We start from the raw sequence: 57,671 nt of genomic DNA on the forward strand, positions 1-57,671 counted from the left end.
AAACGAAGCTCTTCCCGCATTCTCACCCAGCCAAGAACCGGAATGCGGATCTTTTTCCCTTTAACGGTGAACTGATCGTTGGTGATGCTGAAGCGGTCGTTCACGCCCTTTTTGCGGAAGGTCGGATACTTGGCACGACCCGCAAAGAAGTTTTTAAACGCTTCGCCAAGCTGGATAATGGCCATCTGCGGAGCGCATTTGGTGACTTCCTTCATCCATGGGAAATCCGTATGTTTGATGGCGTTCAAGTCGCGGCGCAGGGACATCTGGGAGGGTTTGGGAATGCCTGGGTCTTCTTTCCATGCCGCATACTGTTCGCTCCACTGGTCCAAAGCCCAGTTGTAGGCAAAACGGGCCGTACCCGCAGCACGGGCAAGGTAGTTTTCCTGAACGTTGTTGGGATCAAGGGCAATCTTATGGGCAATCTTATGGGCAATCTTATGGGCAATCTTATGGGCAATCTTATGGGCAATCTTATGGGCAATCTTATGGGCAATGAGCATGGCTTATTCCACAGCCTTTTTCAAGTTTTCGAGAAGCTTTTTGTTCTTCCGGGATCTGCTGCCATAGAGCCTTGCGGAAAAAACGGTGATGATTTCCAGAACATCCCTGGCAAGGTCTTCTTCAAAGCTCGTATCCGCATCTTCACCCTGCTGCGCAGGGCTGGCGTCGCTCCGCGAACCCTGGTTGAGGATAACCACCTCCACCTCTTTGGCTTCGCAGATGGCAAAAATCAGTTCCGCGCCAAAACGGAGCAGGCGGTCTTTGTGGGTGAGAACAAGGCGGCCAATGCTGCCTTCAAGGATGGCCTCGATGAGCTTTTTCAGTCCCTTTTTGTGGTAATTCATGCCGGAGCCAAGGTCGGAGAGAATCTCGAAAGTCCAGCCCTGCCGGGCGCAGTACATTTCAAGAACCTGCTTCTGCCTTTCAAGATCCTCCTTCTGGTCATGGCTGGACACACGGGCATAGGCCAGGGTACGGCGGGTGTCCGACGGGGCATGAAAAAGCTCAGGTTTCAGGGCCGCAAGATCATAGCGCCGATGCCCCGAACTGGTTCTCTCCGGCGATATGCGGCCTTCAGCTTCCCACCTTCTCAGGGTGGGGATGGATACACCTAAAACTTCTGCGGCTTTGCCGATGGGGACAAGTCTATTCATAATGGCGAGAATAGATAAGATTAATAAGATGTCAACTGGACAGTTAAAAGCCCCTCTCCGGAAAGAGAGGGGCTTCGTAAAACCGATACCGGAAGCAGGATGGGTCTCAGTAAAAAACTATCCCAAAATGGCCTTCAGATCCTCATCCGGCGTGGCGGCAATGGGACGGATGCCAAATTTTTCCACGAGAACACCCAATACATTTTCCGTGATAAAGGCGGGCAGTGAAGGCCCGAGGCGGATGTCCTTGATACCGAGGTGGAGCAAGGTGAGCAGGATGGCCACGGCCTTCTGCTCATACCAGGAAAGAATCATGGAAAGGGGCAGATCGTTCACCCCGCAGTCAAAGGCATTGGCCAGGGCCACGGCAATCTGGATGGCGGAATAGGCATCGTTGCACTGCCCGATATCCAGCATACGGGGCAGATCACCGATTTTCCCCAGGTCTTTATCAAAGAAGCGGAACTTGCCGCAGGCCAGGGTCAGTACCATGCAGTCCGAAGGGATCTTTTCCACAAGTTCCGTGTAGTAATTGCGCCCGGGTTTGGCCCCGTCACAGCCCCCTACGAGGAAGAAATGGCGGATGGCACCGGATTTCACAGCATCCACGACGGTTCCCGCCACGGAAAGGACAGTATTGCGGGCAAAGCCTGTGAGCACTTCCTTACCGGGGACATCTTCCGTGAATCCGGGAAGGGCCAGAGCCTTTTCAATCACAGGGGTAAAATCCTTGTCCGTGATGTGCCGGACGCCGGGAAACCCCACAAGCCCTGTGGTGAAAAGATTGTCCTGATAGCTCGGTTTAGGCTTCTGGATACAGTTGGTCGTCATGAGAATGGCACCGGGAAAGGCATCAAACTCTTTGGCCTGATTCTGCCATGCAGTGCCGTAATGCCCGTAAAAGTGACCGTATTTTTTAAGGCCCGGATAGGCATGACAGGGCAGCATCTCACCGTGGGTGTACACAAGAATTCCCCTGCCCTCGGTCTGCTGCAAAAGAAGATCCAGATCCTTTAAATCATGACCGGAAACCAGAATGGCCTTGCCCTTCTTCTGACCCAGCGACACGGCCGTGGGAACGGGATGCCCATAGGTTCCCGTGTTGGCCGCATCGAGAAGCTCCATGGCCCGCAGATTCACTTCCCCACATTTTAAGGCCAGCCCCAGCAGTTCCTCCACCGAAAGATCCGGGTTGAGGGTGGCCGCCATGGCTTCATGGATAAAGGCATAAACCGCATCATCTTCCTGCCCCAGAATGGCTGCATGATCCGCATACGCTGCCACCCCCTTCAGCCCGTAAACGATGATCTGCTTGATGGAACGCAGATCCGGATTTTTATCCGGCCCGTCAAGGAGACCCACAGTTTCACCAAGGGCGGTCATGGCGCTGAGGTTCTCAGCCTTCATGGGCAGGGTGGGCAGAATCTTAAAATCGCCGCCATTGCCCGTGAGCCTTGCCACCAGTTTCTGAATCCAGGAGCTGTCACTTCCGGGAACCTTGCCGCCTGCGGCCCTGACCCTGACTTCAAGCATTTTCTTCAGATGCTCACATTCCAGAATCAGATTTTCAAAGCGTTTTTCATCAAAATCGACGTTGGTCAGGGTGGAAAAAATGGCCTCAGCGGTGAAGCGGTTGATCCTGGCCTCCACCACGCCCACTCTGCGGCCTTCCACGGCCACCTGGGAAAGCCCCTTCACCGCATGGACAAGAAGATCCTGCAAAGCCGCAACCTCTGCCGTTTTTCCACATACGCCGATTTTGTCACATCCCACACCCTTGGCTGCCTGCTCACACTGGTTACAGAACATGGTATCCTCCTTGATTTTCAAAATCCGGTTTTCATCCGTATGAAAAGGAAACTTCCGTCATCACTGGGATGCAGCCTAACCCTCCATACGAATCTTTTCCTTGATCTGAATCAAGGGGAACCCTTTTTACGACAGACGGGTGAAAAATAAATCAGATGCCATGACGCTGAAATTTTCATGAACTGACAAAGGCCTTGTCCATCACCCGCTCCAGTTCTTCCATGGTGGTCATGCCCCGCAGCACTTTTTTCAGGCCATCGTGATACAGGGGTTTAAATCCCTGTTCCATGGCCATTTTCTCGATTTCAACAAGGGAGCCATTCCGTGAAATCAGATCCCGGATATCGGAGGAAATCATGAACACCTCATGCAGGGCCAGTCTTCCGAGATACCCCGTAAAATTGCAGCGGACGCAGCCCTTTCCCTTATAGAACGTCACCTTTTCCCCCGCCTCCCGGATAAAATACCGATCCGCCTCCGCATCGGAAAGCACATAGGCCTCTTTACAGTTGTCGCAGATCCGCCGTACCAGACGCTGGGACATCACCCCCAGGAGGGCTGGAGAAACAATGAACGAGGGAACACCAATATCCATGAGGCGGGTGGTGGCCTGCAAAGCCCGGTTGCTGTGCAGGGTGGAAAGAACCAGATGACCGGTCAAAGCCGCCTGGCAGGCAATTCTTGCGGTTTCGAGATCCCGGATTTCACCGATCAGAATAACATCGGGATCCTGACGGAGAAAGGAGCGCAGCACCGCAGTAAAATCCAGGCCGATGGCAGGATTGGCCTGTACCTGATTGACCCCTTCAAGACGGTATTCCACGGGATCTTCCACGGTAAGAATATTGATTTCATCATTGTTGAGACGCTTCAGAACAGAAAAAAGGGTGGTGGTCTTGCCCGATCCCGTGGCACCGGTCACCAGAAAAACCCCATTGGGTGAGGTGGCAACAGCCTCCAGGTTGTGAAAGGTTCTGTGGGAAAAATCCAGTTCCTCCACACTGGGAACCTCCCGCACCGCCAGCTGCCCCAAAAGGCGCAGTACAATTTTCTCTCCGGATATGGCGGGTGTGGAGGACATGCGGACATCAATGGATCTGTTTTTCAGCTTGATGCCAATGCGGCCATCCTGGGGTCTACGTTTTTCCGTGATATCCAGACCAGCCATGACTTTAAGGCGGGAGATTACGGGAGCCAGAAGGGGCAGATCAATCTTGAGCCGTGTCTGCAAAAGGCCATCAATACGAAACCGGATACGCACCAGTTCTTCGGAAGGATCAATGTGAATGTCCGTGGCTCTTTCCTTCAGACCCAGCAGAATAATACCGTGGGTAAAATCCACAACGGCCTTGTCTCCGGCGATCCTCTTCAGCTGTTCATCCGTGATCTTGCTGGTTCCCTTGAAAAGGGAGTTTTCGGAAAGCTTGGCAATAAATTCCTCCACACTCTCCTTGGACTGGTACTGAATCTGAAGCGCATCCTCGATATCTTCCGGAAAGGCAAACACCGGGCTGATGGGAATACCTGCAAAACGCGCCGCATCTTCCAGCATCTGCAAATCCAGGGGATTGGCCGTGGCCACGGTCAGGGCGCTGCCCAGGCGGTAAATGGGAATCACCTGGCGCTGCATGGCAAATTCCCGGCGCAGCATGGTCACAGCATCTGCCTGAAAAATACTTTTCACCAGATCCACATAGGCAAAACCAATGGCATCCCCCCACAGTTTCCCGAGAAACCCTTTGGAAGCCACCCCGCCCTTCTGGAGAAACTGGAGTACCTCAAAATCATTGCCCTGAAATTTTTCCCGAAGGCCCCTGGCATCTTCTTCTGTAACAAACCCCAGTCCCACAATTTTCTCGATAAAGGCAGGATTGTTCATGGACAGATCTCCTCATAGGGAAAAAAACAGCTCACGGTTCAACAAAAATACTGATTACCATTTTGTTTCAGCTATCGTTCCCATGCTCCAGCGTGGAAACGATGGATTCAATGCTACAGGGGTAAAATCTGCGACTGCATGGCTGAATCAGGGGGGTAATCAGAACGCAAATTGTGTGCAGGCGGAACCGTAGCAAGCCAACAAAAAAAAAATCAGGGAGAAAGTTTTACCTTGCTCTTTTCCTTCATGGTTTTGAGCATTTTCCGGATCTGATCCTGAGAAAGCTTACGGCTCATATCCTGCTCTTTAATCTTCTCATCCTTTTCAATCTCCGCCATCATCTCGGAAAGCCTGTACCTTTCCCTCATGAATTCCCCTCCATTTCAGCGACCATCCCCTCAATGATCTCTTTCAGTTCTGCGTACGAGGTATCCTTTCGGATATAATCATCAGCACCGGCCTCAAGACAGCGGCTGATGGTACCCATATCCGCAACGGATGTCAGAATCACAACCCGGACATGGGGATTGACAGACTTCATCCTGCCCACCACCTCATCCCCGTTTTTAAGGGGCATGTTCACATCCATTACCACAAGATCCGGCAGCATCTTTTCAAAAAGTACCAGTCCGTCTTCACCGTTGGCGGCTTCTCCCACCACATCCAGCCCCAGCCGCTGCAATATCGTACGCATAAAAGTCCGGATATGTGACTCGTCATCCACAACAATACATCTGATTTTTTTCATTTGTTCTCCATGGACACGTAAAACCGAAAAACTGCGCATCTCTTGAACAGGAAAGGGAATGCTCCGCCCCTTTTTCCCAATGTTTACCCCGAAAATCCGTCAAAAAAAAGAAGGCGCATAAAGCTGCCCTGCTGTAAGGCAGTCTGCCAGTTCTCCATAAACTGCAAGAATTCTCTCCAAATCCGGATCTTTCCCCAATGCCTTACGAATGCGAAAAGAAAGACTGCCCGCATCCAGACGTTTTTCCAGAACAGCCGCCACAGGGGGCAGTTCCGGACAATGGGGAAGCAGCAGCTCATACCAGTGTTTCCAGATTTCCCCCGCAGGCAAGTGAGATGAAAATCCATACAATCCGAGAAGTTCTGGTGAATCAACAGAAGTCGTTTCCCCTTTGGCGATACATCGATGTAGCAGAGCCGCAAGACTTTCCGTCGTCGCGGCTTTCTGCACCTCAAAGGGAGCCAGCCTCTCTTCCACAAACCCCCGTACAGCAGCAGCCACCAGGGCAATCACGGCAAGGTCGGCCTCCACACATTCCTGGGTATCCACAAGACGGATCTCAATGGCACTGCGGGTGAACCGGGCGATGGCCCCACGGGAATTGAGCCACTCCCCCCTCAGGATGCCCGCAGGATCCAGAGGCCGGATGGCTCTGTACATGGGCTCCAGAATCTCCCTTTCATAGCTTTTGGGATCAAAAACCGCCTCCGGGATGATCCGGCCCGCAATTTCCGGCACCTTTGCCTGGTTGTTCCGGTACACGGAAAGCCGGGTATCCGTAAACTCCGTCAGTTTGCCATCCGCCATGGGAGTGCTGGCGCAAAGGGCGGGAATGAGGGGAAGCACACAGCGGATGGCCCCATGCAGGCGGCCAAACTCTTCCGGCCCATGGAAGGGCAGATTGAGATGCACACTCTGGAGGTTTACCCAGCCATGCCCCCGGCAGTCAAAAATTTTATCGTAGGCCCTGTAGATCTCCTTCTGCCCATAGGGCCAGAGTACGGCTTCCTGAAAAGGATCCATGAAAGGATGCATCCCCGTCCCCAGAAGCCGCGCTCCCAAAGGCGCCAGAATGGCGTTCACCCCGTTCACCGCCCTGCGAAAATCCCCGGTGAGTCCGGAAAACCCCGAAGCCGGGCCGGGTGTTTTGAACTCCATGACATGGGCAGCCAGTTCGTTGGAAATCCGCACCCCTTCAAAAGAGCGTTCATTTTCCACCAGGCCGTCACTGTCCATCAGCATCTTTTCCGCAAGGGGACGAACGGTCAAATGCTTCTGATCCACAATCATCAGCTCGATTTCAATGCCATACCCTTCAAAGAGGTGCAGGGGTTTCATCGGCTGCCCTTTCTGCGCATGACCTCATCATAAAAATACATCATGATCCTGTCATAGAGACCATCCTTGAGCACCAGATCCTCAATCCCCACATCAATATTGGGGTTGTCGTTGATCTCGATCACATAGGCCTTACGGCCAATGAGCTTCACATCCAGACCGTACAGACCATTGCCCACCAGTCTTGCCGCCTTGAGGGCCGTTTTCAGCACCACCTCAGGCACAGCACCGAGGGCCAGGGTTTCCGCATCCCCGAGACGGTTGTCCCCGGTTTTTTCCCAGTTCACAATCTGCCAGTGGCTTCTGGCCATGAAATACTTGCAGGCAAAAAGGGGCTGGCCTCCCAGAACCCCGATACGCCAGTCAAACTCCGTCGGCGTGAAAGCCTGGGAAATGATGAGATCCGATCGGTCGAGAAAACGCTCCGCCTCTTTGAGAAAGGCCTCTTTGTCATCCACCTTCACCACACCCTGGGAAAAAGCACTGTCCGGCTGCTTGAGGATACGGGGATACGAACCATTCACCGCAGCCTCCGCCAGGTTGTGGCGGGAAAGAATCCGGGTTTCCGGTGTGGCAATACCATGGTGGGTCAGAAGTTCCGCAAGGTAGACCTTGTTGGTACATTTGATGATGGAAAGAGGATCATCAATGACCACAAGTCCTTCAGCCTCAGCCCTCTGGGCAAAACGGAAGGTGTGGTGGTTAACGGATGTGGTCTCCCGGATGAAAAGGGCATCAAAGAAACCGATGCGGTGGTAATCGTGCCGGGTAATGAGGCTCACATTGAACCCCGCACGATTCCCGGCTTTGATGAAACGCTTCAGGGCCGGAGCACCGGAAGGGGGCATTTTTTCATCGGGATCCATAAGAATGGCAAGATCATAGCCCTTGCGTTCCGGCTTTTTGGGCTTGGGGCTGGGGCCCGTAAGATAGACTTCCGCAAGACGCACAAGTTCAGGAAAATGATCGTCCGGAATCTCACTCACCCCAATCATCCGGATGGTGCGAATCTGCCATTTTTCATCCTTTTTCACAAAGTGCACCCGCAAAAGCGGGCACTGGAAAAAGTTAAAAATCTCCATGGCAATCCGGTCATAGCGCTTGGCCAGATTCCGGCCAAAATAGATACTCAGCTCAAAAACATCGCTCTGAAGATGACCAAGACTTTTCTGGATCATGCGATCCAGGTCTTCCGTGACCAGACGTACCACAGACATGGATTTGATATCCTGCACCGTGGCGATGGTGGGAAAGGCCTTATGTCCCCGCGCCGCCGCCAGGAGCGATACATAATACCCGGTGGACTGGTAACGGTAGGATCGGCAGAGATTGAATACCCTGGCCCGTTTCATGGTGAGAAAACGGGCATCCATCAGGTAATCGCGGGAACCGACCACTTCGGCACCCGAAATGGAGACAGGCCAGCGGGCGGGCATGTCCACCACAATAATATCATTCATTGGATCAAGGCCTCCGTTTCTTTTTCCGGAACAAGGATGAGAAGATTGGCGTCAAAGGTGAGAACACCCAGGAGCACAGCATGGATGAGACGGCGCATGTTTACAGCGTAATAAGGGCCGTGGAATCTCGGATTCATGGCATAGGGATCGGCAATGAGCACTTTCCGGTGTTCGCGGTCATAGCCCCGCAGCACCACAAAATGACCGCTGGGCCGTCCCCGGAGATCATCATCCCGGCCGGTCTCCGGAATTTCCCGCATGGTATTGTACAGGTAGGTGGCGGAAAGGCCGGTCAGAATGGGAACTCCCCGGTCGAGATAGCTGCGGATCAAACGAGGGGTGAAGTCCCGGTAACGGATGCGCCCGCCTGAAGCCAGAAAATGCAGATACCCCTCCGTTGCACTGCGGAAGGCGTGGTTTCTGCGATGGGACATCTGCCGCAGCAGACGCGCTGCCAGAAAATCCGCATCCACGTCCCGCTCGCCACGGAGTCCTGGAAACCATGTGGGATCAAACATCTGAAGATCATTGGTATATAACGTGGCATGATACCCCCGTCCCAGAGCATGGCAGCCCAGATGTACGGCAAGGGTACCACCATTTTCCACCCGCTGCACCTCTGTCATGACATTTTCTATGGAAGGAGACTCCCTTTCCCAGTAGGCATAGATGGCATGGAGGCAGGTGGGACCACAGCTTTCATCATCGGGCTGGGGTAAAATGCCAAGAGGAATGCGGGACGTCATAACGCCCTCCGAAGAAAAACAGAAAGGATCAAAGGACAGATGCACGGCAAAGGACAGGCCCTGTTTTTTCAGCCTGAATCCTCATACGCCAAAGCCGACCAAAAAAACAGCGGGAAAGGAAAGACCTGAAATATTATTTTTTTTCCCTTCCCATTCAAGCCGTTATGACTTATTATAAAACAACGTTTACAGGGTGGGATTTTAACAGAATCCCCATGAACGTAAAGGAGGTTTCCATGATTCAGCCCATTACAGGTTCCAATCCATACGCCGTATCCCAGGTGCAGCCCATAGCACCGAGACCCATGCAAAGCCCGGAAGTTCAGCCCCAGGTTCGTGAGCAGCAGCCCCTTCAGGATGCCGCCATCTTCCGTCCTTCGGAACCCATGCGGGATACTCCGGCTGCGGGTTATGGGCCTGATGCTGCCTCCAGAAATACGGCACCGTCTGACAATACCCAGACCATGACCGCTGCGCCGGAAAAAACACCGCCTCCTGCCACCGCAGCCCCTGCTGAAAGAGCACAGAACCTTTATCAGCAGCCGGAAAACATCATCCGGGAATTCACCCGGCCTCCGGAGCAGGCCATGCAGGGTCAGCAGCTGGATATTGTGGTATGATACTCAGACGTCCTTTGAAAAGGCCCTGTCCCCATGGACATCCGTAACATTTTTAAAATCCTTGAAGTTTTTCATAAAAACTTCCGGATTCATCCCTTCAAGGATACCAATGCGGGTCAGGGCAAAATCATAGCGAACCGGATCTTCAGGTGCAAAACGGGCAAAAGCCCGGGTAATTTCCCGCGATGTTCGGATGTCCCCTGATTTCCGGTTCGTCAGTCCCGCCAACAGAGCAATACGGTGCATATGCACATCCACCGGCACCAGAAGCCTTTCAGCTCCCACATCCTCCCAGATTCCCGTATCCACAGCATCCTTTCTCACCATCCAGCGTAAAAAAAGATAGAGACGCTTGCAGGCACTCCCCTTGGCAGGCCTCGGCAAGAGATGCCCCGGATCATGGGAAGCGCCCCTGAGCAGCGTCGCCACAAAAGCTTCCAGGGCGGCTTCTATGTCCCCGCCCCCATCCCCCTGGGCAAAGGCCGCCCGCAGGCTGCCATGATCCCTCAGGCATTTTCCCATGCCCGCCATCAGCCCGGAAAGATTCTTTCCATCGGCAAAACGATGACGAAAATCCTGAAAAACCGTTTCCAGAGCCTCAGGCTTCTGACGGCAAAGCCAGTCCCGGGGCCCATCCCCCATGAGGGAAAAAATCTCCTTGAGACTTTTGAGAATCTGGCCCACCCGGCCATAGGCCATGAGGGCGGCAAGAAGCCCCGCCACCTCCACGTCCTCTGCCCTTTCAAAGGCATAGAGGGTTTCCAGGGGATCGGGATGCACACACTCCCGGTGCGTATACTGCCGGTAAAGGGCTTCGAGAAGGTCTTGACGAAGTTCCATGCGGTTCCTTCAGAAAAAAGGATGGGTTGTGTTTCTGACAATCCTTTCACCACAGCCTGTCCCAGCGGCCAATGGGGGTATGGCGGGCCTCTATCCCCTCCTCCCCGAAAACAAGCTGCACTGCACCACCCGTGTCTGTCCGCAGCACCCTGGCCCCCCGGCTCTCCAGCCTGCGGAGTACCGCCACGGAAGGATAGCGGTAAGGATTCCGCAAGCCACAGGAAAGAATGGCAAGGGAAGGAGTCACCGCTCCTAAAAAGGTCTCGGTCGTGGATGTACGGCTGCCATGGTGACCCGCCAGCAGCACATCCGAGGCCAGATTCTTCCCATAGTTTCTCACATAAAAAAGCTCCGCCTGCCGTTCCGCATCCCCTGTGAACAGCAGGGTACCTCCGGAGCTCTCCATGCGAAAAACCAGGGAGGCATCATTCACGCTGGAAAAAACCGCTTCCCCAGGCCCGAAAAAACGGAAGGTCACGCCTCCCAGCATGGGGGGTTCCTCTTCCAGATCCGGGTGGCGGATACGGGTACCCCTGTCCCGTAAAAACACCACAAGATCCCTTCCCAGAGGATCGGCCATGGCTGTTTCTGAAATCCAGAGTTCCAGCACCGGATAGCGTTCCGCCAGATAAAAAAATCCCTGAATGTGATCCGCATGGGGATGGGAAAGCACCAGCACATCCAGGGTTCGGATCTTCTGGAAATCCAGCCAGGGCGACAGGATGGCACGGCCCGTATCCAGGGCATCGGCCCAGGAAAAACCGCCCCCGTCCACCAGCATCACCCTGCCGCCGGGGAGCCTTATACCGGAAGCCGAACCCTGCCCCACATCCAGCACCGTCACCACAGGATGCTCCGGCCCCTGTCGGGAAAAGATCCAGCGCAGGCCGTCTCCTGCGGTGAGCAGTACCAGAACACAGGCAAAGGCCATGCGTCCCCTGGTCCAGAGGCCCTTGGGAAAGCAGAAAAAGAGCAGGAGAAAACCGTAAAGAAGGCCCGCCTCCAGCAGGGTGATGCCTCCGGGCCTCAGGAGGGCAAAGGGGATCTTTTCTATGGAAAAAGCCATGGCGTTTCCAAGACCCGTCAACAAACCTGAGACCTTCAGGAGAAAGACCGCCCCCTCCCCCATGGGAGAAAGGATCAGGCCCGCCATGCCCAAAGGAAGGGCCAGCATACCCATGAGGGGAACCAGAACAGGATTCACCCCAGGCCCCAGCAGGGAGACTTCCCGGAAAACGTGGAGACAGACGGGAGCTGTGAACAGGGCTGCAAAAAGGGAGGTCTTGAAAAGACCCAGAACCCAAAACCTAAGGGAAAGCCACAGGCCTGCCTTTTCGGGCTTCATCATGGGATAACGGGAAAATCCCAGAATCAGCCCCGCCACAGCAGCCACACTGAGGAGAAAGCCCGTATCCACGAGACGTTCCGGACTGTGGCAGAGAAGAAGCCCCACAGCCAGGGCAAGAAGGCTCCAGACATCGGTGCTGCGGTGCAGGATCAGCACCCAGATGCCTCCTGCCACCATGAGCACGGCCCTCAGGGCAGAAGGTGCTCCGCCTGAAATCAGGGCATAGGCAAAGGCGGCCAAAAGGGCGGGAAGGGCTGCGGCCCTGCGCGTTGCCCCCCTCCGGGTCAGGGCGGGAACAAAACGGAAAAGACGTTCGCAGAGCCAGAACAGGCCTCCGGCGAGAAGCCCCACATGCAAGCCTGAAATGGCAAGAAGATGCCCGAGACCGCCTGCTGCGTAAGCCTCCCGCAGGGCAGGCCGCAGTCGGGTGCGGTCGCCGATGAGCATAGCGGCCATGACAGCCGCACTGTCTTCGTCGGACACAGCTTGCCGGATTTTCTCCCCAAGGCCCAGACGGAAACGATCCACCGCAGCAACAAACCCGCCCCCGCCCCTTTCCAGAACCTGAAGCTCCCGGCCATGGCACCAGATCCGGCCATGAATTCCCCTGTCCTGCTGAAACCTGTGATAGTCAAAGCCTCCGGGATTTTCAAAATTATCAAAAGCCCGCACGGCTCCATGAAAACGCACACGGCTGCCCGGTTCCGGCATGGGCCCGTCCCCCACCAGGGTAAAGAGCAGCCTTCCTGTCAGGGAAAAGGTTCTGCCGGAAGCCTCCTCAAGGATCACCCCGGAAAGATGGGACTGCACCCTGCCCTGCCGGGGTCGGGGCAGCCCTTCAATGCGGCCTGTCACCCAGACCTTGTCTTCTCCGGGAAAAGCGGAAAGCCTTGCTGCCTCTGTGGCGGCCCGGTGCACGGAAAGCCCGGTGAGGTGTCCCAGAAAGAAAAAGACCAGAAGGGGAAGAAGGGCGGAAAAAAAGGAAGGGACACAAAAGGAAAAGCGCAGTGTGAAAAAAACAGCCCCAAGTCCTGAGGCTGCTGCCAGAAAAGGCCAGAAAGGGGGCAGAGGCCAGAACCTGGCCCAGAAAATCCCCAGCACCAGGGCCAGCAGCAGGGGAAGGGCCGGTCTTTTCCAGAACCGCTCCGCCTCAGTGGATACGGCGGATACGGCCCCCAAGCTGACTGAATTTTTCCTCAATGGACTCATAGCCCCTGTCCAGATGGTAAACCCGGTGTACCACCGTGGTATGGGTGGCCACCAGACCGGCCAGAATCAGGGAGGCACTGGCCCGGAGATCCGAAGCCATCACCGGCGCGCCGGAAAGCTCCCTGACCCCCCGAACCTTGGCCGTGTTGCCTGCATGGAGACTGATGGCCGCGCCCATACGCTGAAGCTCACTGACATGGATGAAGCGGTTTTCAAAAATGGTTTCTGAAATCACGCTGGTGCCTTCGGCCATACTGAGCAGTACCATGAACTGGGCCTGCATGTCCGTGGGAAAACCGGGATAGGGCTGGGTGGTGATGTCCGTACTCTGGATAGGCCCGGATCGGTATACCCTGGCCCAGTCCGGGCCCGTTTCCACGGTGGCGCCCGTGGCCCGCAATTTATTGATGACGGCCCGGAAATGATCGGGATTGCAGTCCCGAACCGTTACATCGCCTGCCGTGAGGGCAGCCGCCACCAGAAAGGTGCCCGCCTCAATGCGATCCGGAATGATGGTGGCCGTAACGGGCTTCAGGGAAGGGACACCCTGAATCACAATTTTTGAGGTACCCGCTCCTTCCACAGATGCGCCCATGGCGTTCAGCACATCCGCCAGAGCCACAATCTCCGGCTCCCTTGCCGCATTGCGCAGGATGGTTTCCCCATCGGCCAGACTCGCCGCCATCATGAGGTTTTCCGTACCGCCCACGGTAGGCATGTCAAAGCAGATGTCTGCTCCCCTGAGCCGCCCCGCCTCGGCCTCCACATAGCCATGATCCAGCCGGATTCTGGCCCCCATGGCCTCCAGGCCCTTCAGGTGCAGATCCACGGGTCTTGCGCCGATGGCGCAGCCTCCGGGCAAAGACACCCTGGCCCGGCCCAGTCTTGCCACAAGAGGACCCAGCACCAGAATGGAGGCCCGCATCTTACGGACAAGATCGTAGGCCGCCTCGGTACGGCTGAGACCGGAGGCATCAATCCGCACACGGCTTCCCTCCCTCTCCACATGACAGCCCAGATCTTCCAGAAGCAGCAGGATGGAATCAATGTCCTTCAGACGGGGAACATTGTGGAATTCGCAGCACCCTTCCACCAGCAGGGCTGACGTCAGTATGGGAAGGGCCGCATTCTTCGCCCCGCTGATCCGGACTTCTCCGTGCAGGGGAATCCCGCCCTTGATTTCGATGGTATCCATGTGCCCCCTGTCAGACACTTCCGTAGCTGTGCAGCCCGGGAAGGTAATTCACGCCAAAATAGGTGAACAGCACCGCAAGAAAACCCAGAATGGAAAGCCAGGCAATGCGGCTGCCTGTCCAGGAACGCATGAGCCGGGCATGAAGCAGTACCGCGTAGATGATCCAGGTGATAAGAGACCAGGTTTCCTTGGGATCCCAGGACCAGTAACTGCCCCAGGCGGAATTGGCCCATACGGAGCCTGTGATAATCCCGAAGGAGAGAAGAAGAAAACCAAAAACCACCATGCGGTAGGTCAGATCATCCAGCACCTCAGGCGCGGGAAAACGGCTTCGGAATCCCTTTTTCGACCCGGCAGGGATGAGATACATCACACTGGTGGCAAAGGCCAGAGCAAAGCCCGCATATCCCAGAAAACAGGTCATGACATGGATGGTCAGCCAGTTGCTTTTCAAAGCCGGAACCAGGGGGCGGATCTGATCGGAGACATTGGGCGAAAGGGAAGCATAGGCCAGAACGAGGAAAATCAGAGGCCCGAAGAAGGCCCCCACCTCCCTGCGTCCGCTCTTCCACTCCACAAAAAGATACAGAGCCGCCATGCTCATGGAAAAAAAGACCAGGGATTCATAGAGATTGGACAGGGGAATGCGGCCGATATCCATCTGATAGCTTTCCACCCAGCGCAGGCAAAAACCGGTCATATTCCCGAACAGGCCCAGCCAGATCAGGCCCGTTGCCCCCTTTCCAAGGGCAGTTTTATGAAAAAGCCAGGCCAGGATGTACAGCAGGGCTGCGGCACCATAGACAAAGGTGACAATGGAAAGAATCCAGGAACTGTTCATGGGATTTCCTTAAATTATGATTTTCCGGAGGGTTCGGCATCCCTTGTGCGGGATGCGCTCGGATCAGCAAAAAACCATGGGAAACGAAAGCCAGTCCGCATCTTCAGCCTTTTTCCAGAAAAGTGGCAATACGGTCCACCTTCCGGTTCAGGCTATGGCGGTTACGCTTTCCGCTGCCCGCCACCGTATACGCCACCCCGCCCTCTGCCAAAGGTGCAATCAGAATGAAGAGCTTTTTGTGGGAAAGAAAAAAGGCCACCCAGCAGCCCAGCAGCATAAGGGCAAACCCCAGATAAACCAGCCCCACCCCCGGATCCCGGCTTACCTGAAGACCCGTGAAGTAAAGCGGCTCAAAATCCTCCACCTCAATGGCAAAGCCCCGCTCTCCCATGCGCATACGGTCAAAGCCGGGATGGTTCCGGGGCAGCACCAGGGTCTGCTGTCTGCCCTCTCCATCTTCATAAAAGCCCAGAAAGGTCGGGCCCAGGGCATGTCCCCGGAGACGGAAATTGTCCATAAACCTCATGAGCACGATATGCCCCTCTGCAAAGGGAAGGGCAAGGGGTACCCCCACCTCGGCCCTGAGGGAAAGGGCCTCTCCCTTTTCAGGCACAAGACGCAGGGAGATGGAACGGGCCGCTGCCGTGCCATAGCTGGACTGGTACATGCGCACCCCGCCGTAAACCAGAGGATGGTTGACCCGGACATCCTCGGTCAGAATCTTTTCTCCCTCGGATCCGAGAAGGGTTAAGGTGGAACGGTACTCTCTGGGGGTTCCATCGGGATAAAGGCTCACGGAAAAGGCGTCACAGCGGATGGAAAATCCCAGATCCAGCGTCCCGCCATTTCCCCGGAGCCGGATCTCATGGGCTGTTTCCCCTTCGGGAATGTTCACAAAACCGGAAAACCCAAAAAGGGATCCCACAAGCCCACCCGCAAGGAGCAGCAGGATACTGAGATGCACAACATAGACCCCAAGCCGTGTCCAGCGCCCGGATTCTGCGTAGAGAAGGCGCTTTCCCTCTCCGTATTCATAGGCGCGTATGCGGGTTCCCCAGCCGGAGAGGGATTTTTCCGCCTTTTTCACGGCAACATCCAGATTTTCCGGAGCTTCCCAGGTTATGGCATTGGCCAGACTGCGCACACTGTCCGCATAGGGAACGCCCGAAGTTCTCCATACCCAGCGCCAGACCGCGGGAAGACGCTCCAGACTGCACACAACGAGATTCAGGGCCAGAAGCAGCAAAAGGGTCTGAAACCACCAGGAATTGTACATATCATGCAGGTGCAGCAGGGCAAAAATCTTTCCCAGCACCCCCTCACCCGCCTGGGCAGCCCCCCCCGGTTTCTGGGGAATCAGGGTACCCACCACGGATCCTGCTGCCAGCAGCAGCAGCACCACCACAGACAGTTTCACAGAGGCAAACATGGTCCAGACCTGACGCATGACTCCCCTTTCCTCCGTCCCGTTTTTTTCCATCAGACCCGATCCTGTTCCGCCGGAAAAACCGGCTTGATCCATCCGTAAAAAAATAGCTGTCCGATCACAAAAAAAGACTTCTTCCCGCCAAAGGGGAAAAAAGCCTTATTTTCCTAACAGAAGCCAGGGGCTTAGGCAAGCCGCACATGCCAGAGGTGACACTTAAGAATCCAAGGGAAAAGCCTTCCGGCGGACAAAACGCTACAGGCTGTTTTTACCGCCCGGATCCTGCCTTGGATGCCATGTCCTTTTCCTTAAGGATGTGCAAACAGGCGCACGATGTACCTTTACAGCACTGAATCCATCGTCCCCAGGCTGACACATGGGAACAAGAGCTGAAACAAGGTGGAAATCCGTATACCCGATGCACAATATCTCCATGCCCTTCTCCGGTATCAGGAAAAAAGGCATGGAGAGCATGTTCACGCAGGAGGGCGGACTCTGCCCCACTCCTCTTCGAAAAGAAGCATGAGCAGACCATAAATCCCGCAGCAGAGCAGCAGTCCTTCCATTCCGTTCAGCTTCAGAACGCCCTGCTTTTTTTTCCGTATCAGACAGAAAAAAGCCATGCTCAGGATCACCCCCACAAAGGCCAGACCGCCGGAAAACTCCAGGGCCAGATCTGCGCCCTTGCCATAGGCAGCCCGTGTTTTCACGGTAAAGGGAAAAAACACGGACTTCAGAGCCTCGGCCTTCCCGGACAGGGCAGGAGGGCAGGCTTCCGTATACCGCTGGAGGGGACGGTAGTTCAGATCCGTCCGCAGAACATGGAAATGCTGAGAATTTCCATAGGTCAGAGTCCGGCCCAGCATATCCGCCATGAAAAGAAGTCCCATGGTGTCCGGCTCAAAACCTTCCAGATCCAGGGTGACAAGGCCGTAGGTCTCCTGCATCAGCAGATGAAAGCCCCCGTCACCCGTAATGAGGTAGCCATAAAATTCCCGCCTTGGGTCTTCGGTCACGGCCATCTGACGGATACCGGAGGGAGGGGCAAGTCCTGTGTTCCTGCACAGGGGAAGGCCCTTTTCCTGTTTCAGATGAAAGAGCCTTCCTTCGGCATCCAGAAGAAACCAGCCATCGTCATGGGGCTTTTTCGTGGTGGGGTTTCCCCAGGCGGCAGCCACAGGAAAGACAAAGCCTGCATCCGAAAGACATGTTTCCACCGCTTTCGTGAAGGCCGCATCCCGACTGCGGGTCAGCCCGTTTTCAAAAATCAGGCCCCCCCCGTTCCAGAACAGGGTTTCCGGAAGGCGCAGATCGGAAAACTCCGATGCGGACTCAAAGAGGGGCCAGAGGGAAATCCCTCCCCCCTTCAGGTCTGCGGGTCTGTACCGGAAAAACTGTGCGCCCGCTTCCACCGCCCCACGGGTGACGGGAAGCCCTCCCAGGGTTTCGGGCATGGTCTTCCAGGCAAAAAGATCCCTGTACCAGAAAAGGGGGGTAAGACCCATATGGGTTTTCCGGTCATAAAACTTTCCCGCCTCATCCCTGTAGCGCAGTTCCCCTTCCGGGCCGACCTCAGAAAAGAGGAAACCCTCCGTCACAGGACTGTACAGGACAAAGGGCTGAGAACTGCCGCCCTTAAAGGCCATGTCAAACATGCGGGGCAGCACCACGGCCAGCACCAGAACGCCCGCCAGACATAGTACCCAGCGGGATATGCCGATCCAGATTTTCTCTCCCATCACAGGCCCTCCCCTTTAAAACGTTTTCCGGGCAGAAAGGGCGCAAAAAGAAGCCCGAAACCCAAAAACAGATACGTTCCCAGCGCTTCTTTAAAGCCCCCATACCCGCAGCCTTCGAGATACAGGCCCGCCACCTGCCACCCGATCACGGCATAGCCGACCTTTCGCAGCCGACCCGGCTCCACCAGGGCCGCACTGCTCATGGCATAAACGGGAAGCCCCGCCATCAGCCAGGGCAGCATGGTGATCCCCACGGCATCCACCACAGGACGGGGAAAATAATGGGCGGTGAGCATCAGGAGAAGCCCCAGCATGACAAGGCTCACAACAAGAAGGAGACCTGCCCCGCAGCCCAGCATCACGGCCATGCCCTGCATCTGGGGAAGGGGCAGATGAAACTGAAGCCTCAGCCCCCGGTTCGGTGTATCCGGCAGCCACTGCACCAAAGCCGTCACCAGACCCGAGAGAAGACCAAAAAACTTGAACCCTGAAAAAAGCATCACCTGTCTTTCCACAAGATTCTGCCAGATGGGCACGGCCGGGCCTGAGGCGAAGTCCGCCATGAGGCCCTGGGCCATGACGCCAAGAATACCAAGCCCCACCAGAAGAAGGCCGCAGAAAGCCCAGCGGAGTTTCAGCCATTCCTTGAAAACAAGGGCCTGTATCATGCCTTCCCCCTTTCATCCCGTCTCCGTGCGGGCACATGCCCTGCCCAGAGAATGGCCAGCAGTCCGAAAAATCCACAGCCTCCCGCAACCAGCCAGTCCAGGGGGCTTACCTTCCAGGAAATGCCCTGAAAACGCCGCCACAGAAAAAGGCCGAGAAGGGCTGAAAACAGGCCCAGCCCCGTCATCAGAGGGAAATCCGGGTTCAGCCCCAGCCTCAGGGTGATGAAACGTGAGTCCGGAGAACTTTGAAAAATCCGGAAAGGAAAGAGAAAAGCCGCCACTTTCCGGGCCGTTTCAGATTTTAGAGGTGCCAGCTCCACCCGTTTTTCCTTAAGGATCTTATCCCCGTGATCCGTAACGGTAAGGGTCAGGGCATTTTCCTCCAGAACGGTATAGTGATGTCCAAGGGGATCCCTGCGCCAGACAAGGATCATGGTTCCGGGGTCATAGTCCTTCAGGGGCAGCGGTTTCAGCGCATAGTCCGGAAAATTCATGCGATACACCCCGCCCCTTTCATCCACAAGCATCCCGAAAACATGCCTGCCCGGATGCTCCTCCACCTGCACATACCGCACACCCAGAGCAAAATCCTTTAAAACGGGGCGCACCCTGGCCTGTCCCCTCACCTGCATGAGATGAAAAAGGTCTCCTTTTGCATCCAGCACAAACCAGCCCCAGTCAAAGGGTTTCCGGGGTGTGGGATTGCCCCAGGCTTTTTTTGCGAGAAAATGGAAATCCGCCCTTTGCAGAGCCCCGGTAAAGGCTTCAGATTTTTCCCTGTCCGGCTTTCCATCCCTGATCCGGATAAAGACCGCCTCCCTTCCCGAAAGCCTCAGCACCTCTTTGGGCATTTCAAGGTCTGCAAAGCCCGATACCGCTTCCAGAAGAAAATACAGGGAAATCTCCGGGCCATCGAGATGACTGGGCCTCAGCCGGATTTCCTGAATCTCCCGGTGCAGGGTCTCCCGGTTCACGGCAACACCGCCAAGGCTTTCCGGCATCTCACCCCAGCGCACAAGATCCCTTGCAAAATGAAAGGGCAGATGCAGGGCATAGTCCCTGCGATCCATCTCCCTGCCCCCATCGGAACGGTAAAGATCCCGTCCATAGCGATCCTGATGCCAGAAAAGAAATTCCTCACTCACAGGACTGTACACCATCTGTATTCTGTCCCGCTCTCCCTCCATCACCTTCCAGAACAGACGGGGCAAAAAGGTGGCCAGAACAAGAAGGGCAAACATCATGGCCGCATACCGCGCAACGCCTGTCATAGACTGCCTCCCCGTCTGGCCCGCAGAACGGGAAGAAAGAGCATGACAAGGGGAAGAAGACCCGCAAGGGCATAGCTCCCCATGGAAGGGGCATAGGTACCCGGCTGCCCCCCCTCCATCAGCATCAGATAAAAGCCATAGACCAGAAGAACCCCGGCAATCCGCCGCCACCAGGCCGTTTCCATGAGCACCATGGCGGCTCCGCAGTAGAGAAGCATCCCGGTGAGCAGATGGGGCAGCCAGGCCAGCATGAGACCTTCCGTGATTTCCCAGGGAAAAGAGAGACCATAAATCAGAATCAGGCCGAAACCATGCAGGAGGGAAAGTCCGACTGCCAGCAGAAGCCCCGTTCCCACCACCACAAAAACCAGAAGACCTTCCTTCAGGGGAAGGTGAAGCAGAAGCCTCAGGCTGCGTTTTCGGGTTTCCGGGAACCACTGAAAAGCTCCCAGTATCAGACCACAGACTTCAGGAAAAACAAGATGGGAGGCATAGGGCATCTGTTGCTTGAGGATCAGTCCTTCCCAGAGCTCCCCGGCTCCCTTCATGACGACCAGATACCGGAGACTCAGCCCGGCCTGCACCAGGGAAGCCAGCCCCAGAATTCCGAGAATGAGAAAGGGCCAGCGGAGTTTGATCCATTCCTTATAAAACAAGGCGCGCAGCATGTGTTCTCCTGTTTCGTATATCCCGTGGGATCAGTATTTTCCCGTGACACCGATAAAGGCATCCTCAAGACTCATGGGAATCTCTTCCAGCTCCGGATTCCCAAAACCCTGGCCTTTCAGCGTGCGCAGTACGGCATCCCGGTTCTCAAAGGTGAAAATATCCGTACGCTCTCCCACCACATCCACATTCAGGATGGCCCCTTCCCTGCGGGGACTGCCGTCCCCCTGCCCTCCCCGGAACCTGAAGCATGTCACGCTCTGCATGAAATCCCCCAGGGTGGACTGGCAGATCACCCCGCAGCGGTCGAGAATGATGATGTCATCCACAAAACGCTCCAGATCCTGAACAATGTGGGAGGTCACAAGGATGGTTTTTTCCCTTGTCGCCGCATAGTCTTTCAGAAAATCAATGAAAAGCCTGCGGTAGTTGGCATCCAGCCCCAGGGAGTAATCGTCCAGAATCAGAAGATCCGCATCCTGGGCCAGAATCAGCCCAAGGGTCACCTGGGAACGCTGACCGCAGCTCATACGGAAAATTTTGTGGGTATGGGGAAGCCCCAGCCTGTCCATGAGCCCATAGTAAAGCTCCCGCTTCCATCCGGGATAAAAGGCGGAATAGAATTTTTCCACCTCAGCAATGCTCATGTACCCGTACTGGAGATGGCCCTCATGGAGGAGACCGATCCTGCGCCGGGTTTCCGGAAGAATGGCGTGGGAAGGCTCCCCGAAAATACGGCAGTCTCCGGAACTGGGCTGGAGAAAACCCATAAGGATATTGATGGTGGTGCTCTTGCCCACCCCGTTCTTGCCGAGAAGCCCGAAAATCCGGCCCGGCTCCACGGTGAAGTTCAGGTTGCGGAGCACCTCTTTTCTGCCGTAGCTGTGGCAGAGGTTCCTGCATTCAATCACAGAAGACATGGTTCATCCTTCACTCTATGCAAAGCCTTTTTCAGGGCCTGCGGTGTCAGAATTCAAGGGAAAGTCCGGCCCAGAACTGGCGGCCCATGAGGGGGGTATCCTCTGCCGTCCGGATCTCGGTATCCAGGAGGTTGTTTACCTCCAGATCCCAGGTGGCGGCAAAGCGGGAGCCCATGGGAATTTTCCCTTTCAGACGGAAATCCAGCTGCCAGAAGGCCTTGCGCACCTTCTTCACATACACAGGAGCGGTATTGCGGATCACCTCCCCTGTCACCCTGTCCCTGTCCAGTTCGGAATCGGGCAGATCCAAGGCCTCCTCACTGTCCACGATTTCATCGAAATCACTTTTCCAAGAAAGAAAGGCCGTGGCCGACAGGTTCCAGGGCAGTTTGCGGATCAGGGTCAGGTTACCCACCCAGGGTCTTGCATAATTGCCCTTGGGCAGCTCATCGAGATAGTAGAGCCTGTCCTGATACCAGACCCTGCGGCTGCTTTTATCCTCCTCAAGAAGGGTATTGAAATCCACGGCATGGGTATGGCTTTCCTGCCAGGCAATATTGGCCAGAGCCTCGGTCTCCCGCCATTTCCGTCCCCAGCTTAAACGGAAGGATCTGTAGTCACTGCTGCCCTCATTGGTGAAGGTATCGTACCGGATACCGTTCTTCTCATAGCTTCCCCTCTCCCTCGAAAACTCCTCTTTGTTCTCCCTTTCCACATAACGCAGGGTGAGACGCCCTCCGAAAAGCCCCTGATCCGCGCCAAGGGTCCATTCATCACTGTAGGGCGTGTTCAGGTCGGAAAAGCGGTAGGCCGTTTCACTGCCCCCGGCAGTCTTCCATTCCGTCAGCACATTACGGTAGGTACTGCGCCATTCCTCACGGGAGCCCGTACCCCGGCCCTCCCGGAGCTTGTGGCTGAGAAAAGCCTGACCGTAATAGCGGTTCACCCCGCCCGTCAGCACCGTGGCCCCTGTCCCCAGGATGTCAAAATCCGCAGAAAAACGGGGGGCCAGGTTGGCATTTTCGAGGTAATCATCCCGCTCCATGCGGAGCCCCGGAGTGAGGGTGAGCCGCTTCCATTTCATGGTATCGGAAAGAAAAAGGGCCATGGTCTGGATTTCCGCCTCCGTATCATAGGCGGAGAGTACCTGCCTGCGGGTAAAATACTGCTCCCCCAGCACCAGGGAGGAATCGTCGGGATCGGCAATAAAATCGGGGTTTGCCGTTTCCGGGCTCGTATAGATCCACACATCCCCCGGTCTCTTTTCCCTGCCCTGGATGCGGGAGAAGGAAAAACCGGTCTCAAGCCTGTGCTCCGTCCGGCCAAGGGAAAAGGACTGCTTTTTCAGGGTGGAATTCAGCTCCATGGTTTCCTGATTCTTTTCCAGATCTCCATAGCCCCCTTCCATGCTGGCAGTCTTATTCCTGCTGGCAGCCCCCCAGTTCCGGGATTCCGTGATGGCCCAACGGTACCAGACAGACTGATCCGAAATCCTGTTGTTTTCGCTGTAGCGCCAGGAAAGGGCCGTATCCACACTGCCCCAGTCCTTTTCCCGGAGATGCCGCGCCCGCAGGGCCGTTCCCCCGCCTTCAATCCTGTAGCCGTTATGGATGGCATCGCTGTTGAAGTATTTTCCTTCATAGGGGGCATGGGTGAGGGAGAGATCCACGGAGTCGGAATCCGAAACAAAGGAACTGCCCTTCATAAAAAAGTGCTGGCCTGTGCGGGTCTGATCCTGGGTACCTCCAAGATTTTTGAGGGGAATAAGGGAATGATCCTCACGGAAGGAGAAAAGAAGGCCCGTACTTTCCGTCACCGGAACATCCAGCCTCAGCCCGTAATTTTCCTTTCTGAACTTCGGCTGCCAGCTGGCCGATGTGGAATGGTACATCTGGTGGGTTTCCTCATCACTGAGGTGAAAACGGGTCCAGGAATCCCGTGTGGTTCTGTAGGAAAGTGAGCCTGAAAAGCGGGTATCCGGCATCCGGGTTTTTGCATCCACCACCCCGCCGGTGAATCCGCCATAGCTTGCGGGCACATTGCTGTCATAAACGGTCATGGATTCCAGCACATCCGGGGAAGGACTCAGTTCCATGGAATGGCCCGGCACCTCATAGAGGCTGTTGGTGGATTTCTGGGTGGGGTCCAGATAGCTGTTGTTGCCCGTACCATCCACGGAAAAATAGTTCTCGTAAAAACGCCCCCCGGAAATGGACACTTCCGGAGCCAGAATCTCTCCTCCGGAAGCCGCCGACCCGTAGGCCTCGTCAAACTGCACCCCCGGAAGCACCTTGAGCATGTCCGTTAAGGTGGCATTGCCTGCGGGAAGATTCTCCAGCACCGTACCGGAAACCACGGATTTTCCCGTAGCCCGGACATCCGCCGTCTCCCGGACAAGAATTTCCTGCATCTCGTACCCGCCGTCTGCTCTGGCCTCCCCAGCCTGCACCCGCAGAGGCACCGCCGTCCAGAAGACTCCTGCCAGAAGCCCCCATATCCAAAGTTTCTGTATGCCCATGATTGTTTACCATCCGAAAAAAAAGGGGCGATGCCAGCAAGGGCATCGCCTAAGGTTCAGGGGAGGGCCTCTCCGAAAAGAGGCCCACCATGACACGGGATCAGTCCCGGTAAAGGGGCCTCAGATCCGTTGTGTCGGAAATGCCGTCTCCGTCGCAGTCCGTATCCAGAGCCAGACCGGATGCGGCAATCTGCTCCGCTGTGGCCAAAGGATGGAAAAAGTCCGGTTTTCCGTCCTTGTCCGTATCCACCCATGCGATGGAGACACCTTTAAAATCATCCCGGTTCACCACATTTCCAGCCACTTCACCAAGGGTCTTGTAACGGTCCGGAATCAGGGGAATGGTCAGGGCCGCCTCCAGGGCCAGTTCCGTAAGTCCCGCACTTCCTGCGGCTTCGGCGATATCCTCCATCTCGGACACCTGATTGGCGATACTGCTCAAAAGCCTTGAGGCGGTCAGGGCTTTGGCCAGAAGCGTCCGGGAAAGCACGCCGTCACCCGTCTGGTAAGCCTTAACTCCGAAAGCACGAAGCTGGGCAGCTTCCGCCTTCAGGCTGTTTTCCCGCTCCCCTTCAGGTGTCGCATCCGTATGGATTTCCCCGGCCAGCATCCATCCCTTCCCAGTCAGGGTGAGGGCAAACCCTTTTTCCCCGCATTCCAGGGCCGCCTGGGCAAGCTTGTTGTATTCTGCCGCAACAAAGGCCCTTTCACGGACTCCGGCAATGGCTTCCAGATGCTCCCTTCCCTTTTCCAGAAGGCCCATGGCACGTTCAGGGTTTCCGATTTCCTTCCACATGCGGGCTGTCCAGCCCATGGCATAGAGCTTGTGTTCGTCATCGGAAAGGCCGCTGAAATTCCTGTTCTCCCGTATAAAATTGCCGGAAGCATCCTTCAGAAGCCCGCCCCTGCCATCCCCCATTTCCACGTCAAGGGTTCCGCCAAAAATGACCGTTTCCGCCCTTTCCAGAGCATCCTGAGCCTTGGCTGCGGCTCCGGCAAGGTGGAAAATACGGGCCACACGGGTGTAGCCGTGCTTCACCTTCTGCACACTGATATTTTTTTCCGTCGCGCCGCTGTTGTACACCGCATTGGCGTAGCGCAAAGCATGATCGCCCACCTTCTCCGCCGCCGCCAGATGACCCGCTTCGGCAAGGATGATGCCTGCACGGGGGTTTATGCTGTTGACATAGGTCAGGGTCTCAATGCGCATGGCCATGGTGGTATCCGGAAAACGCTCCGGCTTCACTCCCAGAACGCGGGTATCCACCAGTTCCAGAAGTTCATCGGTCTTGCCCTGACGGGCAAGGGTACTGACCAGGGCGGCATAGGACGAGCCCAGATATGTGGCCTCGGTTTCAGGAATGGTTCCCGTCAGGGCCGTGGCCTTTTCTTCGGAACCCACTTCCGCAAGGGCCTCCACCATGTAGGGAACATAGACCCAGGTCTCCGTACCCGTGACATTCAGCCGCTGGGGATTGGTATCCGGATAGGAGATCAGGCCATCATCTGCCCGAAGGGCTTCAATCTCCTCCACAATAGCCTCCACCCGGATTCTCTCCCCGAGAGCGGCAAAGCGGAGAGCCGTTTCCGCCAGAGCATACACACGGGGTTTGTACGTTTTTTTACCCTTGCTGTCCTTTGCAGGCTGGAGACTGGAGTACTGGTGAAGGGTCTCCAGGGTTTCCCGTGCCCGCACCAGATCCTGCTTTGAGGTATCCTCCTCACCATAGGCCAGATAGACATCCGCCTGGTTCCTCAGGGAAACCACAAGACGGCCAAAATGGGAAGAACCGACAAGACCGGGAAGAACATCCCGGGCCATATAGTCCATGACCTCCCCGGCCCTGTTCAGCATACCCATCTTTCTGAAGATGGAAGCAATCAGCTGAAGCCGGGAGGTGTCTTCATTGTCAACGCCTTCTGTGCCCTTAAGGGTCAGGAGATTTTTCTGCAGGGCAAAGGCCTGTTCCAGAGCTTCAGCCGCTTCGGTATTTTTGCCAAAAGGGGCATACCCCTTGGCCATACCGATCCAGGCTTCCGCCTTATGATTGTCGAGGTACATCTGCTCCCGGATGATGGCTCTGGCCTCATCAAAAAGCCCGACCTGGGCCTTGCCCCTTACAATCTCCGCCCGGATGGCATCGTTCACGCCGTCATCCAGCACCGTGTCCAGCATGGTCTCCGCCTTATGGAGGCGGGAAGCATTGGATCTGTGGTAATAGGCCACCCGTTTTGCATTGTCGTTTCCGGGAAGTTCCGCAGGCAGCAGGGCCTCGGCCACATCATAGACATAGGCGGCCTTTGCCAGCTCCCCGATCCGCGTATCCCGGGACAGATCCACCCCGTCCTCAAGCCGCTTCAGATCTGCCGGCTGAAGCAGACCCTCCACCAGCCTGCCGCTCACCACATAGGCCGTTTTTTCCGTATTCAGCTCCATCTGAACGAGACCATAGGCCGCAAGGAGATAACGGAACACCCTTTCCACAGCCAGTCCCTTAACCGGCATGGTGCTGTGGGCAAGGAGATTTTCCGCAAGTACGGAGGCATTTTCAAAGTACCGGTCACGATGGCTGTCAAAGTCTGCATCCGCAGTACCAAGAAGCCTCTCCATGCTTGTCATGAGGGTATCCGCAAGCAGGGCTTTTCTGGCCTCACGGACAAGGCCTGCCGCATCCTGTGCCGTACTTTTGTCAAGAAACCCGTGCAGGGAAAGGGCTTCCTTTCTTCTCACTTCGGAAAGCCCTGTCTGTTCCAGGGTGGACTCCACAAGCGATCCGTTTTCCATGAGCCTGCGCCCGTTCTTCAGCTGTGCGGCAAGAAGCCCCAGGGGATCGGCAGTGCCTTCTGCGGCAAGATCCGTGAGGATTTTCGTGATCACCATGCTCCGCCTGAGAATCCGCTCTCCCCCCGGCCCCATGGGACGAAGAAAAAGATCCGTACCTTCGGGAAGATCCAGAAAACGGCGCACCTCCGTCCGGGCGGCATCGAGACTTTTTCCTCCTTCCACGGCCAGGCCAACCAGGGTGGTGACGGGCGTTACGGCCAGTCCCGTACGGGAAGCCACGGCATCCAGAAGGGATTGCAGGCTGAGATCCCCGAGAACACTTCCCGTTTCCACATCCGTCCCCCCCACAGCCACAAGCTTCAGGCCGGAAAGGGCATCCGCCTTTGCATTAAAGCGGAAGGAACCCTCATCCCCGGATACGGTGCGGCAGAGCTGATCCCCGGCAGCACCACAGATTTTCACAACTCCGCCCCCGTTCCAGAGTTCCACCCTGGCTCCACGGATGGCGGGGTCTTCCACATACCCCGCAAGCTGAACTGTCTTCACGCCACTGTCCGTCTTGCTTCCCGAAGTATTTTTTGATGATGAACTCCACCAGTCACACCCAGAAACCAGGACAAGTGTCCCCAGTCCCAGCAGCAACAGACGGATATGTTTTCCGTGTGCCATTTCAATCCTCCATTCTACAACATTAAAAAATTTCACCTAAACTAAAAAATATCGGGGATCGAATATCAAAAAAAACAAGTTTGTCAATAAAATTTTTTAATTTTAAAAAATATATTTTATTCTATATTTATTTTGTTATGACAAAAAATATCCTTGACAGCTTAGAGGCTTGTCCCTAAAAGGCCATTCTGACATTCACGGAAGGGAAGCAAGCCTTCACTTCCATGGTTGAGCCAGACGCATACAGGTCAGGGCACCCCCCGAGAAAGGATTTTCGATGTCCACTGTAACAAGGGGGCCTGGCACCAGGCTCCTCTTCCCCAGCCTTTTCTGTCTTCTCTGTTCTTTCTGTCTTTTCTTCTCAGCCGCACAGGCAAAAAGCCCTGCACACCTGCCTGAGGTCAGAGGCTGGATTCATGAAAATACGGATCTTCCCCTGCATCCCTCCCTGGTCACGGGTACGCTTGAAAACGGTATCCGCTATGTCATCCTCCCCCACAGCACCCCCAAAAACCGGATAAGCCTTCATCTTAACGTGCAGGCCGGCTCCTTCCATGAAACAGACAGCCAGCAGGGGCTGGCCCATTTTGTGGAACACATGGCCTTCAATGGCTCCACCCATTTCCCGCCGGGAACCCTGATCCGGTATTTTCAGGAAATCGGCATGAGCTTTGGCGGAGACACCAACGCCCACACAGGCCTCGGAGAGACCGTTTATCACATCCTCCTGCCCCGGTCCGACGGCCCCAGCCTCGAAAAGGGCTTGCGCGTTCTCAGCGATTACGCAGGCGGACTCCTTTTTGAAGAAACGGAAATCGAGAAGGAAAAGGGGGTCATTCTTGCGGAAAAAAGGGCAAGGGATTCGGTGCAGTACCGCACAGGAAAAGCCCTGAGGGAATTTCTTTTCCGAGCTCTCCGCACCAACGCCCGCCCCCCCATCGGCGAAGAATCCGTGATCCGAAAAGGAGACCGGAAAGAACTGCTCGACTATTACAACACCTGGTACAGGCCAGACCGCATGGTGGTGGTGCTGGTGGGGGATGTGGATGCAGAAACCGCAAAAACCGCCATCGCCCGCAGCTTTTCCGCCATCAAAGCCCGCAGCCCGGAAAGGCCAGTCCCGGCTCTGGGCCGCTTTCAGCACAGGGGCAAACACTTCTTTCATTATGGGGAGCCGGAATCCGGTCAGGTCTCCACAATGATCGCAGCAGCCCGCATGATTCCCCCAAAAGCGGACAGTCTTGCAAGCCGCAGGGAAAACATCACCCTCCAGGTCGGGGAAATGCTGCTCCGTCACCGGCTATCGGACAGACTGAGCGACCCGGAAACCCCCTACACCCGCGCCGTCGCCATGGCGGACATTCAGCACAACCAGATTCTCAACGCCCGGATTATGGCCGTCTCCTCTCCGGAAAACTGGGAAGCAAGTCTCATGCAGATGGAACATGAGCTGCGTCAGGCCCTGACCCACGGTTTCAGCGAAAAAGAACTGGCAAGGGTCAAGGCAGAAATCCTTTCCTATCTGGATCGCCGGGCTGCGGGTTTTGCCACCAGCCCCTCCCAAAAAATCGCAGATGAGATCATTGAGGCCCTGAATACGCCGAGGGTCTTCACCTCAGCAGAGGATGACAAAAAACTTTTTGGGGATTTTATTGAAAACCTCACACCCGAAGAGGTGCTGGCGGCCCTGAAGACGGCCTGGGAAGAGGATCATCGCCTCATCGCCGTTACGGGCAGTACCGGTCTTGAAAGTACGGCAGCCATTTTGAGAATGAAAACCGCATGGGAAAAAAGCATAAAGGTGCCCGTATCCGCTCCGGCTGCGGAAACCAGCACCGTGTTTCCCTACCTTCCCGAACCGGTTGAGACCATAAAGCCCCTTGAAATCCATCACATCAAAGATCTGGATTTTCACACCGCCCACTTTGCCAACCACACCACCGTTCATGTGAAACGGACGGATTTTGAGGCGGACACCGTGCGCGTCCTCCTGTCCTTTGGGCCGGGAAGAGCCCATGAACCCGAAAACCAGCCCGGACTGTCAGCCATCGCACCGGAACTTCTCAATCTTTCCGGCACAAAAACCCTGGATCGGCCTGCCCTCTTACGGGTTCTGGCGGGAACCACCCTCAAGGCGGATTTTTCCGTGGGTCAGGAAAGCTTCCGTTTCACAGGCGCATCCAGCCCCGAAGAATTTTCCCAGCTCCTCAACCTCCTCCGCCACCGTCTTCTGGACCCGGCCTTCAGACCCGAAGCCTTTGCCCTTTCCCGCAGATGGGCGGAGCAGGAAGAAAGGCGCATGACCAGCGACATTGACGCCACCATGAAAGAGGAAGGCCCTGCCTTTTTTGCAGCCTTTGATTCCCGGTTTTCAAAACCCAAGGCCAGCGCAATGACAGAAGACATGCGCCTTGCCGCAGAAAACTGGCTTACCCCCGCTTTTAAAGAAGCCGCCCTTGAAATCTCCGTGGTGGGCAATATGGATCCAGACTTTGTGTTCAGGGAAGTGGGCCGCTACTTCGCTGCCCTTCCCCGGAACGCCCGCATCCGGGAAGATGTCCGTCCCCTTGCGTTCAATGCCGGAGCCAGGGCCACCTACTGGGTGGCCACCCGCATTCCCTCGGCTCAGATCCGCATCGGCTTTCCCACAAGCGGTATGGAACCCCTGGAGGACTCCCGGGGCCTCACCCTGCTTTCCCGTGTGCTGGCCGACCGGCTCCGCAGGGAAATCCGTGAAAACCAGGGCCTTTCCTATTCTCCGGGATGTTTTCATCAGGCCAGCACCGTGTATGAGAATTTCGGGGCCCTCTACATGCAGACCGGTGCCAGACCGGATCAGGCGGTTATGGTGCGGGAAGCCCTGATGGCTGTGGCAGAAAATCTGAAAAAGGAAGGGGTTTCCGAAGAAGAGCTGAAGAGGGCCAGAGACCCCATGATGACAAGTCTCAGGGAAAGATTCCGAAACAACAATTTCTGGCTGGCCGGAGTAATGGCAGGATCTGTGGAAGATCCCCGTCAGCTGGATCGGGTGCGCACCCTTGAAAGCGGGTATCGGGAAATCACTACAAAGGATCTGACCCGGCTGGCTGAAAAATGGCTTCAGGCGGACAGGGCATCCTCCATCACCGTGCTGCCCGAAGGAGAAGAGGGACTGTAATGCCTTTTTTCCCGATTCTCTTCCTGTTTCACTTCTCCCCAGCCATGGCAGGCCCCCTGCACGGCCTTGCCCTCTGGGGAGAACCCAAGTGGCCCGGACTTCACCCACTTTGACTATGCAAGACCGGACGCGCCCAGGGGCGGGCAGAGGATGTGGTCTTTTCCTTCACCATCCTCACCGGAAAAGGCCCGCCCCACTACCGCAAATACTATGAGGATGTCACCCAGGCCCAGGCCCTTTCCGATGAAGCCTTCACCCCAACCCTCCCCCAAGGGGAGATAGAGCCTTAAGCATTTGATTTTTCACAACTCTCCAGCTGGGAGAGGGGCCGGGGTGAAGGCTGAATTCGCAAAAAACACCATGCCCCGCCCCCTCCTCCAGCCCCTGCCGATTCCCTCCCCCTCCCATCCAACCCAGCCCTTCCCTCCCTGCCAAAACCCCATAAAAATGAAATCCTGAAACCAGGCGACACGGGCCTTCCATGGCCAAAAATGGTCGGACGGGGTATGGGCAATGGCCTGCAAAAGATCTTGCCATGAGAGAGAGGCTGACTTATGAGAATTAAGTCATTTTTCAGGGAGATATTGGGCGGGGGGACGGAGCAGCACAGCATTTTACACAAAAAACACAATGAAAGGTCTGTCATGGGAAGCTTTGGAGAGTTGATGGTAGCATATGCACAGCCTTTATTCGACAAAACAGACGGATCACAAGAACAGATGCAGAATACTCTCTCCATAGCCCAGCTCTGCTGGAATATGGCCCTGATGCCCAACAATGAACGGGAAAAGCAGATTGCCGCATTGCGACCAAAGATGGAAATAAGCGATGCTGATTTTGCAGAATTCCGGGATTCGATTCTGTTGCCAATGATTGCGCGGCACCATGAGATGTTTCCCGACATGCAGCGTATGAATTCACAGAAAACGGCACCGATCCAGCGTGAAAAGACAGGACGCAACGATCCCTGTCCTTGCAACAGCGGAAAAAAATACAAACGCTGCTGTGGACAATAAGGTCTCCCGGCCTCGAAAACGATGGCGCACGGGAGAAGCGGACTGACTCTGGCGCGTACTGGATCAAGGGCTATCCAGGGTCTGATCGCTGACTTTGTCAAAGGCTTCTCCCATGCCAGTTTTTGGAACTTCCGGCAATGTTACCTGACATTCCCCAAGTCTGAAAACCCTGTACACTGCGCAGAGAATGCCCTGATGACAAAGAATTCAAAAAGGGTGAAAGCATGACACAATCAGATCCGCCAGCAGTCCCGGTTGACAGGCTCTATAAGGATATCCGGCATCTCATTGAATCCGCCAGATCCCAGATCGTTACCCAGGTGAATCAGGCGCTGGTGTTCACCTACTGGCAGATAGGCAAGACGATTACAACGGAGCTAATGAATGATGGCCGGGCACAATATGGCGCAGCCACAATGGATGTGTTGGCTGAAAAACTGGTGGCGGAATATGCACAGGGCTATGGTCGGCGTAACCTCTTTCGGATGACAAAATTCTACCAGCATTTTCCCAATATCGAGATTGTGACGACAGTGTCGGCACAATTGAGCTGGTCACATTTTGTCGAAATCATCAGGATTGAAGATGCCATCAAGCGGGCCTTTTACATCCGAATGGCCACCGATGGCCGCTGGTCTGTGCGTATCCTGAGAGAGAGCATGGATGGTGTGCTGTTTGCTGTTCTGGCCCAAACACTCCGGAAAATGGACAGGCGGGGCAGAAAAAGTGATACGGCAAAAGAACTTGCCATGAAAGACGGGGTGTCCTATGAAAACGGAATCATTTTTCGGGTGTGCAGGAGCCATAATTACTGGAAGAGCTTTTCTCACGGGAGCTGAAAACGAAGGTATGGGGTTTTCGGCTTCTCCATGATCCATGGCTGAGTATCTGGTCAGAAAAACTGTTTTGGATCGCTTCTCTGTATTCTCGGATTTTAAAAAAGTGGTGGCTGTATGGATCAGGGCAATAACTTGGGAAATTGAAGAAATGACAATAGATATCGATGTTAATTTTGATTTTAGACATGATACACCGATAAACAAAGATATTGATGCCTACAGTAAAACCCTAAAAAAATATCACAGGAAACTTTGGTCTAAGTCTTTGCCAGATGGTTCAGAATTTATTCTCGAAGAAAAAGGTTATCTTTACCACAGATCACAACTGGGTGAATTTTATCTTGGAAGTGATGCGATAACACATTCATATAAGAACACTAAAAGACTTTCAAAGATTGCAGCTAAAGTCCCTGATGTTGCTGAAAATATTTTTAATCAAGGTTGCAAAATTGCGGCATACACACTTTTTCCATCGAAACAGGTCAAGGGTAAAATGACTATAAATCAGGCAAGGGGTGTCAATGCAAAAATTAAAGATCGATTTGATCTCACCTTGGAGTGCATCCGTCTTTTCTATGAAGGGGAAGCCACTCCTTTAACAGATACCTTTAACAGGTACGAAAATTTTTTCAGACTTTTTAATGATTTTAAGGGTTACGTTAATTTCTTTTTCTTTCAAGACTTGGTAAATGAAGATATTTCATCGGTAAAATTTCATCTTCCATTTGATGGTTTTTCTGGTTCACCGCTACCCCAAAGTGTTGATGAGTATCTTGAATATGCAAAGAACACAGAAATATTTCTAAGGGCAAGAAGTAAAAGAATATTCAACAGTCTTGTGAATTCTGATTAAATTTTCCCAACAATTTGGTTACAGGTGATACGTTCCGCTGTGCTCAAGGTGCCCCGTAACCATGTGTTAACCAGCCCCCACCACCCCACCCGGTTCTACATATAATAAGGAAGACCATGGCAAAAAAAGCAGCCCCCAAACAGGAAGAACCCATAGAAAAACAGATGTGGAAGGCGGCGGACAAGCTGCGAAAAAATATTGATGCGGCGGAATACAAGCACATCGTGCTGGGGCTGATCTTCCTCAAGTACATTTCCGATGCCTTTGATGCCCTGTACGAAAAGCTCCAGAGCGGTGAAGGCGACTATGCCGGGGCCGACCCGGAAGACAAGGACGAGTACAAGGCGGAGAATGTCTTCTTTGTTCCGGAGACGGCCCGCTGGTCCTACCTGCTCACTCAGGCAAAGCAGCCGGACATCGGCAGAACCGTGGATGCCGCCATGGATGCCATAGAAAAGGAAAACCCCTCGCTTCGGGACGTGCTGCCCAAGGTGTTCGCACGGGGCAATCTCGACCCCACCAGTCTGGGCGGACTCATTGATCTCATCGGCAACATTGCCCTTGCCAGTGCCAAGGCCCGCAGCGCGGATCTCCTCGGCCATGTGTTTGAATATTTTATCGGAGAATTTGCCCTTGCCGAAGGCAAAAAGGGCGGCCAGTTCTACACCCCCCGCAGTGTGGTCGAGCTGCTGGTGGAAATGCTGGAGCCTTACAAGGGCCGTGTGCTGGATCCCTGCTGCGGCTCCGGCGGCATGTTTGTGCAGTCGGAAAAATTTATCATCGGCCATCAGGGCAAGATCGACGACATCTCCATTTACGGACAGGAAAGCAACCAGACCACCTGGCGACTGGCCAAAATGAACCTTGCCATCCGTCATCTGGACAGCTCTCAGGTGAAATGGAACAACGAAGGCTCCTTTCTCAATGATGCCCACAAAGACCTGAAGGCCGATTACGTCATCGCCAACCCGCCCTTCAACGACAGCGACTGGAGCGGGGATCTGCTGCGCACAGATGGCCGCTGGCAACACGGGGTTCCGCCCACGGGCAATGCCAACTATGCCTGGATTCAGCACTTCCTCTATCACCTTAATCCGAAAGGTCAGGCCGGTTTCGTGCTGGCCAAGGGTTCCCTCACCTCCAAAAGCTCCGGAGAAGGCGAAATCCGGAAAGCCCTGATCGAAGCCGGGCTGGTGGACTGCATTGTCAACCTGCCCGCCAAGCTCTTTCTGAACACCCAGATTCCCGCCTGCCTCTGGTTTCTCAGCCGCAACAAAAGCAACGGGAGCTTTCGCAACCGCGCAGGTGAAATCCTCTTCATCGATGCCCGCAACCTCGGCCACCTCATCAACCGCCGCACCAAAGAATTTTCAGCGGAAGACATTGCCACCATCGCCCGTACCTATCACAACTGGCGCAACCCGGACGGTGACTATGAAGATGTGAAGGGCTTTTGCAACGCAGCCTCCATCGAAAGGGTGCGGGAGCTGGATTATGTGCTCACACCGGGGCGCTATGTGGGCCTTGCCGATGAGGAGGACGATTTCGATTTCAAGGAACGCTTCACCCGGCTCAAGGCAGAATTTGAGGCCCAGTTGCAGGAAGAGGCAAGGCTGAATGCCCTGATTGCGGAGAATTTAAAGAGGGTGAAGGTATGAACAACGAGATCAGATGGAAGCAGCGGTTCCAGAATTTTGACAATGCCTATCAGACATTTTTCCGTACGCTGGAACGGCAGGCCTCAGAACCGGAGGATGAAATCATCCAGATGGCCCTGATTCAGGCCTTTGAGTTCACCTATGAACTCGCCTGGAATGTCATGAAGGACTATCTGGAAAATGAGGGGTTTGACGAAGTCAGAAATGCCAAACAGACCATCCGTACCGCTTTTCAGGCCGAACTGATCAGCGATGCCGAAGGGTGGATGGAAACCATCCAGAAGAGAAACATGACAAGCCATGCCTATAATCAGACCATCCTGCAGGAGACCGTGACCTTCATTGCCCAGGAATTTTTTCCTCTGGCCCGCAGACTCCGGGAAGATCTGAAGGACAAAGTATGAAATACGGACTCAGTGAAAAACAGCTGGAAGAAATTACCGCTTTCATTGCCCAATACCCGGAAGTGGAAACCGCCGTGCTCTTCGGCTCCCGCGCTCTGGGAACCTTCCGGGAAGCCTCGGATGTGGACATTGCCCTTCAGGGTGAAGGGGTGACCTTTGCCCTTGCCGCAAAAATGAAATTCAATATTGAAGAAGACAGCTACCTGCCCTTTATGTTTGATTTTGTAGCCTATCCGACCATCACCAATGAGGATCTCAGAAAACACATTGATAGGAAGGGGGTTGTGATTTTTAGGAGGGGGGGGAGGGATTGGAGAGAAACGACCCTAGCTGATATGGCCGACATCGTACCTGGATTTGCTTTCAAGGGTGAGCATTTTGGAGACACTGGAACGCTGGTTATCAAAATAAAAGACATTGTTCCTCCAATTATCAACTTACAGGGTGCACAGCGTGTAGATTTGTCTCACTATTCACGTCAAAAGCTTGAAAAATATAGGTTGCGTAAAGGAAACTTCGTAGTTGCTATGACCGGAGCAACTATTGGTAAAGTTGGTAGATTCATGGAGGAAGACGAAGCATACATCAACCAGCGGGTAGCAAAAATTTCACCTAAAAGTTCGGTAGAACGGGATTTTGTTTACTACTGCCTAATTGATTCTGATTTTGGCGATTTCGTTCAAAACAACATCGACAGCCACAGTGCTCAAGAAAATATTAGCGGAACCAGTATAGGGAGATACCCGATAAATTCGCCCCCCCTCCCCGAACAAAAAGCCATCGCCTCGGTGCTGTCCAGTCTCGACGACAAAATCGACCTGCTCCACCGCCAGAACAGAACCCTCGAAGCCATGGCCGAAACCCTCTTCCGGAAGTGGTTTGTGGAAGAAGCGCAGGAGGATTGGGAGGAGGGGTCTGTTGTTGATTTGATTGATTTCAATCCGACAAGGAAGTTGTCTAAGGGAGAAGTAGTTCCCTATCTTGAAATGGCAGCTCTTAACACAAGCACTTTTTCACCAGATGGGTGGTATGATCGGGAATTCTCATCAGGAACTAAATTCATTAACGGAGATACATTGCTGGCACGGATTACGCCCTGTCTCGAAAACGGAAAAATGTCATTTGTTACATTTTTAAAACCGGATCAAGTCGGTTGGGGATCAACGGAATACATTGTGATGCGGCCAAAAACGTTTTTGCATCCTTTTTTTGCGTACACACTTGCGCGGAATCGTGATTTCAGAGACTACGCAGAGGGCTGTATGGAAGGCTCAAGCGGCCGGCAGCGAGTAAATGTCGATCATCTAAAAAATTACGCCATCAAAATTCCGTCAAAAGCGATCATAATCGAATTCAATTCCTTTGCGGAATCAGCCGTACAAAAACTGCATACCAATTCTGAACAGATTCGCACCTTGAAAAAACTCCGTGACACCCTCCTACCCAAACTCATGAGCGGTGAAGTGCGGGTGGAAATATGAGTAACAACAATCTCCCGGAAAAATTTGAGGCAGAATACGATAAATTTCGGGTCATACAGGACAGAGAGTACATCTCTGACTTTGACGTGGAAGTTAAAAGAATTATGGAGGGTGAAGAAATATGACTCATAAAAAGTTGCAAATACGCAACAGCACGGCAGAATTTTTAATCTTCACCAGACAGGACGGCAAAAATACCATTGAAGTTCAGGTAGCTGACGAAACGGTCTGGCTTACACAAAAACTGATGGGTGTTTTATTCGAAGTTTCTGTTCCTACAATCAATGAGCATCTTGCCAATATATATAAAACATCAGAATTATTGGAATCGGCAACTATTCGGAAATTCCGAATAGTTCAAACAGAAGGCAAGCGGCAGGTGAATAGGGAACTGGATTTTTACAATCTCGACGCCATTATCGCTGTGGGGTTTCGGGTAAATTCACAACGCGCTGTCCAGTTTCGCCATTGGGCAATTAACATACTACGAGACTTTGCCATCCGAGGCTATGTTCTGGATAAAGAACGACTGAAGAATGGCTCGTTTTTCGGTCAGGAGTACTTTGACAGTCTGCTGGCCGAGATCCGTGAAATACGTGCCAGTGAACGCCGCTTCTACCAGAAGATTACGGATATATACGCAACAGCCCTTGATTACGATGTAGAAAACCCTATAACCAAGTCCTTTTTTGCAACTGTACAAAACAAAATGCATTTTGCTACCCATGGATATACTGCTGCTGAACTCATCATGAAAAGAGCAGACAGCCAAAAAGAGCGTATGGGTTTGACCACATGGAAAAACGCCCCAGCAGGAAAAATTGTAAAAACAGACGTTTCTATTGCCAAGAATTACCTGACAGAAAAAGAGATAAAAGCTCTGGACCGTATTACCACCATGTACCTTGATTATGCCGAAGATCAGGCAGAACAGAATATCCCCATGACCATGGAAGACTGGTCCATCAAACTCAATGTATTTCTCCAGTTTAACAACCGTGAGCTATTGGATAATCCCGGCAAGGTCACCAAAGCCATAGCCAAAGCCTTTGCTGAAAGTGAATTTGAAAAATACCGTATAGTGCAGGACAGCTTATTCGAGTCGGATTTTGATAAGATGATAAAGCAATTGGATCAAAACCATGATCAGTAAACTCAGCGAATCCGAAATCGAAACCTTCGCCATGGGGCTTTTTGAAAAACTCGGGTATCACTGCCTCCATGGCCCGGACATTGCCCCGGACAGCGAAAGCCCGGAGCGGGAGAGTTTCGAGGATGTGCTGCTGCTGGAGCGGCTTCGCAGGGCTGTGGCCCGCATCAACCCTGCCCTCCCTCTGGATGTGCGGGAAGAGGCCATCAAAGGGATTCAGCGCCTCAGCGCAGCGGAACCCGTTGCCAGCAACGAAGCCTTTCACCGTATGCTGACCGAGGGCATCAAGGTCAGTTATCAGGACAGGGGAAACGAGCGGGGGGATCTGGTGTGGCTGGTGGATTTTACAAGACCCCAAAACAACGAGTTTCTCGTTCTCAATCAGTTCACCGTGGTTGGCCACCACACCAATCAGGGGCATCAGAGCAGGCGGCCGGATCTGATTCTCTTTGTCAACGGCCTGCCGCTGGTGGTCATTGAACTCAAAAACGCTGCCGATGAAAACGCCACCCTCCTGTCTGCCTACAGGCAGTTACAGACCTACAAGGAGACCATTCCCGCCCTTTTCACCTACAACGGGATGTTGGTGATTTCCGACGGGCTGGAGGCAAGGGTGGGTTCCCTGTCTGCGGATTTCTCCCGGTTCATGGCCTGGAAAACGGCGGACGGCAGGACGGAGGCACCCGCCCTGATCAGCCAGCTGGAAACCCTGACCAAGGGCATGCTGAACCAGGAAACCCTGCTGGATCTGCTCCGCCATTTCATCGTGTTTGAAAAATCCGGAAAGGAAGACCCGGCAACGGGGATTATCAGCATTTCTACGGTGAAAAAGCTGGCGGCCTATCATCAGTATTATGCCGTGAATGCGGCGGTGGCTTCCACCCTGAGGGCTTCCAGTGAAATCCCGGAGGCTCTGGCGGAAGCACCGGAGAATTTCGGGCTGGCCAGTGTCGGCAGCCAGCCGCCGGGGGATCGCAAGGCCGGGGTGGTCTGGCACACCCAGGGCAGCGGCAAGTCCCTTTCCATGGTGTTCTATACCGGCAAGATCGTACTGGCGCTGGACAACCCCACCGTCCTCATCATCACAGACCGCAACGATCTGGATGATCAGCTTTTCCATACCTTTGCCGCCTGTACTCAGGTGCTGCGGCAGGAGCCGGTGCAGGTGGATGACCGCAAAGAGCTGAAACGGCTCCTGAAGGTGGCATCCGGCGGGGTGATCTTCACCACCATCCAGAAGTTCCAGCCGGAAGAAGGCAATATCTACGAGGAGTTGAGCAGGCGCTGCAATGTGGTGGTGGTGGCCGACGAGGCACACCGCACCCAGTACGGTTTTAAGGCCAAAACCGTGGATGAGAAGGACGCAGAAGGCAAGATCATCGGCAAGAAGATTGTCTATGGCTTTGCCAAGTATCTGCGGGATGCCCTGCCCAATGCCACCTACCTTGGATTCACCGGAACCCCCATCGAAAAGACCGATGTCAACACCCCTGCGGTCTTCGGCAATTATGTGGATGTCTATGATATTGCTCAGGCGGTGGAAGACGGTGCCACCAGAAAGATTTATTACGAAAGCCGTCTGGCACGGGTATCCTTAAGCGAGGAAGGCAGGGAACTCATTGCCGAGCTGGATGATGAGCTGGAACAGGACGAGCTGACAGAAACCCAGAAGGCCAAGGCCAAATGGACCAAGATGGAGGCCCTTGTGGGTGCGGAGCAGCGCATCCGCAATGTGGCCCATGACATTGTGACGCATTTTGAAAAACGACAGGAAGTGTTTCTGGGCAAGGCCATGATTGTGGCCATGTCCCGCCGCATTGCGGCGGATCTCTATGAAGAGATTATCAAACTGAGGCCAGACTGGCATTCCTCCGATCTCACCCAGGGAACCATCAAGGTTGTGATGACGGCGGCATCTTCGGACGGGCCAAAGCTCTCCGGCCATCACACCACCAAAGAGCAGCGCCGAATCCTTGCCGAGCGCATGAAAGATCCCCATGACCCCCTGAAGCTTGTCATTGTGCGGGACATGTGGCTCACCGGCTTTGATGCGCCCTGCATGCACACCCTCTACATCGACAAACCCATGAAGGGCCACAACCTGATGCAGGCCATTGCACGGGTTAACCGGGTGTACGGCGACAAGCCTGCGGGGCTGGTGGTGGATTATCTGGGCATTGCTTCGGATCTGAAACAGGCCCTCTCCTTTTATGCCGATGCCGGAGGCAAGGGTGATCCCATGCTGGCCCAGGAACAGGCCGTGCAGGTGATGCTGGAAAAGATGGAAGTGGTGGCCGCCATGTACCACGGTTTTGCCTATGAAGAGTATTTCGGGGCCGACACCTCGGGCAAGCTCTCCATGATTCTGGCTGCCGAAGAACATATTCTGGGTCTGGAGGATGGCAAAAAACGCTATATCGATCAGGTCACAGCCCTCTCCCAGGCCTTTGCCATCGCCATCCCCCACGAGCAGGCCATGGATGTGAGCGATGAAATTTCCTTTTTTCAGGCGGTGAAGGCAAGGCTTGCCAAGTTCGACAGCAGGGGTTCAGGACGGAGCAACGAGGAGATTGAATCCACCATCCGGCAGGTGATCGACAAGGCACTGGTCTCGGAACAGGTCATTGATGTGTTCGATGCCGCAGGAATCAAAAAACCCGATATTTCCATTCTGTCCGAAGAATTTCTGCAGGAGCTTAAAAACAGGGAGCACAAAAATATTGCGCTGGAAGTGCTGAAAAAACTGCTCAATGATGAGATCAGGGCACGGGCTAAAAAGAATCTCGTGCAAAGCCGGACGCTCATGGAAATGCTGGAGGATGCCATCCGGCGTTATCAGGCCAAGATACTCACGGCAGCGGAAGTGATGGACGAGCTGATCCGGGTCAGCAAGGAAATCGTCAAATCCGATCAGGAGGCCGAAAAGATGGGCATGAGTGACTATGAGTATGCCTTCTACACCGCCGTTGCCAGCAACGACAGCGCAAAGGAGCTGATGCAGCAGGATAAACTGCGGGAGCTTGCCGTTGTGCTCTTTGAAAAGGTAAAAGCCAATGCCTCCATCGACTGGACAATTAAAGAGAGCGTAAAGGCCAGACTCAAGGTCATTGTAAAAAGGACTTTACGCCAATTTGGATATCCGCCAGACATGCAGAAGCTTGCCACGGAAACGGTGCTGAGACAGGCGGAAATGCTGGCCAATGAGCTGGCACAAACTCAGGGGGCGTAACGGACAGGCAGCCCAAAGAATCCCATGCCCCAGAATATGACAGACTCTCCCTACAGCAGAAAAATATGCCTCAGGCAGTGCCCCAACCGATTCCCCCTTTTCAAGGAGATTTTCCACATTGGATATTCCATGGATCTTCACCATTATCGAATCTGGTTACCACCCTTTTTCAGCTATCGTTCCCATGCTCCAGCGGGGGAACGCCATACCGGGCGCTCCTGCGCCCAAGGCCAGTATCCCCGACAATCCCTTCTCTGGGAAATGTGAATTGACGAAGCGCCGGGACGATTCAATGAAATTTACTACCTTAAGTTTTCAGATACGATTTTTTGTCCTGAGTGCCCTGATGTTTCTGGCAACCGCATGCAGCAGTTCCAACCCATCTGGCCCTCAGCCTGCTATCACCGCCGAAGCGGGCTTTACAGAGATCGAAGCGCTTTCCTACCAGCTTGCCCAGATTCCTTACACTTCATCCAGAGCAAGGATCTTTTATTCCTTCCATCCTGCCGGAGAGGACGCCGAATCGAAACCCCTTTTCGTATTCGTCAACGGGGGGCCGGGGGCCGCCACAACCGACGGCCTGCTTTCTCTGAACACAGCACCCATGACATCGGATTTACTCCAGTATGTGAAAGGTGAAGATAAGCCGGTCTTCGCGAATCCCTACTCCTGGTCCAAGATGGGGAATCTGTTATATGTAGATGCGCCGCTGACCGGATATGCTTACAATTTCCTCCCGGAAGGGGTTTCCACCCCGGAAACGGAATTCACCCTCAAGAACTGCAACCCCTTTATCGATGCAGCCCAGGTTCTGCGGGTGACGCTTCGGTTTCTCGCGAATCACCCGGCAATCCGGAATAACCCGGTTATTCTGGTGGGGGAGAGCTATGGGGGTACCCGTACAACGGTAATGCTCAACATGATGTTATTTTACAAAAATTACAGCCCCGAATCCCAGAAGGATAGTATCTACCGGGACGAGACACTGGTGCAGGAAATTCAGGCCCATCTGGACGCGGTATTTCCGAAAACCACGGGGCAGATCCACGACCCCGAGGAAGTGGCCAGCCAGTTCGGACGGCATATCATGATCGAACCGCAGCTCACCGGAAAATACCAGACCCAGCTGACGGGGATCGCCTTTGAAGAACCGGGATCGGTGATTTACCGTATTGCTGAAGAAACGCAGACCACCTATACCCCCTGCCCGAAAGGGGATTCCACATGCGATCCCGTGGGAAACGCACTGGATTTCGTCCTCTACACCGCCCAAAGGGATATGTACAAATACGATGAAGAGGTGACCTGGTCCTGGGTCATCAATGCGTGGACGGATACGTGGCTCAATTACGTTAGCACAGCCACCTCCATCCTGGAGACGGACATTACCCAGATCACGCCTTTTTATGCGGCAAACCGCACAGGGGCCTACAAATATGGGCCTCGGAAGAAGGAAATTAACTCGTTTCAGAATTGGAGCAATTTTAACAATCTCTCACCAGGTCTTAAGGCATCCATTTCCGCATATGTGCAAAATCGGGAAGAGATTTTACTCAAGACCGAGAGTACGGTGCGTGAGGCGATGCAGCAAGGGGGGGATTATGTTTCTCTGAAAGAGGTGTTCGGAGAATTGGGTTCCTGGGATGAATACTACACGTTTTTGATGAACTTTGAAGTTTATGGCGGATTTTATGGTGTTGACGCTTTAAATTACGATGTGGATCCAGAAAGTCCAAGGTACGGTCGCTTGTTTCTGGAAAACCTGCCGCTGGTTCAGGTCATGATCACGGATGCGCCGTGGGATCTTTCCGTTTATGCCAGTGTGTTGCCCTACTCTTTCAAGAAATATTCCGATATTGTGACCAAGGTTGAAGTGGAAACGCCCTGCCCGGAGTGTGACAAGTCCTTCACGATCTGGTATCGAGCCGATTCCCTGACAGGAACGGCGACACCGGAAAAACGAACCGTTTACTTCCCCTATTACATGGAAGCCGGTCATGCGGTGGCATTGAATATGCCGGAGAAAATCAGGCAGGATGTAGCCCTTTGGATGAAAGACTGACGCTATAGTTCTGAGGAGGGGCTGCGGAGCTTGTCGCCAGCCTCGAATACTATACAAAAAAATTCTGTTTATACTCTGGATATAGAAAAAGCTTGAAATCAACACTATGAATAGGGAGCCAAAACAGTGCCCCAACCCATTCCCCCTTTTTAAGGAGATTTCCCACATTGGATATTCCACGGATCTTCACCATTACCGAAAGTGCCCACCGCATCCATAACCCCTTCACACCCGAAAAGCTCGCCACCCTTGGTGCGGCCCTGCGTCTGGAACCGGGGACCCGGATGCTCGACCTCGGCAGCGGTTCCGGCGAGATGCTGTGTACCTGGGCACGGGATTACGGAGTCATCGGCACCGGCATCGACATGAGCCGCTTATTCACCAGTCAGGCCAGGCAGCGTGCTGAAGAACTCGGTGTCAGCGATAAGGTCACATTTATCCATGATGATGCCGCAGGCTATGTCTCTGCCGAAAAGGTTCATGTGGCAGCCTGTGTCGGTGCAACCTGGATCGGTGGCGGTGTTTCCGGCACAATCGCGCTTTTGAGACGCAGCCTGCACACCGGGGGGATCATCCTCATCGGTGAGCCTTACTGGCGGCAGTTACCGCCGACGGAAGAGCTTGCCAGGGGCTGCCTTGCCAGCGGGATATCCGACTTTCTCATGCTTCCGGGACTCCTCGCGTCTTTCGGGCATCTGGGCTACGATGTGGTTGAAATGGTTCTGGCGGACCAGGACGGATGGGACAGATACGAGGCCGCCAAATGGCTCACCATGCGCAGGTGGCTTGACGCCAGCCCCGAAGACGCGCTGGCTGAAGAGGTTCGCGCCAGACTGACCACGGAACCGGAACGCTATTCCACCTGCACCCGTGAATATCTGGGCTGGGGGGTGTTTGCCCTGATGCCCCGGTGAGCAGGGGGCGGGCGGGCTGCTGTCCCGCCAGGGCCGGAGCTTCCCACTTGCCCCCTCAGCCTGCCCCCACTCCACCAGATCTGCATGACAAGCCCCCTTCCGCCAGCGTCCCGGATGGGGGCTTTCCTGTTCTGCCCGCCATCCTCGGAAACCAGCCTCTCCCCTCCCGGACACCCTTCAGCCCCTGAGAAAAAGCCCTAAAAACCACAAAACACATAAAAAACAACAACTTGACACTGGAATACAGTTTATTGTTGACACTGGAAACATTCCTGCCCTATAGTCCGCCCAATGCAAGAGGAGACCAAGAGGAGGCAGGGATGACAGACCAGACAGCCTATCACCATGGCAACCTGCGGGAAGAGCTTGTGACTGCCGCCCTGGAAATGATCCAGGAAAACGGCGGTGCCTACGGCGTTACCCTGCGCAAGATCGCTTCCCGTGTCGGGGTGAGCCATGCGGCCCCCTACCGTCATTTTCAGGACAAAAAAGATCTGCTGGCCGCAGTGGCCCGGCAGGGCTTCGACCTTCTCATGGACTGGACCCGAAAACGCCTGAGCGAAACGGATGGAGAGCCCCTTTCCCGCTTCGGGGCCTGGGGAATGGCCTATATGGATTTTGCCATCGCCCATCCGGCCCATTTTCGGGTCATGTTTGCGCCTCCGGAAAAGGGCATGACACTGTCTGAAGATCTGAGGCCGGAGTCTTCGCACTACTTCAAAGAGTTTCAGGAACTTGTTTCAGACTGCCATGACAAGGGCGTTCTGGTGGGAGAAGATCCCGCCTCCATCACCCGCGCGGCCTGGTCCATGGTGCATGGATTTTCAACCCTCTTCATCGGCAATCACATGGAAACCACCGGTCTGGATCTTCAGGCCGTAACCCACATGAAACGTTCGATTCTCATGACCTTTTACCGGGGAACCCGTCCCGATGGAGAGGGGCTGTCGTACAAAGCGGCTGCCGGAAAAAAAGAATCGGAAAAGGAAAGCCCATGACCCATCCCATGTATCACAAACTGCAAGAAGTGCTCGACACCCTGCCCAACGGATTCCCCGCAACGGAAAGCGGCGTGGAACTGCGGATCCTCGAATGGATCTTCACGCCGGAAGAGGCGGAACTCTTCTGCGATCTCAGGCTCACCTTTGAGTCTGCGGATCAGATCGCCAAACGCACGGGCCGCCCCTTGGAGGGCCTGGAAAAAATGCTCTTTACCATGTGGGACAAGGGGCAGATTTTCGGCATCGATTACCACGGGTTCCGGATCTTCCGCATGGCTCCCTGGGTTTTCGGGATTTTTGAGTTCCAGAGAAAACGCATGACCCGGGAATTCGCCCAGCTCTGCAAAGACTATGAGGAAACCTACGGACGGCAGTTTTTTGAAACCCAGCCCCCCCTCATGAAAATCGTCCCCATTGAGGAGGAAATCCCCTCAGATCAGATGTCCATGCCCTATGAGCAAGTATCGGCCATCATCGAGGCGGGACAAAGCTTTGCCGTTGCGGACTGTATCTGCAAAAAGGAACACGAACTGCTGGACGCCCCCTGCACCAAACCCGTCGAGGTCTGCCTCTCCATTGCACCGGTTCCGGGTTTTTTCGAAAACCACCCCATGGAGCTGCGCCCCATCGACAAGGAGGAAGCCTACGCCATCCTCAAAAAATCCGAGAAGGCGGGGCTGGTTCACATGACCAACAACTTCGCCAAGGGGCATTACTACATCTGCAACTGTTGCAGCTGCTGCTGCGGTGTGCTGCGCTCCATTACGGAACACGGTATCCGGAATGCCGTCAGCACGAACTTTTTTGCCCTGATCGATGCGGAAAGCTGTATCGACTGCGGGATCTGCCAGAAAAAACGCTGCCCCGTCGCTGCCATCGCCAAAACGGAAAACGCCTATGAAGTGAATCCGGATCTCTGCATCGGCTGCGGACTCTGCGTTTCCACCTGCCCGTCCAGATCCATCACCCTTAAGCGCAGGCCCGAATCCGCCATCGTGGAACCGCCTGAAAACGAAGCGGACTGGTACCGTCAGCGCGCCACCATGCGGGGCGTGGATTACAGCCGGTTCGCCTGAGCCAAAAAAGGGGAGAACCATGCACGAGCTTCCCGTAATGAACCGAATTCTGGCTGTGGCGGAAAAACATGCCCGCATGAACCGGATACAGCGGATTCTCAAAATCGATCTGGAAGTCGGGCGGCTTTCCGATCTCGAAGAAAAGTGGATGCGCCGCTACTTCGATCAGATTTCCAAAGGAAGCATCGCGGAAGGCGCCTTTCTCTCCGTGGAATGGAAGCCCGTTGTGCTGGCCTGCTCGGCCTGCGGCAACACATTTGAAGTAGAGCTTTCTGACGACAGCCCCAATACCTGCCCGGAGTGCCAGAACACCGGCGGCACTCTGGTGAGCGGGCGGGGATATGTGATTAAAAGTATGGAGGGTATATGACAGAAGTACGGCTCATCGAGGTCAAGGAAAACATTCTGGACGACAACGACAAGGTGGCGGCAGATCTGAGGGCACGGCTTACGGCCGAAAGAACCTTTCTCCTGAACCTCATGGCAGGGCCGGGGGCGGGAAAGACCAGCACCGTGATCGCCACGGCCACACGCCTGAAAGACCGGATCAGGATCGGTGTGCTGGAAGCGGACATCGATTCTACGGTGGATGCAGAAAAGGTGCTCGAAGCCGGTATTCCCGCCATTCAGATGAAAACCGGCGGATTCTGCCATCTGGACGCCACCATGGTGGAGGACGGACTCCGCACCCTGGGCGGCAATTATGATCTGGTCATTCTCGAAAATGTGGGCAACCTCGTCTGCCCTGCGGAATTTGATACGGGTGCCCACCTGAACATGATGGTGATCAGTGTCCCCGAAGGAGACGACAAACCCCTCAAGTACCCGCTGATGTTTTCCGTATGCGACATCATTCTGGTGAACAAGACGGACATGCAGGCCTTAACGGATTTCAGTCTGGAACGCTTCACCAGCGCGGTTCGCCGGGTCAACTCCAGGGCCGCCATCTTTCCCGTCTCCTGCCGGACGGGGGAAGGTCTGGATGTCTGGGCAGAGGCCCTTGCGGAAAAAGTTCTGGAATTTCAGCAGAAAACACCTTGAAATCGTTTTTGGATTCCCGTTTTTACATCCATCCTCACCATCAGGGAGAACCCACATGCACATACCCGACGCCATGATCACAGGAGCCATCTGTCCTGTCACCGCTGCTCTGGCAGCAGGCCTTGCAGGAGCCGCCGTCTTCACCGCCGTAAAAGGAAAGGAAGAGGCCAGACCCGTAAGCTTTGCGGCCGTAACCGCCCTTATTTTTGTCTTGCAGATGCTGAACTACCCCGTCAGTGCCGCCACATCCGGCCACCTCATTGGCGGTGTGCTGGCCGCAACGCTGCTGGGTGTCCCCCTGGGGGTTCTCTCCCTGTCCCTCGTCCTCATGGTGCAGGCTATCTTCTTCGGAGACGGCGGGCTCACCGTTCTCGGAGCCAATATTCTGCTCATGTCTGGTACGGGCGCAGGCTTTGGCGGACTTCTGAGGCTTGCTCTCATCCAGAAATCCGAAAATCCCCTTCTCCGGAACCTTGCCACGGCCTTTGCCGCATGGTGCTCCGTTGTTGTCGCCGCCTGCCTCTGTTCCCTGTTTCTGGCCTCAGGTTCCGGGGCCTCCCTTTCCAGCGTTCTGTGGCCCATGCTCAAGGTTCATGCCCTGATCGGTCTGGGCGAAGCCGTCCTCACCCTGACCATGGTGGCCCTGGCAAGGCGGATGCCGAAACTCATCCTTCCCATGGCGGCGGCACTGTTTCTGACTCCCTTTGCCTCAGGCTATCCCGACGGGCTTGAGTTTGTGGCGGAAAACTTCCACCTTCCCGAAGGTATGTCCCTCTTTACCGCCCCCATGCCGGACTATACCCTTCCCTTCCCCCTGCTTCCTGAAGCCCTTTCCGGCATGGCTGCGGGGCTTGCGGGCATCCTCATCTGCCAGATACTGGCCTCAGCCCTGGCCCGATCCATGAAAAGCCTCCCCCGGTTTACGGGCAGAGAAGCTTAACAAGACCCGGTAGACGCCCCCCTGCCGGATGATGAGGGGGACGATCCCCTTGATACATCCCGCCTGCCTCCCCCTGAACCGCGCAGGATCAAGGGGAGGCCCAGAAAAAAAGGAACTTTTCATCCAGCGTTCCCACGCTGGAGCACGGTGGGAATCCGTTTTTTAAAGCGGTAACAGAAGGGGCCAGAGAAAAATTCTCTGGCCCCTTAAAATTCCTGCTTCTGACATCCATCCACTTCCATCAGCTTAAAAAAGGATAGTCCGTATAGCCTCTGGCATCACCGCCATAATAGGTGGCGGGATCCGGCGTGTTCAGGGCGGCCCCTTTTCTGAAACGCTCCACCAGATCAGGGTTTGCGATATAAAGAGAGCCAAAGGCCACCAGATCCGCAGCTCCCGTCCGGATAGCAGCTTCCGCCCTCTCCCGGGTATAGCCGCCGTTCACCATGAAGGTTCCGCCAAAGGCGCTGCGAATCTCTCCATAATCCAGCAGCGCTTTTCCCGTTGCAAAATCCCCTTCCACCGCATGAAGATAGGCAAGACCATAGGGTTTGAGCAGGGTCGCCACCGCCGTAAAGGTCTTCCGGGGATCACTGTCCTGAATGTCGTTGAAGGTATTTTCCGGAGAAATCCTCACCCCCACCCTTCCGGAACCCAGAACACCGGTAACCGCGTCGGTCACTTCACCCAGAAAACGCAGACGCTGGCTGAGCCCTCCGCCATAGGCATCCCCCCGCCTGTTGGTGCCGTCCCGCAGAAACTGGTCGATGAGATAACCGTTGGCCGCATGGATTTCCACCCCGTCAAAACCGGCTTCCAGAGCATGTTCCGCAGCCCTTGCGTAGTCTTCCACAATGCCCTGAATCTCATGGGTTTCCAGAGCCCTTGGGGTTTCAAAGGGTTTGAGACCTTCGTAGGTAAAGGCCTCGCCTGCGGGCCGGATGGCGGAGGCCGCTACGGGCAGAGCCCCTTCGGGCTGAAGGCTGGGATGGGAAATTCTGCCCACATGCCAGAGCTGAAGAAAAATCCTGCCGCCCTTTTCGTGTACGGTTCGGGTGACGTTTTTCCAGCCAAGGATCTGTTCCGGACTGTGGATGCCCGGTGTGGCCGGATACCCCACACCCTGGGGAGAAATCTGGCTGGCCTCTGTGATGATCAGTCCCGCCGTGGCCCGCTGGCCGTAGTACAGGGCCGTGAGATCCGTGGGAACATTGCCAGCCCCTGCCCGGTTCCGTGTCAGGGGAGCCATGACCACGCGGTTGGCCAGTTTCTGGGAGCCTGCTGTAACTTCGGTAAAAAGAAGATCCGTATCCATAAGCCCTGCCTCCTGATTTTTGATGAAGGACATCCAGGCGCATGCGCCAGATTGAAAACTTGTGAGAAGGTAAGGGCAGGAAGGGAAAGACGCAAGGAGGGGGGAACTTTTATGGGGTGCTTTCAGAGATCTGCCTCCTGATAAGCCTCTCGACATCCGGTATCGAATGCTGGCTGAACACCTGAATACCCTGTTCCGTCAACAAGGCGGCGGTAACCCCCATCCCTTTGTTTTTTTTACCCGAAAAACTCCCGTCATAGATGGTGGTGCTTCCGCATGACGGGCTGGATTCTGTGAGTACTGCGAATCTGATATTCAGTTTTTGGCAGAGATCCAAAGCCATATGGGCACCCCATACAAAAAAATCCGTCACCTCGGTGCCATTCCGTTCAATAACAGCGGCCTTTCCACGCAATACGGCCTTACCATCACCGCCAAAAATTTCAGCGGGGTTTCGGGGAATACCCATTCCCGCTTCCACTTCAGGACATACGGGAACCACCCTCCCTTCAGAAATCCACCGGGAGACAATGGGATCTTCAGCCACCCGTGCCTCACCATTGTATCGAACCTTTTCTCCCAGAAGACAGGCACTCATCAGTATTTTATTCACAGCGTCACCTCTGTCGCCAAAAAAGGAGACAGCCTCCCTTGCTTTACTTAACACGCGTAGAAACCAGACGCACCATGCCAGCAATTCCAGGTTCCCGCTGCACAGAAAACCCCCTTGATTCAAGGGCGCTGCAAATCCAGTCCGGCGCAAGGCGCAGCTTCTGATAACTGCTGACACGAAAGTCCCACCCGGAGACATCCCGTTCGTACAGTATGTCATGGACGGTGATATGGGCCTCCGCATATTCGAGAAAACAGGTCAGGATACGGCTGTCATCGCTCCGTACGGGAATGAAACGCTGATCACCGGAAAGCTCCCGGCTGTAGTCACGAAACGTGAGGATGAACTGACCACCCGGCATCAGGGACTCAGCAACATCTGACAAAAGTTGCAGGACGGAATCCGTATCCGGGAGATGGGTTAGGGTATCGCCCATGCACAGAACGATCTGGACTTCAGTGCTTACATACCTCCGGAATTCGCGAACATCATCCCTGATGGTCTGGATGGGAAGGCTGTCCCTATGCTGGCGCAGTTCTTCAAGCAAGCCGGAGCAGGTGTCGATGGCAACAACGGAAAACCCACGACGGGCCAGGGGAATGCTGTGCATCCCGAATCCTGCTCCAAGGTCAACTGCTAGGCTTTTGTTCAGAAACAGCGGATCAAAGGAGGCTATCTCGGAAGCCCCTCGGTTCACAGCCGATTCGACACCTCCAGCCATCCATGTGTAAATTGATCCAAGATGATTTGCATAATGTTCACTGACCGATACCATACAACCTCCCTTCAGGAAAATCCCCCACGGAACAGACCAATCCGGCATAGCATCCTGTCGCGGATGCAATCAGCGCGGCCGCCTGAAGTCAAGAATTTTTTGTTCTGGGGCAGTGGATCAAACCGTCACTTTATGCTTGACAGTGCAAGTTTAGCTGCTATACACCTATGCCATGAATGATCGAACACTGCGTACACACAATCTGATCAACCTCTTCTTACAAGTGGTCGAAGGCATCAACCGCAACGAGCGCAAAGCGCGGGTTTACGGCGGCAGCCCTCCGCTCCATCCTTCGGAAATCCACATGATCATGCGGATCGGACAGAATCCCGGCATCCACCCTGCATCCCTCGCGTCCCTGGCAGCCGTTACCCGGGGAGCCGTTTCCCAGGTACTGGCGAAGCTTGAAGCCAAAGACCTGATCACCAAAACCGCTGACCTCTCCGATGGCGGAAGGTATCAGATCTGGCTTACACCTGCGGGAAAATCGGCTTTTGAAGGGCACGAACAGCACCACGCAGCAATCGATACGCCGCTCATCCAGCGCATGGCAGAGATGAGCGACTCCGAATTCCAGGTGATTGAGGACTTTTTCCTCATGCTGAAGGAAATGACGGAGCGTAATCGCTAAATTTTAATGTAATACAGGAATTTATATTTTTTTGCCCTTACTGTTTAGCCACTAAACTCTCCACAGGAGGATTCCATGCCCCATATCTGCTCCCACAAACACGCCATTCACCTGGAAAATCCGCTCCGACGCCTGCTGCACCAGCCGGAGCGTATCTATGCGCCATGGCTCCGGCCCGGAATGCGGGTTCTGGATATCGGCTGCGGTGGGGGATTCGCCGCCATCCCCATGGCACGCATCACCGGTCAGAACGGTGTTGTCGTTGCGACCGACCTTCAGCCGGAAATGCTCCAAAGAATGTTTTCCCGCGCCACAGCAGAAGCGGTGGCGGACTTCATCCATCCCCATCTCTGCCAGGCGAACCGTATTGGCGCTGAAGGCAGCTACAATTTCATCAATGCCTTCTGGATGCTGCATGAAGTGCCGGACATTCATGCCCATCTGGAAGAAATCCGCAGTCTCATCAGACCGGACGGCCACTTTTTTCTTTCCGAACCCTGCTTCCACGTAAGTGCAAAGGCTTTCGCTAAGGAGCACGAGGCGGTTCTTGCAGAAGGGTTCAGGGAAGTCGCCCGCCCCAGAATCCTGATGGGCCGGACACGGGTTTATGCCCCAGATTAAAGATATCCCTACAACAGGGAGTGCCTACCTGTACCTGAACGACAAAAAGGCTTCCGCGAAGCCTTTTTGTCATCCGTTTTTTCAATCCTTGCCAATGTTCTTCAGTATCTCCGGGCAAGATGAAAGTACTCAGCCCCATGCGCCCCGTCCCTCATCCGGCAAGGGCCAGACTTCCCCCTTTAAGCTTCCATCCGCCGGAACGCTGCTGCTCCCTCCAGAGATCCGCATACAGCCCGCCCGCATCCAGCAGATCCCCGTGCCTGCCCTCTTCCACGATACGGCCTTCGTTCAGCACATAAATCCTGTCCGCCCGGGCGATGGTCTTCAGACGATGGGCAATGACAATGAGGGTTTTGGAACGCACCAGCTCGGAAATGGCCTGCTGGATACAGAGCTCGTTTTCAGGGTCAAGGGAGGCCGTGGCCTCGTCCAGCAGCACGATGGGCGCATCCTTGAGCAGGGCCCTGGCGATGGAAATCCGCTGCCTTTCCCCACCGGAAAGCCGCGCTCCGCCCTCGCCCGCCAGAGTGTCATAGCCCTCTTCCAGCGCCATGATAAAATCGTGGCACCGGGCTTTGCGGGCCGCATCCCTCACCTCTTCGTCCGTGGCCGAACGTCTGCCCACACGGATATTGTTCATGAGGGTGTCCTGAAAAAGGTAGACATCCTGAAATACCACACTGAGAAGGCCATGGAGTTTTTCCACGGGGATGTCCCGGATATCCGCACCGCCAATGGTGATCCTGCCTCCGCCCACATCCCAGAACCGGGCAATGAGGCTTGTGAGCGTGGTCTTGCCGCCACCCGATGGTCCCACCAGCGCCGTCACCTCTCCGGCCCCGAACCGGGCGCTCACCCCGTGCAGCACCCTTCTTTCCCCGTAGGAAAAATCAACCTTCTCAAACACGATGTCCCTGCCTTCGGGGAAAAGGGGTTTTTCCGGCTCCTGAAGGGGCGGGGTGTCCATGACTTCCGTAATTCTCCGGGCGGCAATGTTCATGTAGCGCATTTCCGAGAGAAAAAGGCCGAAATTAATCCAGGGTTCAAAGAATTTGTACCCGATGACAAGGAAGATGAGAAACACGGATAACCCCAACTCCCCGGCACCATAGAGAAAGGCCCCCAGGACCAGAAGCCCCACAAAGCCTGCCTCCAGAATCAGGCAATACACCATCACCGGCCCGCCGCCCGCGGCTTCCAGCCGGATGCTGTCTTTGCGGAACCGCTGCATCATGGCATCCAGCCGCAGAAAATTCTTTCCCGTCTGGTTGAAGGCCATGAGAACCCGGATGCCCTGAAGATACTCCAGCATGCGGGATGCCACGGCATTGCGGGTCTGCATATGCCGCTTTCCGAAATATCCGATGATTTTCTGCGCGGCCATGAGCGCCGGAAGGGCCAGTAGCACAAAGACCAGCATGAAAAGGGTCATGCGTCCGTCCACAAACCCAAGGAAGGAGGCCATGAAAAGGGGCAGCACCACACAGGCGATGGCATCCATGAAAAAATGACTGAACAGGGTTTCCACCTTGGTCATGTCCTGCAGCATGAGGGAGGAAATGTCGCCGGGATCCCGTTTTTTAAAAAATCCCAGAGACAACCCGCGCAGATGATCCGCAAGGCGAAGCCTCGCCTCCGTGGCCAGACCGTAGGCCGTGACATAGGCCCGCAGATGCACATGGATGGCAAGAAACACATTGATGAGCATCACCCAAGCGATGATGAACACCAGCCAGAAAAGATACATCCCACGGATTTCCTCCTCCGGCCGCAGCAGTTCATGGAGTATAAGGATAAGCATCCCGAAGGGAAAACCTTTGAGTATAAAATGCAGGACATTCAGCAGCACCGTTGCGCCAAGATTTCTGAAACTGCCCGCAATCACCCGAACGGAACCGAACATGACACCACCTCCCTAAGCATGCAGCGCCCAGCCCTGGGCCTGAATATGGGCCTGCCACATGGAATGATACAGGCTCTTTTTTTCCAGAAGCTCTCCATGGAGGCCCGCTTCCGCAAGTCTGCCCTCCCGGATCACAAAAATCCTGTCCGCATCCGTGATGGAAGAAAGCCTGTGAGCAATGACAATCACGGTCTTTCCCTTCATAATTTCGGAAAAGGCCCCCTGAATTTTCGCTTCATTCTGGGCGTCCGCGTAGGCCGTGGCCTCATCCAGCACAAGGACGGGCGCATTTTTGAGAAACACGCGGGCAAGGGAAATCCGCTGCCTTTCCCCGCCGCTGAGGTGCACCTCGCCCCCTTCTCCGATGCGGGTCTCAAAGCCCTTGGGCAGACGCTCAATGAACTCCATGCACTGGGCCGCCCTTGCTGCCCTTTCAATATCCGCCTCACTGACTCCTTCCATGCCCATGCGGATATTTTCATAAATGGTGTCGCTGAACATGAACACCTCCTGAAAAACAAAGCCCACATGACGCATCAGAGCTTCCCTTGGCATTTCCCGGATATCCACCCCGCCCAGAAGAATTCTGCCGGAATCCACATCCCACATGCGGAGCAAGAGCTGGCCGATGGTGGTTTTTCCCGCTCCGCTGGGCCCCACAAGGGCATAAACCCCACCCGCTTCCAGACTCAGGGAAAGATCTTGCAGCACAGGACGGCGCCCATAGGCAAAGGTGACATTCTCAAAACGGATCGCCGCACTGCGGGGAAAAAGGGGATTTTGCGGTTCAGGGATTTCCGGCTGGAGAAGAATGGCATCCATGCGGTTCATCCCTTCCAGAATGTGACCCATCTGGGCCCCCAGCATGGCCAGCCGGAAAAGGGGGGTCATGCAGCCCGGCCCCATCATGAGAAAAAGAAAGAAGACGGAAAGGGAAAGTCTGCCTTCAAGGTGCAGCCACAGGCCAGCGGGGAGAATGAAAAAAAGAGACGAGGAAGTGATAACCACAAAAGCCGCCCATGGCGGGGCCTGAATACGGGTGATCCTGCGGATAAAATCCGTATAAGCCAGCGTGGCCTCCCGCAGACGGGCAAAGGAATGGGCGGACTGATTGAAGATTTTCACCACGGGCATGGCCCGCACATATTCCACGATGGTGCTGTTCATGGTTTCCAGCGCATCATGGTACTCCCTGCGCCACACAGCCGCCTGATCGCCGCCAAAGGCCCTGCGCTGCATGGCAAAGGCAATGGGCAAAGGCATGAGGGAGACCAGGGCCATGCGCCAGTCCACGGTGAAAAGAAAGCCAAGGGTCAGGACAGGAAGGGCCACGGCAGCCACCATGTCCGGAATGTGGTGGGCGATAAAGACCTCGATTTCCTCCACATCCTCAAAAAGAATCTTTTTGATTTTTCCCGTCTCGCCCCCTGTGAAGCAGCCCATGGGCAGACGGCCCAGATGGCGGGTCAGGGTGGCTCTCAAATCATAGAGAATGCCGAAGGCGGCCACATGGGAAAACATGATGGCCACAAAAAGAAAGAAATACCGCAGAAAAACGGCGCCAAGGGCAAACAGCCCGAGGCCAAGCACATAAGGTGCGGCACGGCTGCTTCCTTCCTCCAGAAGCCGCACCATCACAAGATAAATCAAGGCATAGGGCGCAAGGGCCAGAATGGAACTCAGTACGGCAAAAAAACCTGAAACCATGAGAAGCCCCCTGCGGGCCCCTGCGATTTGCATGAGACGGGAAAAACCCGTGGGTCGGACATTTTCCATATGTTTTTTTCCTTGAGAGCTGGTCTCAGACACCATCCGGCCAGCCCCGGATCTCCCGCCGTCTTCCTTTTCCGAAGAAAACGGCGGGAAGGACATCAGAAGGTGTAGCGGACTCCCATGCCGAAGGTTCTCGGATCCCCGAAATCCGCAAGGGACACCAGGGAATTGCACATGAAGTTCGTCACATATTCCTCATCCGTCAGGTTCTTTCCGTAGGCGTACACATCCCAGCTCTTAAAGCGGTAGCCCAGCCGCATATCCACCAGGGTGAAGGCATCCTGCTCCACAAACCCTTTGTTGGCATCGTCATAAAAGTGGATGGTCCCCTGATTCCTGGCGTCGATTCGGGAATAGAACCCGTCGGGGTGGTAATAGGCCAGACCCAAACGGGCCGTGTGGGAAGGGGTCTGCTCAATGGTCTTTCCGTCAAACTTCACGCTTCCCGCGTCGTAGTCGTCGTATTCCGCATCCACAATCCCCAGCGCCGTGCTCACTTCCAGGCTTTCCGTGGGCATCCATACGGCCTCCAGCTCAGCGCCTTGCGAGTGGGCTTTTTTGGCGTTGGAGGTCAGGTACATATTGCCAACCCCTTTATAGACATGGATATCCTCGATCTCCATGTGGAAGAGAACTGCCGAAAAATGCAGTTTCTGCAAGGCCACCTTCAGGCCGACTTCGTAGTTGGTGGACTGCTGGGGATCGAAGCGGTTGTCCTTTTCCTCGCCTCCCATGGCAAAATTGTTGAAACCGCCGGGCATATATCCCCTGGACCAGGAGGCGTAGGCCGTCCAGTCTTCGTTGATTTTATAGGCAAAGGCCGCCTTGGGCAGGAAGACGTCCCAGTTTTTTTTCGTGTGGAGAACATAAAAGGGCGGACCCGAGCCCCCCACGGGAAGATAGTACATGTCGAGATCCATTTTTTTCTCAATGTTCTGGTACCTGCCGCCCAGGGTCATTTCCATTCTTTTTCCCAGAGGCACCATCACCTGGCCGAAAAGGGCGCGGGTCTCGCTATCCGTCTCAGACACAGCGTTCATCTCAAAATTCCCCAGAAACTGCATGCTCACCGGATCAAAATTAGGAAACTGCTGACCATAGGGTCCATAATCCAGCGTATCCCGATCCAGATAAATCCCGCCCACCCAGCGAATGCCTTCCTGGTTGCTGCTTGCAAGACGAATTTCCTGGGTCCAGCTTTCATGCTCCATATTGCTGAACTGCTTCAACCCCGCATAGAGGGCCTGATTGGCGAAATCCGCGTCATAGTCGCCCTCCTGTCTCACCTTTCTGCGGGTGGTGACGGAGGTCAGCTCCATGCGGTCAAAGGCATAGGCAAGGTTCAGACCCTGGGACTGGCTTTCTGT

47 protein-coding genes (1 of these 47 running past the window's edge) are annotated in these 57,671 nt (G+C 54.7%); 20 read left to right on the forward strand and 27 right to left on the reverse strand.

From position 1 onward, the window contains the following. The 9 genes from BR04_RS10180 to BR04_RS10220 all read right to left on the reverse strand — a co-directional run. A partial coding sequence (locus BR04_RS10180) for an RNA-guided endonuclease InsQ/TnpB family protein (protein WP_496355900.1) occupies nt 1-503 on the reverse strand: 503 nt, incomplete at its 3' end. A gap of 3 nt (nt 504-506) precedes the next feature. Then, nucleotides 507-1,157 (reverse strand): IS607 family transposase, encoded by a 651-nt coding sequence (locus BR04_RS10185; RefSeq protein ID WP_496355901.1) that lies wholly within the window; start codon nt 1,155-1,157, stop codon nt 507-509. 117 nt (nt 1,158-1,274) lie between these two features. Continuing rightward, on the reverse strand, nt 1,275-2,966 hold the full coding sequence (gene hcp / locus BR04_RS10190; RefSeq protein ID WP_496355902.1) for a hydroxylamine reductase: 1,692 nt from the start codon (nt 2,964-2,966) through the stop codon (nt 1,275-1,277). A 175-nt stretch (nt 2,967-3,141) separates the two neighbouring features. Further along, nucleotides 3,142-4,845: a GspE/PulE family protein gene (locus tag BR04_RS10195; RefSeq protein WP_496355903.1), complete on the reverse strand. Its 1,704-nt coding sequence runs from the start codon at nt 4,843-4,845 to the stop codon at nt 3,142-3,144. Nucleotides 4,846-5,057: 212 nt separating this feature from the next. Continuing rightward, a complete protein-coding gene (locus BR04_RS10200) occupies nt 5,058-5,213 on the reverse strand; it encodes a hypothetical protein (protein WP_496355904.1) in 156 nt (51 codons plus the stop codon). Further along, entirely contained in the window at nt 5,210-5,593 is a 384-nt protein-coding gene (locus BR04_RS10205) for a response regulator (protein ID WP_496355905.1), read from the reverse strand. The genes BR04_RS10200 and BR04_RS10205 overlap by 4 nt, the downstream gene beginning before the upstream one ends. 99 nt (nt 5,594-5,692) lie before the next feature. Continuing rightward, nucleotides 5,693-6,931 carry a carboxylate-amine ligase gene (locus BR04_RS10210; RefSeq protein WP_496355906.1) on the reverse strand — a complete coding sequence of 413 codons (1,239 nt, stop codon included), beginning with the start codon at nt 6,929-6,931 and terminating at the stop codon, nt 5,693-5,695. Beyond that, on the reverse strand, nt 6,928-8,391 hold the full coding sequence (locus tag BR04_RS10215; protein ID WP_496355907.1) for a RimK family ATP-grasp domain-containing protein: 1,464 nt from the start codon (nt 8,389-8,391) through the stop codon (nt 6,928-6,930). The genes BR04_RS10210 and BR04_RS10215 overlap by 4 nt, the downstream gene beginning before the upstream one ends. Beyond that, nucleotides 8,388-9,137, reverse strand: a complete 750-nt coding sequence (locus BR04_RS10220; RefSeq protein WP_496355908.1) for a C39 family peptidase — start codon at nt 9,135-9,137, stop codon at nt 8,388-8,390. The genes BR04_RS10215 and BR04_RS10220 overlap by 4 nt, the downstream gene beginning before the upstream one ends. A 236-nt stretch (nt 9,138-9,373) precedes the next feature. On the opposite strand from BR04_RS10220, the gene BR04_RS10225 reads away from it, so the two are divergent. Continuing rightward, nucleotides 9,374-9,757: a hypothetical protein gene (locus BR04_RS10225; RefSeq protein ID WP_496355909.1), complete on the forward strand. Its 384-nt coding sequence runs from the start codon at nt 9,374-9,376 to the stop codon at nt 9,755-9,757. 3 nt (nt 9,758-9,760) lie between these two features. Here BR04_RS10225 and BR04_RS10230 read toward each other — a convergent pair whose 3' ends face one another. The 12 genes from BR04_RS10230 to BR04_RS10285 form a co-directional block, all read right to left on the reverse strand. Further along, nucleotides 9,761-10,597, reverse strand: coding sequence for a TIGR02757 family protein (locus BR04_RS10230; protein WP_496355910.1), 837 nt, complete (start codon nt 10,595-10,597; stop codon nt 9,761-9,763). Nucleotides 10,598-10,643: 46 nt separating this feature from the next. Continuing rightward, nucleotides 10,644-13,124, reverse strand: a complete 2,481-nt coding sequence (locus BR04_RS10235) for a DNA internalization-related competence protein ComEC/Rec2 (RefSeq protein WP_496355911.1) — start codon at nt 13,122-13,124, stop codon at nt 10,644-10,646. Next, nucleotides 13,096-14,349 (reverse strand): UDP-N-acetylglucosamine 1-carboxyvinyltransferase, encoded by a 1,254-nt coding sequence (murA, locus tag BR04_RS10240; RefSeq protein WP_496355912.1) that lies wholly within the window; start codon nt 14,347-14,349, stop codon nt 13,096-13,098. The genes BR04_RS10235 and murA overlap by 29 nt, the downstream gene beginning before the upstream one ends. A gap of 10 nt (nt 14,350-14,359) precedes the next feature. Continuing rightward, entirely contained in the window at nt 14,360-15,190 is an 831-nt protein-coding gene (gene ccsB / locus BR04_RS10245) for a c-type cytochrome biogenesis protein CcsB (RefSeq protein ID WP_496355913.1), read from the reverse strand. A gap of 103 nt (nt 15,191-15,293) precedes the next feature. After that, entirely contained in the window at nt 15,294-16,670 is a 1,377-nt protein-coding gene (locus BR04_RS10250) for a cytochrome c biogenesis ResB family protein (protein WP_496355914.1), read from the reverse strand. A gap of 422 nt (nt 16,671-17,092) precedes the next feature. Then, nucleotides 17,093-18,355, reverse strand: coding sequence for a DUF4857 domain-containing protein (locus BR04_RS10255; protein ID WP_496355915.1), 1,263 nt, complete (start codon nt 18,353-18,355; stop codon nt 17,093-17,095). Next, the gene (locus BR04_RS10260; protein WP_496355916.1) at nt 18,355-19,023 is read right to left on the reverse strand and encodes a hypothetical protein; all 669 of its coding nucleotides are present in this window, start codon (nt 19,021-19,023) and stop codon (nt 18,355-18,357) included. Before BR04_RS10260 ends, BR04_RS10255 begins: the two co-directional genes overlap by 1 nt. Next, nucleotides 19,020-20,294: a DUF4857 domain-containing protein gene (locus BR04_RS10265; protein WP_496355917.1), complete on the reverse strand. Its 1,275-nt coding sequence runs from the start codon at nt 20,292-20,294 to the stop codon at nt 19,020-19,022. The genes BR04_RS10260 and BR04_RS10265 overlap by 4 nt, the downstream gene beginning before the upstream one ends. Then, a complete protein-coding gene (locus BR04_RS10270) occupies nt 20,291-20,962 on the reverse strand; it encodes a hypothetical protein (RefSeq protein WP_496355918.1) in 672 nt (223 codons plus the stop codon). The genes BR04_RS10265 and BR04_RS10270 overlap by 4 nt, the downstream gene beginning before the upstream one ends. A 30-nt stretch (nt 20,963-20,992) precedes the next feature. Further along, entirely contained in the window at nt 20,993-21,880 is an 888-nt protein-coding gene (locus BR04_RS10275; protein WP_496355919.1) for an ABC transporter ATP-binding protein, read from the reverse strand. A 46-nt stretch (nt 21,881-21,926) separates the two neighbouring features. After that, nucleotides 21,927-24,398, reverse strand: coding sequence for a TonB-dependent receptor (locus tag BR04_RS10280; RefSeq protein ID WP_496355920.1), 2,472 nt, complete (start codon nt 24,396-24,398; stop codon nt 21,927-21,929). 100 nt (nt 24,399-24,498) lie between these two features. Further along, nucleotides 24,499-27,852 (reverse strand): hypothetical protein, encoded by a 3,354-nt coding sequence (locus tag BR04_RS10285; RefSeq protein ID WP_496355921.1) that lies wholly within the window; start codon nt 27,850-27,852, stop codon nt 24,499-24,501. 277 nt (nt 27,853-28,129) lie between these two features. On the opposite strand from BR04_RS10285, the gene BR04_RS10290 reads away from it, so the two are divergent. From BR04_RS10290 to BR04_RS10370, 17 genes are all read left to right on the forward strand, one after another. Next, nucleotides 28,130-31,009, forward strand: coding sequence for a M16 family metallopeptidase (locus BR04_RS10290; RefSeq protein WP_496355922.1), 2,880 nt, complete (start codon nt 28,130-28,132; stop codon nt 31,007-31,009). A gap of 152 nt (nt 31,010-31,161) precedes the next feature. Next, entirely contained in the window at nt 31,162-31,299 is a 138-nt protein-coding gene (locus tag BR04_RS10295) for a hypothetical protein (RefSeq protein WP_496355923.1), read from the forward strand. Nucleotides 31,300-31,563: 264 nt separating this feature from the next. Beyond that, nucleotides 31,564-32,025, forward strand: a complete 462-nt coding sequence (locus tag BR04_RS10300; RefSeq protein WP_496355924.1) for an SEC-C metal-binding domain-containing protein — start codon at nt 31,564-31,566, stop codon at nt 32,023-32,025. Nucleotides 32,026-32,249: 224 nt separating this feature from the next. Beyond that, on the forward strand, nt 32,250-32,864 hold the full coding sequence (locus tag BR04_RS10305; protein WP_496355925.1) for a DUF1016 N-terminal domain-containing protein: 615 nt from the start codon (nt 32,250-32,252) through the stop codon (nt 32,862-32,864). Nucleotides 32,865-32,901: 37 nt separating this feature from the next. Then, nucleotides 32,902-33,717 carry a DUF6994 family protein gene (locus BR04_RS10310; protein WP_496355926.1) on the forward strand — a complete coding sequence of 272 codons (816 nt, stop codon included), beginning with the start codon at nt 32,902-32,904 and terminating at the stop codon, nt 33,715-33,717. 116 nt (nt 33,718-33,833) lie between these two features. Then, nucleotides 33,834-35,375, forward strand: coding sequence for a type I restriction-modification system subunit M (locus tag BR04_RS10315; RefSeq protein ID WP_496355927.1), 1,542 nt, complete (start codon nt 33,834-33,836; stop codon nt 35,373-35,375). Further along, the gene (locus tag BR04_RS10320) at nt 35,372-35,779 is read left to right on the forward strand and encodes a nucleotidyltransferase substrate binding protein (protein WP_496355928.1); all 408 of its coding nucleotides are present in this window, start codon (nt 35,372-35,374) and stop codon (nt 35,777-35,779) included. Before BR04_RS10315 ends, BR04_RS10320 begins: the two co-directional genes overlap by 4 nt. After that, nucleotides 35,776-37,260, forward strand: coding sequence for a restriction endonuclease subunit S (locus BR04_RS10325; RefSeq protein ID WP_496355929.1), 1,485 nt, complete (start codon nt 35,776-35,778; stop codon nt 37,258-37,260). Before BR04_RS10320 ends, BR04_RS10325 begins: the two co-directional genes overlap by 4 nt. A gap of 121 nt (nt 37,261-37,381) precedes the next feature. Beyond that, nucleotides 37,382-38,413: a virulence RhuM family protein gene (locus BR04_RS10330; protein WP_496355930.1), complete on the forward strand. Its 1,032-nt coding sequence runs from the start codon at nt 37,382-37,384 to the stop codon at nt 38,411-38,413. Then, complete coding sequence (locus tag BR04_RS10335) at nt 38,403-41,639, forward strand: type I restriction endonuclease subunit R (RefSeq protein ID WP_496355931.1); 3,237 nt, start codon at nt 38,403-38,405, stop codon at nt 41,637-41,639. The genes BR04_RS10330 and BR04_RS10335 overlap by 11 nt, the downstream gene beginning before the upstream one ends. A gap of 292 nt (nt 41,640-41,931) precedes the next feature. Beyond that, a complete protein-coding gene (locus BR04_RS10340) occupies nt 41,932-43,701 on the forward strand; it encodes a S10 family serine carboxypeptidase-like protein (RefSeq protein ID WP_496355932.1) in 1,770 nt (589 codons plus the stop codon). 167 nt (nt 43,702-43,868) lie between these two features. Beyond that, the gene (locus BR04_RS10345; RefSeq protein ID WP_496355933.1) at nt 43,869-44,615 is read left to right on the forward strand and encodes an SAM-dependent methyltransferase; all 747 of its coding nucleotides are present in this window, start codon (nt 43,869-43,871) and stop codon (nt 44,613-44,615) included. Between the two features lie 320 nt (nt 44,616-44,935). Then, entirely contained in the window at nt 44,936-45,613 is a 678-nt protein-coding gene (locus BR04_RS10350) for a TetR/AcrR family transcriptional regulator (RefSeq protein ID WP_496355934.1), read from the forward strand. Beyond that, entirely contained in the window at nt 45,610-46,692 is a 1,083-nt protein-coding gene (locus BR04_RS10355; protein WP_496355935.1) for a 4Fe-4S binding protein, read from the forward strand. The genes BR04_RS10350 and BR04_RS10355 overlap by 4 nt, the downstream gene beginning before the upstream one ends. Before the next feature lie 19 nt (nt 46,693-46,711). Beyond that, a complete protein-coding gene (locus BR04_RS10360) occupies nt 46,712-47,062 on the forward strand; it encodes a hydrogenase maturation nickel metallochaperone HypA/HybF (protein WP_496355936.1) in 351 nt (116 codons plus the stop codon). Next, entirely contained in the window at nt 47,059-47,733 is a 675-nt protein-coding gene (gene hypB, locus BR04_RS10365) for a hydrogenase nickel incorporation protein HypB (RefSeq protein ID WP_496355937.1), read from the forward strand. The genes BR04_RS10360 and hypB overlap by 4 nt, the downstream gene beginning before the upstream one ends. A gap of 55 nt (nt 47,734-47,788) precedes the next feature. Continuing rightward, nucleotides 47,789-48,673 (forward strand): energy-coupling factor ABC transporter permease, encoded by an 885-nt coding sequence (locus tag BR04_RS10370; RefSeq protein WP_496355938.1) that lies wholly within the window; start codon nt 47,789-47,791, stop codon nt 48,671-48,673. A gap of 241 nt (nt 48,674-48,914) precedes the next feature. Here the strand turns inward: BR04_RS10370 and BR04_RS10375 are convergent, their stop codons facing one another. The 3 genes from BR04_RS10375 to BR04_RS10385 form a co-directional block, all read right to left on the reverse strand. Further along, nucleotides 48,915-49,988, reverse strand: a complete 1,074-nt coding sequence (locus tag BR04_RS10375; protein WP_496355939.1) for an alkene reductase — start codon at nt 49,986-49,988, stop codon at nt 48,915-48,917. A gap of 109 nt (nt 49,989-50,097) precedes the next feature. Continuing rightward, complete coding sequence (locus BR04_RS10380; protein WP_496355940.1) at nt 50,098-50,601, reverse strand: 2-thiouracil desulfurase family protein; 504 nt, start codon at nt 50,599-50,601, stop codon at nt 50,098-50,100. Nucleotides 50,602-50,644: 43 nt separating this feature from the next. Next, nucleotides 50,645-51,424 (reverse strand): class I SAM-dependent methyltransferase, encoded by a 780-nt coding sequence (locus BR04_RS10385; RefSeq protein ID WP_496355941.1) that lies wholly within the window; start codon nt 51,422-51,424, stop codon nt 50,645-50,647. A 124-nt stretch (nt 51,425-51,548) separates the two neighbouring features. Between BR04_RS10385 and BR04_RS10390 the strand changes: the two genes are divergently transcribed. After that, nucleotides 51,549-52,007: a MarR family winged helix-turn-helix transcriptional regulator gene (locus BR04_RS10390; protein ID WP_496355942.1), complete on the forward strand. Its 459-nt coding sequence runs from the start codon at nt 51,549-51,551 to the stop codon at nt 52,005-52,007. A 75-nt stretch (nt 52,008-52,082) separates the two neighbouring features. Then, on the forward strand, nt 52,083-52,628 hold the full coding sequence (locus BR04_RS10395) for a class I SAM-dependent methyltransferase (RefSeq protein WP_496355943.1): 546 nt from the start codon (nt 52,083-52,085) through the stop codon (nt 52,626-52,628). Nucleotides 52,629-52,779: 151 nt separating this feature from the next. On the opposite strand, the gene BR04_RS10400 is transcribed toward BR04_RS10395, so the two are convergent. The 3 genes from BR04_RS10400 to BR04_RS10410 form a co-directional block, all read right to left on the reverse strand. After that, nucleotides 52,780-54,531 (reverse strand): ABC transporter ATP-binding protein, encoded by a 1,752-nt coding sequence (locus BR04_RS10400; RefSeq protein WP_496355944.1) that lies wholly within the window; start codon nt 54,529-54,531, stop codon nt 52,780-52,782. 12 nt (nt 54,532-54,543) lie between these two features. Continuing rightward, nucleotides 54,544-56,307 (reverse strand): ABC transporter ATP-binding protein, encoded by a 1,764-nt coding sequence (locus BR04_RS10405; RefSeq protein ID WP_496355945.1) that lies wholly within the window; start codon nt 56,305-56,307, stop codon nt 54,544-54,546. Between the two features lie 95 nt (nt 56,308-56,402). Then, a protein-coding gene (locus BR04_RS10410; protein WP_496355946.1) for a TonB-dependent receptor crosses the window boundary here: on the reverse strand, nt 56,403-57,671 show its 3' portion. It continues 921 nt past the right edge of the window; only the last 1,269 of its 2,190 coding nucleotides appear in the window; its start codon lies beyond the right edge, outside the window — the gene reads right to left on this strand; the stop codon is at nt 56,403-56,405.

It is taken from the genome of Desulfobotulus sapovorans DSM 2055, assembly GCF_059569355.1.

Coding starts and splice junctions, on each gene's coding strand:
- BR04_RS10270 (WP_496355918.1), bottom strand. CDS start 20,962: ATGCTGCGCGCCTTGTTTTATAAGGAATGGATCAAACTCCGCTGGCCC.
- BR04_RS10305 (WP_496355925.1), top strand. CDS start 32,250: ATGACACAATCAGATCCGCCAGCAGTCCCGGTTGACAGGCTCTATAAG.
- BR04_RS10210 (WP_496355906.1), bottom strand. CDS start 6,931: ATGAAACCCCTGCACCTCTTTGAAGGGTATGGCATTGAAATCGAGCTG.
- BR04_RS10315 (WP_496355927.1), top strand. CDS start 33,834: ATGGCAAAAAAAGCAGCCCCCAAACAGGAAGAACCCATAGAAAAACAG.
- BR04_RS10185 (WP_496355901.1), bottom strand. CDS start 1,157: ATGAATAGACTTGTCCCCATCGGCAAAGCCGCAGAAGTTTTAGGTGTA.
- BR04_RS10400 (WP_496355944.1), bottom strand. CDS start 54,531: ATGTTCGGTTCCGTTCGGGTGATTGCGGGCAGTTTCAGAAATCTTGGC.
- BR04_RS10355 (WP_496355935.1), top strand. CDS start 45,610: ATGACCCATCCCATGTATCACAAACTGCAAGAAGTGCTCGACACCCTG.
- BR04_RS10195 (WP_496355903.1), bottom strand. CDS start 4,845: ATGAACAATCCTGCCTTTATCGAGAAAATTGTGGGACTGGGGTTTGTT.
- BR04_RS10320 (WP_496355928.1), top strand. CDS start 35,372: ATGAACAACGAGATCAGATGGAAGCAGCGGTTCCAGAATTTTGACAAT.
- BR04_RS10225 (WP_496355909.1), top strand. CDS start 9,374: ATGATTCAGCCCATTACAGGTTCCAATCCATACGCCGTATCCCAGGTG.
- BR04_RS10215 (WP_496355907.1), bottom strand. CDS start 8,391: ATGAATGATATTATTGTGGTGGACATGCCCGCCCGCTGGCCTGTCTCC.
- BR04_RS10325 (WP_496355929.1), top strand. CDS start 35,776: ATGAAATACGGACTCAGTGAAAAACAGCTGGAAGAAATTACCGCTTTC.
- BR04_RS10250 (WP_496355914.1), bottom strand. CDS start 16,670: ATGGAAAAAAACGGGACGGAGGAAAGGGGAGTCATGCGTCAGGTCTGG.
- hypB (WP_496355937.1), top strand. CDS start 47,059: ATGACAGAAGTACGGCTCATCGAGGTCAAGGAAAACATTCTGGACGAC.
- BR04_RS10260 (WP_496355916.1), bottom strand. CDS start 19,023: ATGATACAGGCCCTTGTTTTCAAGGAATGGCTGAAACTCCGCTGGGCT.
- BR04_RS10280 (WP_496355920.1), bottom strand. CDS start 24,398: ATGGGCATACAGAAACTTTGGATATGGGGGCTTCTGGCAGGAGTCTTC.
- BR04_RS10205 (WP_496355905.1), bottom strand. CDS start 5,593: ATGAAAAAAATCAGATGTATTGTTGTGGATGACGAGTCACATATCCGG.
- BR04_RS10340 (WP_496355932.1), top strand. CDS start 41,932: ATGAAATTTACTACCTTAAGTTTTCAGATACGATTTTTTGTCCTGAGT.
- BR04_RS10300 (WP_496355924.1), top strand. CDS start 31,564: ATGAGAATTAAGTCATTTTTCAGGGAGATATTGGGCGGGGGGACGGAG.
- BR04_RS10360 (WP_496355936.1), top strand. CDS start 46,712: ATGCACGAGCTTCCCGTAATGAACCGAATTCTGGCTGTGGCGGAAAAA.
- BR04_RS10255 (WP_496355915.1), bottom strand. CDS start 18,355: ATGGGAGAGAAAATCTGGATCGGCATATCCCGCTGGGTACTATGTCTG.
- BR04_RS10385 (WP_496355941.1), bottom strand. CDS start 51,424: ATGCCGGATTGGTCTGTTCCGTGGGGGATTTTCCTGAAGGGAGGTTGT.
- BR04_RS10335 (WP_496355931.1), top strand. CDS start 38,403: ATGATCAGTAAACTCAGCGAATCCGAAATCGAAACCTTCGCCATGGGG.
- BR04_RS10230 (WP_496355910.1), bottom strand. CDS start 10,597: ATGGAACTTCGTCAAGACCTTCTCGAAGCCCTTTACCGGCAGTATACG.
- BR04_RS10350 (WP_496355934.1), top strand. CDS start 44,936: ATGACAGACCAGACAGCCTATCACCATGGCAACCTGCGGGAAGAGCTT.
- ccsB (WP_496355913.1), bottom strand. CDS start 15,190: ATGAACAGTTCCTGGATTCTTTCCATTGTCACCTTTGTCTATGGTGCC.
- BR04_RS10395 (WP_496355943.1), top strand. CDS start 52,083: ATGCCCCATATCTGCTCCCACAAACACGCCATTCACCTGGAAAATCCG.
- BR04_RS10405 (WP_496355945.1), bottom strand. CDS start 56,307: ATGGAAAATGTCCGACCCACGGGTTTTTCCCGTCTCATGCAAATCGCA.
- BR04_RS10275 (WP_496355919.1), bottom strand. CDS start 21,880: ATGTCTTCTGTGATTGAATGCAGGAACCTCTGCCACAGCTACGGCAGA.
- murA (WP_496355912.1), bottom strand. CDS start 14,349: ATGGATACCATCGAAATCAAGGGCGGGATTCCCCTGCACGGAGAAGTC.
- BR04_RS10290 (WP_496355922.1), top strand. CDS start 28,130: ATGTCCACTGTAACAAGGGGGCCTGGCACCAGGCTCCTCTTCCCCAGC.
- BR04_RS10200 (WP_496355904.1), bottom strand. CDS start 5,213: ATGAGGGAAAGGTACAGGCTTTCCGAGATGATGGCGGAGATTGAAAAG.
- BR04_RS10370 (WP_496355938.1), top strand. CDS start 47,789: ATGCACATACCCGACGCCATGATCACAGGAGCCATCTGTCCTGTCACC.
- BR04_RS10310 (WP_496355926.1), top strand. CDS start 32,902: ATGGCTGAGTATCTGGTCAGAAAAACTGTTTTGGATCGCTTCTCTGTA.
- BR04_RS10220 (WP_496355908.1), bottom strand. CDS start 9,137: ATGACGTCCCGCATTCCTCTTGGCATTTTACCCCAGCCCGATGATGAA.
- BR04_RS10265 (WP_496355917.1), bottom strand. CDS start 20,294: ATGACAGGCGTTGCGCGGTATGCGGCCATGATGTTTGCCCTTCTTGTT.
- BR04_RS10285 (WP_496355921.1), bottom strand. CDS start 27,852: ATGGCACACGGAAAACATATCCGTCTGTTGCTGCTGGGACTGGGGACA.
- BR04_RS10390 (WP_496355942.1), top strand. CDS start 51,549: ATGAATGATCGAACACTGCGTACACACAATCTGATCAACCTCTTCTTA.
- hcp (WP_496355902.1), bottom strand. CDS start 2,966: ATGTTCTGTAACCAGTGTGAGCAGGCAGCCAAGGGTGTGGGATGTGAC.
- BR04_RS10375 (WP_496355939.1), bottom strand. CDS start 49,988: ATGGATACGGATCTTCTTTTTACCGAAGTTACAGCAGGCTCCCAGAAA.
- BR04_RS10330 (WP_496355930.1), top strand. CDS start 37,382: ATGACTCATAAAAAGTTGCAAATACGCAACAGCACGGCAGAATTTTTA.